This window comes from Streptomyces sp. NPDC101227 (assembly GCF_044767545.1).
Lineage (GTDB): Bacteria > Actinomycetota > Actinomycetes > Streptomycetales > Streptomycetaceae > Streptomyces.
Genome location: NZ_JBIWOD010000006.1, coordinates 53,864 through 108,913, shown reverse-complemented (window position 1 = coordinate 108,913; position 55,050 = coordinate 53,864). Strand labels below are relative to the sequence as shown.

The 55,050-nt window shown below is 71.8% G+C and carries 52 protein-coding genes, 1 tRNA gene and 1 pseudogene (1 of these 54 running past the window's edge); 24 read left to right on the top strand and 30 right to left on the bottom strand.

The window, feature by feature from the left end:
* Together nagA and ACIRPT_RS15580 are read left to right on the top strand one after the other, a co-directional pair.
* A protein-coding gene (nagA, locus tag ACIRPT_RS15585) for an N-acetylglucosamine-6-phosphate deacetylase (protein WP_403827268.1) crosses the window boundary here: on the top strand, nucleotides 1-1,060 show its 3' portion. The gene continues 164 nt to the left of window position 1, outside the view; only the last 1,060 of its 1,224 coding nucleotides appear in the window; the start codon falls outside the window, past its left edge; its stop codon occupies nucleotides 1,058-1,060.
* A gap of 256 nt (nucleotides 1,061-1,316) precedes the next feature.
* Complete coding sequence (locus tag ACIRPT_RS15580) at nucleotides 1,317-2,246, top strand: 1-phosphofructokinase family hexose kinase (protein ID WP_403827266.1); 930 nt, start codon at nucleotides 1,317-1,319, stop codon at nucleotides 2,244-2,246.
* An 81-nt stretch (nucleotides 2,247-2,327) separates the two neighbouring features.
* Here the strand turns inward: ACIRPT_RS15580 and ACIRPT_RS15575 are convergent, their stop codons facing one another.
* Entirely contained in the window at nucleotides 2,328-3,242 is a 915-nt protein-coding gene (locus ACIRPT_RS15575; RefSeq protein WP_403827264.1) for a CBM35 domain-containing protein, read from the bottom strand.
* 343 nt (nucleotides 3,243-3,585) lie between these two features.
* The gene (gene cdgB / locus ACIRPT_RS15570) at nucleotides 3,586-5,238 is read right to left on the bottom strand and encodes a diguanylate cyclase CdgB (RefSeq protein ID WP_403827262.1); all 1,653 of its coding nucleotides are present in this window, start codon (nucleotides 5,236-5,238) and stop codon (nucleotides 3,586-3,588) included.
* A 487-nt stretch (nucleotides 5,239-5,725) separates the two neighbouring features.
* Between cdgB and ACIRPT_RS15565 the strand changes: the two genes are divergently transcribed.
* A complete protein-coding gene (locus tag ACIRPT_RS15565) occupies nucleotides 5,726-6,226 on the top strand; it encodes a flavin reductase family protein (RefSeq protein ID WP_403511211.1) in 501 nt (166 codons plus the stop codon).
* 270 nt (nucleotides 6,227-6,496) lie between these two features.
* Here the strand turns inward: ACIRPT_RS15565 and arfB are convergent, their stop codons facing one another.
* A complete protein-coding gene (arfB, locus tag ACIRPT_RS15560) occupies nucleotides 6,497-6,925 on the bottom strand; it encodes an alternative ribosome rescue aminoacyl-tRNA hydrolase ArfB (RefSeq protein ID WP_403511209.1) in 429 nt (142 codons plus the stop codon).
* Nucleotides 6,926-7,128: 203 nt separating this feature from the next.
* On the opposite strand from arfB, the gene ACIRPT_RS15555 reads away from it, so the two are divergent.
* A complete protein-coding gene (locus ACIRPT_RS15555) occupies nucleotides 7,129-7,704 on the top strand; it encodes a TerD family protein (RefSeq protein ID WP_400064187.1) in 576 nt (191 codons plus the stop codon).
* Nucleotides 7,705-7,915: 211 nt separating this feature from the next.
* Here ACIRPT_RS15555 and ACIRPT_RS15550 read toward each other — a convergent pair whose 3' ends face one another.
* Nucleotides 7,916-8,527 carry a heme-binding protein gene (locus tag ACIRPT_RS15550; protein WP_403827259.1) on the bottom strand — a complete coding sequence of 204 codons (612 nt, stop codon included), beginning with the start codon at nucleotides 8,525-8,527 and terminating at the stop codon, nucleotides 7,916-7,918.
* Between the two features lie 297 nt (nucleotides 8,528-8,824).
* On the opposite strand from ACIRPT_RS15550, the gene ACIRPT_RS15545 reads away from it, so the two are divergent.
* Both ACIRPT_RS15545 and ACIRPT_RS15540 read left to right on the top strand, forming a co-directional pair.
* Entirely contained in the window at nucleotides 8,825-10,003 is a 1,179-nt protein-coding gene (locus tag ACIRPT_RS15545) for a sensor histidine kinase (protein WP_403827916.1), read from the top strand.
* Nucleotides 10,000-10,686 (top strand): response regulator, encoded by a 687-nt coding sequence (locus ACIRPT_RS15540; protein ID WP_403827257.1) that lies wholly within the window; start codon nucleotides 10,000-10,002, stop codon nucleotides 10,684-10,686. Before ACIRPT_RS15545 ends, ACIRPT_RS15540 begins: the two co-directional genes overlap by 4 nt.
* A gap of 142 nt (nucleotides 10,687-10,828) precedes the next feature.
* Here the strand turns inward: ACIRPT_RS15540 and ACIRPT_RS15535 are convergent, their stop codons facing one another.
* Complete coding sequence (locus ACIRPT_RS15535) at nucleotides 10,829-10,969, bottom strand: hypothetical protein (RefSeq protein WP_403827255.1); 141 nt, start codon at nucleotides 10,967-10,969, stop codon at nucleotides 10,829-10,831.
* Between the two features lie 222 nt (nucleotides 10,970-11,191).
* Between ACIRPT_RS15535 and ACIRPT_RS15530 the strand changes: the two genes are divergently transcribed.
* The gene (locus ACIRPT_RS15530; protein WP_403827253.1) at nucleotides 11,192-11,689 is read left to right on the top strand and encodes a hypothetical protein; all 498 of its coding nucleotides are present in this window, start codon (nucleotides 11,192-11,194) and stop codon (nucleotides 11,687-11,689) included.
* Nucleotides 11,690-11,783: 94 nt separating this feature from the next.
* On the opposite strand, the gene ACIRPT_RS15525 is transcribed toward ACIRPT_RS15530, so the two are convergent.
* Nucleotides 11,784-12,428: a pentapeptide repeat-containing protein gene (locus tag ACIRPT_RS15525; protein ID WP_403827914.1), complete on the bottom strand. Its 645-nt coding sequence runs from the start codon at nucleotides 12,426-12,428 to the stop codon at nucleotides 11,784-11,786.
* A gap of 386 nt (nucleotides 12,429-12,814) precedes the next feature.
* Here ACIRPT_RS15525 and ACIRPT_RS15520 point away from each other — a divergent pair, with 386 nt between their 5' ends.
* Complete coding sequence (locus ACIRPT_RS15520) at nucleotides 12,815-13,828, top strand: zinc-binding dehydrogenase (RefSeq protein WP_403827912.1); 1,014 nt, start codon at nucleotides 12,815-12,817, stop codon at nucleotides 13,826-13,828.
* A gap of 291 nt (nucleotides 13,829-14,119) precedes the next feature.
* Here the strand turns inward: ACIRPT_RS15520 and ACIRPT_RS15515 are convergent, their stop codons facing one another.
* From ACIRPT_RS15515 to ACIRPT_RS15500, 4 genes are all read right to left on the bottom strand, one after another.
* Nucleotides 14,120-14,293 carry a hypothetical protein gene (locus ACIRPT_RS15515; RefSeq protein ID WP_403827251.1) on the bottom strand — a complete coding sequence of 58 codons (174 nt, stop codon included), beginning with the start codon at nucleotides 14,291-14,293 and terminating at the stop codon, nucleotides 14,120-14,122.
* Between the two features lie 273 nt (nucleotides 14,294-14,566).
* Nucleotides 14,567-15,670, bottom strand: a complete 1,104-nt coding sequence (locus ACIRPT_RS15510) for an aminopeptidase P family protein (RefSeq protein WP_403511195.1) — start codon at nucleotides 15,668-15,670, stop codon at nucleotides 14,567-14,569.
* 86 nt (nucleotides 15,671-15,756) lie between these two features.
* On the bottom strand, nucleotides 15,757-16,428 hold the full coding sequence (locus tag ACIRPT_RS15505) for a DsbA family protein (RefSeq protein ID WP_403827249.1): 672 nt from the start codon (nucleotides 16,426-16,428) through the stop codon (nucleotides 15,757-15,759).
* On the bottom strand, nucleotides 16,425-17,231 hold the full coding sequence (locus tag ACIRPT_RS15500; RefSeq protein ID WP_403827247.1) for an SDR family NAD(P)-dependent oxidoreductase: 807 nt from the start codon (nucleotides 17,229-17,231) through the stop codon (nucleotides 16,425-16,427). Before ACIRPT_RS15500 ends, ACIRPT_RS15505 begins: the two co-directional genes overlap by 4 nt.
* A gap of 112 nt (nucleotides 17,232-17,343) precedes the next feature.
* On the opposite strand from ACIRPT_RS15500, the gene ACIRPT_RS15495 reads away from it, so the two are divergent.
* Nucleotides 17,344-18,384 carry a helix-turn-helix transcriptional regulator gene (locus ACIRPT_RS15495; RefSeq protein ID WP_403827245.1) on the top strand — a complete coding sequence of 347 codons (1,041 nt, stop codon included), beginning with the start codon at nucleotides 17,344-17,346 and terminating at the stop codon, nucleotides 18,382-18,384.
* Nucleotides 18,385-18,395: 11 nt separating this feature from the next.
* On the opposite strand, the gene ACIRPT_RS15490 is transcribed toward ACIRPT_RS15495, so the two are convergent.
* On the bottom strand, nucleotides 18,396-19,736 hold the full coding sequence (locus ACIRPT_RS15490; RefSeq protein WP_403827243.1) for a hypothetical protein: 1,341 nt from the start codon (nucleotides 19,734-19,736) through the stop codon (nucleotides 18,396-18,398).
* A gap of 1,139 nt (nucleotides 19,737-20,875) precedes the next feature.
* Between ACIRPT_RS15490 and ACIRPT_RS15485 the strand changes: the two are divergent.
* Nucleotides 20,876-21,305 (top strand): annotated as a pseudogene (locus tag ACIRPT_RS15485) (glutamate dehydrogenase); the annotation flags it as partial.
* 197 nt (nucleotides 21,306-21,502) lie between these two features.
* On the opposite strand, the gene ACIRPT_RS15480 reads toward ACIRPT_RS15485, so the two are convergent.
* Both ACIRPT_RS15480 and ACIRPT_RS15475 read right to left on the bottom strand, forming a co-directional pair.
* Nucleotides 21,503-21,775: a hypothetical protein gene (locus tag ACIRPT_RS15480; RefSeq protein ID WP_403827241.1), complete on the bottom strand. Its 273-nt coding sequence runs from the start codon at nucleotides 21,773-21,775 to the stop codon at nucleotides 21,503-21,505.
* A gap of 1,281 nt (nucleotides 21,776-23,056) precedes the next feature.
* Nucleotides 23,057-23,130: transfer RNA gene (locus ACIRPT_RS15475), tRNA-Thr, on the bottom strand.
* Nucleotides 23,131-23,340: 210 nt separating this feature from the next.
* On the opposite strand from ACIRPT_RS15475, the gene ACIRPT_RS15470 reads away from it, so the two are divergent.
* From ACIRPT_RS15470 to ACIRPT_RS15460, 3 genes are all read left to right on the top strand, one after another.
* Entirely contained in the window at nucleotides 23,341-24,477 is a 1,137-nt protein-coding gene (locus ACIRPT_RS15470) for an ABC transporter ATP-binding protein (RefSeq protein WP_403511161.1), read from the top strand.
* 308 nt (nucleotides 24,478-24,785) lie between these two features.
* Nucleotides 24,786-25,211 (top strand): hypothetical protein, encoded by a 426-nt coding sequence (locus tag ACIRPT_RS15465; protein WP_403827239.1) that lies wholly within the window; start codon nucleotides 24,786-24,788, stop codon nucleotides 25,209-25,211.
* Nucleotides 25,212-25,241: 30 nt separating this feature from the next.
* Entirely contained in the window at nucleotides 25,242-25,970 is a 729-nt protein-coding gene (locus ACIRPT_RS15460; protein WP_403511156.1) for an NDP-sugar synthase, read from the top strand.
* 148 nt (nucleotides 25,971-26,118) lie between these two features.
* Here ACIRPT_RS15460 and ACIRPT_RS15455 read toward each other — a convergent pair whose 3' ends face one another.
* From ACIRPT_RS15455 to ACIRPT_RS15425, 7 genes are all read right to left on the bottom strand, one after another.
* Nucleotides 26,119-27,753 carry a DoxX family protein gene (locus ACIRPT_RS15455; protein WP_403827237.1) on the bottom strand — a complete coding sequence of 545 codons (1,635 nt, stop codon included), beginning with the start codon at nucleotides 27,751-27,753 and terminating at the stop codon, nucleotides 26,119-26,121.
* 162 nt (nucleotides 27,754-27,915) lie between these two features.
* Nucleotides 27,916-28,869 carry a 23S rRNA (guanosine(2251)-2'-O)-methyltransferase RlmB gene (gene rlmB, locus ACIRPT_RS15450; protein ID WP_403827235.1) on the bottom strand — a complete coding sequence of 318 codons (954 nt, stop codon included), beginning with the start codon at nucleotides 28,867-28,869 and terminating at the stop codon, nucleotides 27,916-27,918.
* A 179-nt stretch (nucleotides 28,870-29,048) separates the two neighbouring features.
* The gene (gene cysS / locus ACIRPT_RS15445; protein WP_403827231.1) at nucleotides 29,049-30,440 is read right to left on the bottom strand and encodes a cysteine--tRNA ligase; all 1,392 of its coding nucleotides are present in this window, start codon (nucleotides 30,438-30,440) and stop codon (nucleotides 29,049-29,051) included.
* Nucleotides 30,441-30,574: 134 nt separating this feature from the next.
* Nucleotides 30,575-30,979 carry a PPOX class F420-dependent oxidoreductase gene (locus tag ACIRPT_RS15440; protein WP_403827229.1) on the bottom strand — a complete coding sequence of 135 codons (405 nt, stop codon included), beginning with the start codon at nucleotides 30,977-30,979 and terminating at the stop codon, nucleotides 30,575-30,577.
* A gap of 172 nt (nucleotides 30,980-31,151) precedes the next feature.
* Nucleotides 31,152-31,673: a 2-C-methyl-D-erythritol 2,4-cyclodiphosphate synthase gene (gene ispF, locus ACIRPT_RS15435; RefSeq protein WP_403827227.1), complete on the bottom strand. Its 522-nt coding sequence runs from the start codon at nucleotides 31,671-31,673 to the stop codon at nucleotides 31,152-31,154.
* Complete coding sequence (gene ispD, locus ACIRPT_RS15430; RefSeq protein ID WP_403827225.1) at nucleotides 31,660-32,406, bottom strand: 2-C-methyl-D-erythritol 4-phosphate cytidylyltransferase; 747 nt, start codon at nucleotides 32,404-32,406, stop codon at nucleotides 31,660-31,662. Before ispD ends, ispF begins: the two co-directional genes overlap by 14 nt.
* A gap of 423 nt (nucleotides 32,407-32,829) precedes the next feature.
* The gene (locus tag ACIRPT_RS15425; protein WP_003953493.1) at nucleotides 32,830-33,312 is read right to left on the bottom strand and encodes a CarD family transcriptional regulator; all 483 of its coding nucleotides are present in this window, start codon (nucleotides 33,310-33,312) and stop codon (nucleotides 32,830-32,832) included.
* Nucleotides 33,313-34,217: 905 nt separating this feature from the next.
* Between ACIRPT_RS15425 and ACIRPT_RS15420 the strand changes: the two genes are divergently transcribed.
* On the top strand, nucleotides 34,218-34,871 hold the full coding sequence (locus tag ACIRPT_RS15420) for a DUF461 domain-containing protein (protein WP_403827223.1): 654 nt from the start codon (nucleotides 34,218-34,220) through the stop codon (nucleotides 34,869-34,871).
* Between the two features lie 113 nt (nucleotides 34,872-34,984).
* Here ACIRPT_RS15420 and ACIRPT_RS15415 read toward each other — a convergent pair whose 3' ends face one another.
* Together ACIRPT_RS15415 and ACIRPT_RS15410 are read right to left on the bottom strand one after the other, a co-directional pair.
* Complete coding sequence (locus ACIRPT_RS15415; RefSeq protein WP_006603892.1) at nucleotides 34,985-35,665, bottom strand: response regulator transcription factor; 681 nt, start codon at nucleotides 35,663-35,665, stop codon at nucleotides 34,985-34,987.
* Entirely contained in the window at nucleotides 35,662-36,933 is a 1,272-nt protein-coding gene (locus ACIRPT_RS15410) for a sensor histidine kinase (RefSeq protein ID WP_403511134.1), read from the bottom strand. The genes ACIRPT_RS15415 and ACIRPT_RS15410 overlap by 4 nt, the downstream gene beginning before the upstream one ends.
* Nucleotides 36,934-37,409: 476 nt before the next feature.
* On the opposite strand from ACIRPT_RS15410, the gene phoU reads away from it, so the two are divergent.
* Together phoU and ACIRPT_RS15400 are read left to right on the top strand one after the other, a co-directional pair.
* Nucleotides 37,410-38,087: a phosphate signaling complex protein PhoU gene (phoU, locus tag ACIRPT_RS15405; RefSeq protein WP_403511131.1), complete on the top strand. Its 678-nt coding sequence runs from the start codon at nucleotides 37,410-37,412 to the stop codon at nucleotides 38,085-38,087.
* Between the two features lie 599 nt (nucleotides 38,088-38,686).
* Entirely contained in the window at nucleotides 38,687-38,896 is a 210-nt protein-coding gene (locus ACIRPT_RS15400; protein WP_403827220.1) for a hypothetical protein, read from the top strand.
* 31 nt (nucleotides 38,897-38,927) lie between these two features.
* On the opposite strand, the gene ACIRPT_RS15395 is transcribed toward ACIRPT_RS15400, so the two are convergent.
* Nucleotides 38,928-39,689: a phosphoglyceromutase gene (locus ACIRPT_RS15395; RefSeq protein ID WP_403827218.1), complete on the bottom strand. Its 762-nt coding sequence runs from the start codon at nucleotides 39,687-39,689 to the stop codon at nucleotides 38,928-38,930.
* A 273-nt stretch (nucleotides 39,690-39,962) separates the two neighbouring features.
* On the opposite strand from ACIRPT_RS15395, the gene ACIRPT_RS15390 reads away from it, so the two are divergent.
* Complete coding sequence (locus ACIRPT_RS15390) at nucleotides 39,963-41,393, top strand: MDR family MFS transporter (RefSeq protein ID WP_403827216.1); 1,431 nt, start codon at nucleotides 39,963-39,965, stop codon at nucleotides 41,391-41,393.
* Between the two features lie 143 nt (nucleotides 41,394-41,536).
* Here the strand turns inward: ACIRPT_RS15390 and ACIRPT_RS15385 are convergent, their stop codons facing one another.
* Nucleotides 41,537-42,061 carry a YbjN domain-containing protein gene (locus tag ACIRPT_RS15385; protein WP_403827214.1) on the bottom strand — a complete coding sequence of 175 codons (525 nt, stop codon included), beginning with the start codon at nucleotides 42,059-42,061 and terminating at the stop codon, nucleotides 41,537-41,539.
* Nucleotides 42,054-43,505, bottom strand: coding sequence for a glycosyltransferase (locus ACIRPT_RS15380; protein ID WP_403827212.1), 1,452 nt, complete (start codon nucleotides 43,503-43,505; stop codon nucleotides 42,054-42,056). The genes ACIRPT_RS15385 and ACIRPT_RS15380 overlap by 8 nt, the downstream gene beginning before the upstream one ends.
* A 156-nt stretch (nucleotides 43,506-43,661) precedes the next feature.
* Between ACIRPT_RS15380 and ACIRPT_RS15375 the strand changes: the two genes are divergently transcribed.
* On the top strand, nucleotides 43,662-44,510 hold the full coding sequence (locus tag ACIRPT_RS15375; protein WP_403827210.1) for a class I SAM-dependent methyltransferase: 849 nt from the start codon (nucleotides 43,662-43,664) through the stop codon (nucleotides 44,508-44,510).
* Here ACIRPT_RS15375 and ACIRPT_RS15370 read toward each other — a convergent pair.
* Entirely contained in the window at nucleotides 44,473-45,435 is a 963-nt protein-coding gene (locus ACIRPT_RS15370) for a helix-turn-helix domain-containing protein (protein WP_403827208.1), read from the bottom strand. The two genes, ACIRPT_RS15375 and ACIRPT_RS15370, sit on opposite strands and share 38 nt — an antisense overlap.
* Before the next feature lie 170 nt (nucleotides 45,436-45,605).
* Between ACIRPT_RS15370 and ACIRPT_RS15365 the strand changes: the two genes are divergently transcribed.
* The gene (locus ACIRPT_RS15365; RefSeq protein ID WP_403827206.1) at nucleotides 45,606-46,613 is read left to right on the top strand and encodes an aldo/keto reductase; all 1,008 of its coding nucleotides are present in this window, start codon (nucleotides 45,606-45,608) and stop codon (nucleotides 46,611-46,613) included.
* A gap of 440 nt (nucleotides 46,614-47,053) precedes the next feature.
* Nucleotides 47,054-47,368: a hypothetical protein gene (locus ACIRPT_RS15360; RefSeq protein WP_403827204.1), complete on the top strand. Its 315-nt coding sequence runs from the start codon at nucleotides 47,054-47,056 to the stop codon at nucleotides 47,366-47,368.
* Between the two features lie 104 nt (nucleotides 47,369-47,472).
* On the opposite strand, the gene ACIRPT_RS15355 is transcribed toward ACIRPT_RS15360, so the two are convergent.
* On the bottom strand, nucleotides 47,473-47,904 hold the full coding sequence (locus tag ACIRPT_RS15355) for a winged helix-turn-helix transcriptional regulator (protein ID WP_403827202.1): 432 nt from the start codon (nucleotides 47,902-47,904) through the stop codon (nucleotides 47,473-47,475).
* A gap of 70 nt (nucleotides 47,905-47,974) precedes the next feature.
* Between ACIRPT_RS15355 and ACIRPT_RS15350 the strand changes: the two genes are divergently transcribed.
* The 4 genes from ACIRPT_RS15350 (at nucleotide 47,975) to ACIRPT_RS15335 (ending at nucleotide 50,960) form a co-directional block, all read left to right on the top strand.
* The gene (locus tag ACIRPT_RS15350) at nucleotides 47,975-48,859 is read left to right on the top strand and encodes an NAD(P)H-binding protein (RefSeq protein ID WP_403827200.1); all 885 of its coding nucleotides are present in this window, start codon (nucleotides 47,975-47,977) and stop codon (nucleotides 48,857-48,859) included.
* Nucleotides 48,860-48,926: 67 nt separating this feature from the next.
* Nucleotides 48,927-49,988 (top strand): phospholipid scramblase-related protein, encoded by a 1,062-nt coding sequence (locus tag ACIRPT_RS15345; RefSeq protein WP_403827198.1) that lies wholly within the window; start codon nucleotides 48,927-48,929, stop codon nucleotides 49,986-49,988.
* A gap of 103 nt (nucleotides 49,989-50,091) precedes the next feature.
* Nucleotides 50,092-50,556: a MarR family winged helix-turn-helix transcriptional regulator gene (locus tag ACIRPT_RS15340; protein WP_403511089.1), complete on the top strand. Its 465-nt coding sequence runs from the start codon at nucleotides 50,092-50,094 to the stop codon at nucleotides 50,554-50,556.
* A complete protein-coding gene (locus tag ACIRPT_RS15335; RefSeq protein ID WP_403827196.1) occupies nucleotides 50,553-50,960 on the top strand; it encodes a hypothetical protein in 408 nt (135 codons plus the stop codon). The genes ACIRPT_RS15340 and ACIRPT_RS15335 overlap by 4 nt, the downstream gene beginning before the upstream one ends.
* A 42-nt stretch (nucleotides 50,961-51,002) precedes the next feature.
* On the opposite strand, the gene ACIRPT_RS15330 is transcribed toward ACIRPT_RS15335, so the two are convergent.
* Genes ACIRPT_RS15330 through ACIRPT_RS15320 form a run of 3 tightly spaced genes read right to left on the bottom strand, consistent with a single transcriptional unit; the run spans nucleotide 51,003 to nucleotide 54,883 of the window.
* On the bottom strand, nucleotides 51,003-51,431 hold the full coding sequence (locus tag ACIRPT_RS15330) for an NUDIX hydrolase (protein ID WP_403827194.1): 429 nt from the start codon (nucleotides 51,429-51,431) through the stop codon (nucleotides 51,003-51,005).
* Entirely contained in the window at nucleotides 51,421-52,623 is a 1,203-nt protein-coding gene (locus ACIRPT_RS15325; RefSeq protein ID WP_403827192.1) for a CHAD domain-containing protein, read from the bottom strand. The genes ACIRPT_RS15330 and ACIRPT_RS15325 overlap by 11 nt, the downstream gene beginning before the upstream one ends.
* Nucleotides 52,586-54,883: an RNA degradosome polyphosphate kinase gene (locus ACIRPT_RS15320; protein ID WP_403827190.1), complete on the bottom strand. Its 2,298-nt coding sequence runs from the start codon at nucleotides 54,881-54,883 to the stop codon at nucleotides 52,586-52,588. Before ACIRPT_RS15320 ends, ACIRPT_RS15325 begins: the two co-directional genes overlap by 38 nt.
* Nucleotides 54,884-55,050: the final 167 nt, after the last annotated feature.

Here is a 55,050-nt window from a genome sequence, read left to right as displayed (position 1 = left end):
CCTCCCCGACAGCCGGGACACCGAGGTCCTCGACCTCCCCGGCCACCTCGTCGTCCCCGGCTTCGTCGATATGCACCTGCACGGCGGAGGCGGCGGCTCCTTCTCCTCCGCCGACGCCGAGGAATGCCTGCGGGTCATCGACACCCACCGGCTGCACGGCACCACCTCGATGGTCGCCTCCACCGTCACCGGCACCCTGGAAGACCTCTCCCGGCAGGCCGCGGTGCTCGCCGAGCTCGTCCAGCAGGGCGAGCTGGCCGGCATCCACTTCGAGGGCCCGTTCATCTCCCCCGGCCGCTGCGGCGCCCACCAGCCCGACCTGCTGCGCGACCCCGACCCGGCCGCGGTCCGCAAGCTGATCGACGCCGCGCACGGCACCGCCCGGATGATGACCGTCGCCCCCGAACTGCCCGGCGGCCTGGAGTCCGTACGGATGCTCACCGACGCCGGGATCGTCGCGGCCATCGGCCACACCGACGCCTCCTACGACGCCACCCGCGAGGCCATCGCCGCGGGCGCGACGGTGGCCACCCACCTCTTCAACGCGATGCCCGGCCTCGCCCACCGCACGCCCGGCCCGATCGCGGCCCTCCTGGAGGACGAGCGGATCACCGTCGAGCTGATCAACGACGGCACTCATCTGCACCCCGCGATCCTCCAGATGGCCTTCCGGGACGCCGGCGCCGAGCGCGTCGCGTTCATCACGGACGCGATGGGCGCGGCCGGGATGAACGACGGGATGTATCCGCTCGGCCCGATGCAGGTCGAGGTCAAGGACGGCGTCGCCCGGATCAGCGAGGGGCCGACGGCCGGATCCATCGCCGGATCCACCCTCACCCTGGACCGCGCCTTCAAACGGGCCGTCACCGTGGACAACCTGACGGTGGATCAAGCCGTACAGGCGCTTTCGGCCAACCCTGCGCGCCTGCTCGGCATCGACGACCGGGTGGGCTCCCTGGCGGTCGGCAAGGACGCCGACCTGGTGGTGCTGGACGCCGGATACGACCTGGTGGGCGTGATGCGCCAGGGCGCATGGCTGGTACGTCCCGAAGGCGTCTGACCGGCCGCGGCGGACGCCGCACGAACGGGCGGTGACCGGCCGGCGGCCCCCTGGTGGCCGGTTACCCGCCGGGCACCGGTCTCCCTGGGTCTGGGCCAACCACCATTGGCGATGGCATGATCGCTCGCGCACTTGTCCGCATGCCACCGCCGAACGCGGTTGCCCGACCTCGGGCCGTACTACGGCCAACGACTGCCCGGCCAACGGCTGCCGCCCACCGGCACAGCCGTCCGAGCACGGCGCGGGAGGGGGAACCATGATCCTCACGGTCACGCTGAACGCCGCCCTGGACATCACCTATCGTCTGCCCCGGCTCCGCAACCACACCACGAACCGGGTCACCGAGGTCGCCGAACGCCCCGGCGGCAAGGGCCTGAACGTCGCCCGCGTCCTGGCCGCACTCGGCCACCGTACGGTCGCCACCGGCTTCGCGGGCGGCGGCACCGGAGCGGCGCTGCGCGCCCTGCTCAGCCAGGAGAGCGAGGTCACCGACGCCCTGGTGCCGGTCGGCGGCGCCACCCGCCGCACCATCGCCGTCGTCGACGGGACCACCGGCGACACCACCCAGCTCAACGAACCGGGCCCGACCGTCTCCCCCGCCGAATGGGACACCTTCCTCGGCACCTACCGCGAACTCCTCCGCGACGCACAGGCCGTGGCCCTCTGCGGCAGTCTGCCCCCCGGCGTGCCCGTCGACGTCTACGCCCGGCTCACCCGCACCGCCCGCACCGCAGGCGTCCCGGTCCTCCTCGACACCAGCGGCGAGCCGCTGCGCCGCGGCCTGGCCGCCCGCCCCGACCTCGCCAAGCCCAACGCCGACGAGCTCGCCGCCCTCACCGGCAGCACCGAACCGCTGCGCGCCGCCCGCGACGCCCGCCGCCGGGGCGCCCATGCGGTGGCCGCGTCACTGGGCGCAAAGGGGATACTCGCGGTCACCGCGGACGGCACCTGGCAGGCCGCCCCGCCGCGGCACATCCCCGGCAACCCGACCGGCGCCGGCGACTCGGCCGTGGCCGGTCTGCTCTCGGGCCTGGTGGAGGACCTGCCGTGGCCGGACCGGCTGACCCGCGCGGTGGCCCTGTCGGCCGCGACCGTACGGGCCGCGGCCGCGGGCGAGTTCGATCCGGCGACATACGAGGAACTGCTGCCGCGCGTCGTGGTGACGGATCATCCGGCGGCGGCGTGAAGCGGACGTTTCACGTGAAACACCGGCGCCGGTGGGCCTGTTGGGCCCTTGGGATCCTTTGGATCCTTGGGGTCAGCCGGATTACTTCTTCTTCGGCGGCGCCAGCCACACCTTGTCGATGTTGACGTCGCACTGATTGCCGGCCTCGCAGGACAGCTTGACGGTGTTGGTGCCCTGATTGAGGGTCACCATTGACCAGCTCCGGGTCCAGCCCTTGTCCCAGGCGCCCTCCGGAGCATGGGCGAAGTTGTCCATGCTGACCGGCCGGGGGTCGGGCTTGCCGTTGACGGTCAGCGTGAGGTTTTCGTTCTTGCCGGGCACGCCGTAGCCGACCCAGAGCCTGTACGGGCCCGCCTTGTCGACGTCGACCGTCCAACTGACCGATGCGCCGGGGGTGTTCATTCCCGCGACGTAGGTGCCGTTCGCCGAGCGCGCGCCGGGCACGTCCTTGGCCGTGGTGGCGCCGCCGTCGAGGCGCAGGCTGCCCGCGTCCTGCTTGGGAAGCTCACCGGGAGCGGGCTTGGCGGTGGGCTCCTTGCTGGGGGCCACCGAGTCGCCGGCCGTCGGGCCCGGCTTCTTCGACGTGTCGTTCTTGTCCTTGTTGCCATTGGTGAGCATCGCGACGCCGATGCCTATGCACACCACCGCGACCACGGCGACCGCACCGATCAGCAGTCCGTTACGGCGACGGGGCTGCTGGTCGTAGCCCTGGGGCGGGACGGAACGCGTCCGCTCGCTGCCGGGCAGCGTCTCCGGCGCCGCGTAGTGCGCGTTCTGGTTGCCGTACGCCGGCTGCTGGGTCTGCTGGGCGCCGTACTGCCGCTCGCCGACCGCGCGCACCTGGTTGTAGGAGGTTCTCGGGACCCCCGGCTGCCGCGCCGCCCCGCCGCCGGCCGCCGAGCCCGGTGCGCCACCGTCGCCGCCTTCCGAGCGGTAGAGGTAGCCGAACGGGTCGTCGTTCTCCGGCGTGTCCGCGCCGTTGTTGCCGGCCGTCATTCCGTGTCACTCCCAAGCGGTGTGTGCGCGTCTGTCTGCGTCGGTACGCGTTCGCGCCATGCGCGCGAATTCTCTGTTTCGGGCCCCCGGCGGCAGCGCGCCGCATCGGCGCAGCCTACCCCTTCAAGGCCTGGCCACGCCGAGCCCGGACAGCCACAAGATCGCTACAGATCGGTGAACGGCAGGTGGGCCCGGGCGGAAGGCGGCGTTGTGAGATGCGCGGCACCTTCCCTGCCTGAGACGGCTCGACTACGCGCTGTGTCGCGCGCGGGTCCGCTGTGCGCCGGGGGCTGCGATCGCGCATTGCGTTGCGCACCGCCCGCCGCCCGCCGCATGCGGTGGCTCAGCCCGCCCGGCGGTTCGCCTTCGACCGGGACCGCTTCTCCACGTACATCCGCTGGTCGGCGGAGGCCAGGACCTCCTCGGCGGTCATTCCGCAGCTCGCCCAGCCGATGCCGAAGCTGGCGCCGACCCGCACCGCCCGGCCGTCCACCCGGATCGGCGGGATGATCGCGTTCCGCAGCCGCACCGCGAGGTCCTGGGCGTCGGCCGTGCCCAGGCCGTCCGCGAGCACCACGAATTCATCGCCGCCGAGCCGGGCGACCGTATCGCCGTCCCGTACGCCGCTGGTCAGCCGGCGGGCGACCTCGATCAGCACCGCGTCGCCCGTGTGATGCCCGAAGCGGTCGTTGATCGACTTGAAGCCGTCGAGGTCGCAGAAGAGGACCGCCAGCCCCTTGGAGCCGTCGTCCTCCGCGCCCTCCGCGGGCGCGACGGTGTGGACATGGTGGTCGTAGCCGCCCGGCACACCGCCGAAGGGCTCCTTGCCGTCCGTCCGGAAGGCCTGCCGGTCGCCCGGGTCCGCCGCGACGGTGGCCGAGGAGGCGTACGCGTCGGCCACCCCACCCGGGGGGCGGGAGCACAGCCGGGCGGCGAGCCGGGACCGCAGCTCGGCGCTGTTGGGCAGCCCGGTCAGCGAGTCATGGCTGGCGCGGTGCGCGAGCTGGAGCTCGTGCCGCTTGCGCTCCTCGATGTCCTCGACATGGGTGAGCAGAAATCGGGGCCCGTCGGCGGTGTCGGCGACCACGGAGTTGCGCAGCGAGACCCACACATAGGTCCCGTCGCGGCGGGCCAGCCGCAGCTCGGCCCGGCCGCCCTCCGCCGAGGTGCGCAGCAGGGTCCCGATGTCCTCGGGGTGGACGAGGTCGGAGAAGGAGTAGCGGCGCATCGCGGAGGCCGGGCGCCCCAGCAACCGGCACAGCGCATCGTTGGTGCGCAGCAGTCGTCCGTGCTGGTCACCGCCCATCTCGGCGACGGCCATCCCGCTCGGCGCGTATTCGAAGGCCTGCCGGAAGCTTTCCTCGCTGGCGCGCAGGGCCTGCTGCTCGCGCTCGAGGCGGACCAGGGCGCGCTGCATATTGGCCCGCAGCCGGGCGTTGCTGATCGCGATGGCGGACTGGAACGCGTACATCTGCAGGGCTTCCTGCCCCCACGCGCCGGGGCGCCGGCCGTTGCGCGGCCGGTCGACGGAGATCACGCCGAGCAGCTCGCCGCCGCCGTTGGTCGCGGAGTACATCGGCGCGAAGAGACGGTCCATGGGGTGCCACTCGTCGGGGAACCGCGGCGCGGGCCCCGCCGTGTGCCACTGCGGGACGTCGTCGTCGTCCAGCACCCAGCCCTCGGTGTACGGGATGAAGCGCAGCTCGCCCCAGCGCTCCCCCATCGACAGCCGACGGTCCCAGGAGGAGCGGGAGCCGACCCGCCCGGCCATCAGCGCCTCGGCGCCCGCGCTGCCGGCCACCGCGGCGACGACGAGATCGCCGTCCGGACGGACGAGATTGACCGCCGCCAGCTCATAGCCGAGCCCGGCGATCGCACCGTCGGCAACCGATTGCAAGGTGTCCGCAAGGCTGCGTGCGGTGTTCAGTTCGGCGACCACTTGGTGCAGCTGCCGCAGGGTCGCAAGACGGACGTATGGCTCCGACTCGGTCTCCATCGCTCGCTCTCCCTGAGACCTCGACAGCAACTCCAGGATTCTTCGATCGCCCGATTCCACGCTCTTTCTTCGCTCACTGAATCACAGTGAGCTGTTCACTCGGTACACAGGGTCAACAATTACCGCGTGCTGTGACTCAAGTCACAAGCTCCGAGGGGATGTTGATAACGCCCAAAAGGGCCTGTTGAGAGGCCCTTCCCGCCCTCTCCCGCGCGACACTCGCCCTTCCTGAACGCAAATTCGGGCAGCCGCCTCCCCCATTGCGACCTCCTCTGCGACCTCCCCCCCCCGCGGCCTCCGTCGTCCGACCTAGGGCGCGGGTGGTTCCAGGGCCCGATGCGGCGCGGGGTCGGGCGACGTTAGCGTTCATGGCGTGTTCACGAAAACCCCCGGCGAAGCCGCAGCCTCCGGACCCGCCAACCGTCCCACGCCCGCCGTCGCCCTGGCGTCCGCGCCGGGCGGCCCACCGATCCCGCATGCTGAGGGGGTGAGTGACGACGAGTTCCGTGCCGCCCTGTCCCGCCTCGCCGCCGGCGTGGTGCTGATCACCGCCCACGACCCGGACGAGGGCCCGCGCGGCGAGGACATCGGCATGACCGCCACCGCATTCGTTTCGGTATCCCTCGAACCGCCGCTGGTGATGGTGAGCGTTCGCAACGACTCCCGCATGGACGACCTGCTGGCACACCAGCCGCTGTGGGCGGTCTCGGTACTGGCGGACAGCCAGCGGCACGTTGCCGGACGATTCGCGATGAAGGGCCGCATCAGCGACCGGCTGCTCTTCGCGGACATCCCGCATGTACGGGGTGAAGCGGCCGGCGCACCGCTCATCGGCGGCGCCCTCGCGACCCTGGAGTGCCGGACCGAGGAGCGGGTGGTGGCCGGCGATCACACCCTCGTCATCGGACGCGTACTGACCTCATCGATCCCGAACGAGGGCGCGGGGCCGCTCACGTACTTCCGGGGGAACTACCGGCACTTGAGCTGAGGGCTCGCCGGTCCACTCCAGCCACTCCACTGCTCCGGTCCAGCTACCCCACCGATCCGGCCGCACCATCGGCTACTCCACCCGAGGGAACTCACCACTCTCCGTAACCGTTGTAATCGTTGCCGGAGTAGAAGGAGGCACCGCGAGGCAACGGAGGCACCGCGAGGCACGCGCCGAAGACGTCGGGGAGGGGCGCCCTCGGCCTCAACGCGCCGGAGGGGCCTCAATGGCGCGGAGGCCGGCGGCCAGGCGTCGGAGGCGGGCAGCGCCTCAGCCCCAATCGCGGCCCGTGCGGCCGCGCTTGGTCTCGCCGCGCTGCTTCTTCTCGCGCAGCCGCCGCTCATTGATGCCGCGGGGAATCCGCGACTTGCGGCGCGGCTTGGGCGGCGGGGCGGTGGCCTGGGCGAGCAGCGCCGCCAGCCGGACGGCCGCGGTCTCGCGGTTGCGCCACTGGGAGCGGTGGTCGGAGGCCCGCACGGACAGCACCCCGTCGACGAGGCGGCCCGCCAGCCGCTCCAGGGCGCGCTCCTTCCAGACGTCGGGCAGCGCCTGCGTCTTGGTGAGGTCGAAGCGCAGCTCCACTTGGCTGTCGCTGGTGTTGACGTGCTGGCCGCCGGGACCGGAGGACCGCGAGAAACGCCATACGAGCTCGGCCTCTGGAAGGACGACCGAACCGCGGATGACATAGGGCCCGGACATGGGTCCTATGATCCCTCGCATTCCGGGACCCCGTCACCCGCTTTTCGGCTCCCCTCGCAGGACGTCCACATCAGGATTCGGCAAAGAAAGTAAAGGCAGCTGGAACCTCGTGGTCCCCTGACGACGTTGTGGTGGGTGACGGTAGCTTCGTCCGCAGTACGAAGCCCGACGCTTCGACGAGTCGACAAGGAAAGGGACTTCCCATGGCTGTAAGCCTGTCCAAGGGCGGCAACGTCTCCCTCACCAAGGAGGCACCGGGCCTGACCGCCGTCACGGTCGGCCTCGGCTGGGACGTCCGCACCACCACCGGCACGGACTTCGACCTCGACGCCAGCGCCATCGCGGTCAACCCGAGCGGCAAGGTCTTCTCGGACCAGCACTTCGTCTTCTTCAACAACAAGGCGACGCCGGACCAGACCATCGTGCACACCGGTGACAACGTCACCGGCCAGGGCGAGGGCGACGACGAGCAGATCAACGTCAACCTCGCGGGTCTGCCGGCCGACATCGAGAAGATCGTCTTCCCGGTCTCGATCTACGACGCCGAGAACCGCAGCCAGAACTTCGGCCAGGTGCGCAACGCCTTCATCCGCATCGTCAACCAGGCCGGCGGCGCCGAAATCGCCCGCTACGACCTGAGCGAGGACGCCGCGACCGAGACCGCCATGGTCTTCGGCGAGCTCTACCGCAACGGCGCGGAGTGGAAGTTCCGCGCGGTGGGCCAGGGCTACGCCTCGGGCCTGGTGGGCATTGCGCAGGACTTCGGCGTCAACGTCTGAGGATCCGGATGAGCTGCGGACGCGGTGCGGGTGCGGGTGCGGATGTCGCCGCGGCCGTAACCGTGACCGCGGCCGTGGCCTTGGCCGCTCGATAGCGGTGGTGGTTGCCAGTAATCGCCGGTAGTTGGCCGTGGTTGCTGGCGATTGCTGGTGATTGCTGGAGGGCCGGTCCCCGTTTGGGGGCCGGCCCTCCGCGTGCTGGTGGGTGCCGTTACTTGCCGAGCGCCTGCGCACCGGCCTGGGCGAACTGCTCGTCGGTGGCGCCGCTCGGAGCACCCGCCACGCCGATCCCGGCGATCGGCGCGCCCTGCGACTGCACCGGGGCGCCGCCCGCCAGGAACAGGGTGCCCGGGATGTCCTTGAGCGTGGGCGCCTGGTCGAGGCGCTTGACCAGCTCGGACGTGGGGGCGTTCCAGGAGACGGCGGTGTACGCCTTCTTCGCCGCCGACTCGTACGACTGCGGGCCGGCGCCGTCGCCACGCAGCTGGACCAGCGTGTTGCCGTTGCGGTCCACGACGGCGACCGAGATCTTCTGGCCCGCCTTCTCCGCGGCGTCCACGGCGGCCTGCGCGGCCTTGGTGGCGGCCGCGAGGGTGAGGTGGGTGGTGTGGGTGAGGTTGCCGGCGTCCGTGCCGGCGCCTTCGGCCGCGGCGGGGGAGACGGCGCTCGGCGCCGGGGCGGCGGACGCGGACACGGCGCCGAAGGCGCCCGCACCGGCCAGCGCGACGACGACGGCCGCGCCGGTGACGACCCGGTTGCGCAGGGACAGCTTCCGGGGCTGCTGCGTCTCGCTACGGTGCTGGTTCTCGGTGTGCTTCGCCATGGTCGGGGCTCCTTCGGGACGGGGCGGGAGTGCGTGGCCTGCCTTCATCCTCGGGGCGTGGCGTGCGCGCCAGGGTCGACGTACCGGCTGCCCTGGCCGGGCATGATGGGGGATACCGGTGTCAGCCGATCGGTTGATACGGGACGCTCCCCACCCGGGTTACGACTACGGGAGACCGTTACGGGAGAGCCCCGCTAGGAGACCCAGAGCCCCGTGCACCCCCCGCGCCCCCTTCATCCCGCTCAGCAGCCCGCGCCGCCGGACCCCAATCCCGACGCCCGCTGGCTCGGCCCCGTCATGCACACGGCGTTCTTTCTGCTCCTGGCGGCCTCGCTCGCCCGCTTCCTGATCCGTCACCCCGGCGAGCCCCGCACCCCCTGGATCATCGCCCTCAGCATCGCCCTCGCCCTCCTCTACGTCCTCGGCCCGGCGCTGGGATCCCGTACGGACGACGAGCGCCGCCCCACCGTGCGCCGCCTGCTGTGGCTGGGTGCGGTCGTCGCGGCCTGGGTCGTGCTGGTCCTGCTTGCGCCGAGCTTCGCTTGGTGCGCGGTGCCGCTCTTCTATACGGGGCTGCGCACCCTGCCCGCCGGCGCCGCGTCGCTGCTCGTCGGGGTGCTCACCGCCTTCGTCGTGGTGGCCCAACTGCGGCTGTCGACCGCGTTCGACCCGAATCTGCTGCTCGCGCCGCCGGCCGTCGCCGCGCTCGCCACCGCCGTCTTCGTCCATATGGAACGCCAGGCCGCCCGGCAGCGCGCGCTGATCGACGATCTGCTCCGTACCCGGCGCGAACTGGCCGCCACCGAACGGCGCGAGGGCACCCTCGCCGAGCGGCAGCGGCTGTCGATGGAGATCCACGACACGCTCGCCCAAGGACTGTCCAGCCAGCAGATGCTGCTGCAGGCGGCCGAGCGCACCTGGGACGCGGCCCCGGGCACCGCTCGCGGCCATGTCCGTACGGCCACCGAGATCACCGCCCGCAACCTGGCCGAGGCCCGCCGCTTCGTGCACGACCTCGCCCCCGCCGACCTCGCCGACGGCGCCTCGCTGCCCGAGGCCCTGCGCGAACTCGCCGCCCGTACCGGAGAGTCGGCCTCCGGGACCGGCGCCGCCGCACCCCTCGCCGTACGCCTCCACCTGGACGGCACCCCCGCCCCCCTCCCCGACCGGGTGCAGTCCGCCCTGTTGCGGATCGCCCAGGGCGCCCTCGCCAACGTCCGCGAGCACGCCGCCGCGACCGCCGCCACCCTGACCCTCACCTACCTCGGCGACCAGGTCGTCCTGGACATCGCCGACGACGGCCGGGGCTTCACCCCCACCGATCCGGTCGCGCCCGCGCCCGGCCGCGACCGGGGCCACGGCCTGCCCGCGATGCACGCCCGGGTGCGCCAGCTCGGCGGCACCCTCACCATCGAGTCCGCGCCGGGCGAGGGCACCGTCCTGTCCGCCGCCGTCCCCCTGGAGCACGCCCCATGACCAGCCCCGCCGCCCCCGAACCCGGTACCGGGCCCGAGAGCCCGTCCGAGACCGAGGCCGCATCCGTGCGCATCCTGCTCTGCGACGACCACGCCGTCGTACGCGCCGGGCTGCTCGCCCTGCTCAGCAGCGCGCCGGGCATCGAGGTCGTCGGCGAGGCCGGGAACGGCGAGGAGGCCGTGGCGACGGCCGCCAAACTCCGCCCGGATGTCGTTCTGATGGATCTTCAGCTGGGTTCCGGCATCGACGGCATCGAGGCCACCCGCCGTATCACCCGTCTCCGCCCCACCCCCCATGTCCTGGTCCTGACCACCTACGACACCGACGCCGACATCACCCGCGCCATCGAGGCCGGCGCCACCGGCTATCTCCTCAAGGCCGAACGGCCCGACGAACTCTTCGCCGCCATCCGCGCCGCCGCCCAGGGCCGCAGCACCCTCTCCGCGCCGGTCGCCCATCGCGTACTGGCCCAGATGCGCAGCCCCCGCCCCACGCTCACCGACCGGGAGCGCGACATCCTCGGCCAGCTCGCGCGGGGCCTGAGCAACCGCGAGATCGCCCGCGCGCTGTTCATCAGCGAGGCCACCGTCAAGACACACCTGGGCCGCATCTACGACAAGCTCGGCGTGGACACCCGCGCCGGCGCGGTCTCGGTCGCCAAGGAGCAGCGACTGCTGCCGTAGAGCTGGTCATGTAGAGGTGGTGACACAGGGGTGGTGACACAGGGGTGGTGGCCTGGGGCGCGGAGGTGTCGATCGCCTCGGTCATGGCCCGGCACCCCGGTCGTTCGGGTGCAGATGCCCCCCGTGTCGTAGGCGGCGGCCGCTATCCGGTCCGGGTGGGCGGGGTCGGCCGGCGGTCCAGGTCCGGCACCCCGCCGGACTCACCGGAGGTGCGTATCCAGACCGGCGGCGCCGCGAGCGCGACCGCCGCGGCTCCCGAACGTCTCAGCAGGGAGCCAGCCATGATCAACCCCACCCCTCTGGTCGTCGGCCATGCGTGCCTGGCCGTTCGTTCTGGCCGTTCGTTCTGGCCGTTCGGTCCTGGCCGTCTGTCATCGCTCATCGATCGACGGCTACCGGCTGCGGACCAGCGGTCACGGGTCACCGGTCACCGGTCACCGGCGCTCCGACCGGCCGGATGGTCCGCCCGCCCGGTCCTCCCCACCGGCGTGACACCATCAATGACGTGATCGACCTCGGCTACTCCCTCTCCCGCCGCTTTCCGGATCCTCCGCAGCTGGACTACCGGACCGCGGATGTGCGCACCCTGCGCCACGACCTCTTCTGCGGCGATGTCTATATCGCCGACACCAAGGCGGACCGCGAGCTGTCCACCGCCTGGGGCTGGGTGCCGGTGCTGGACTTCGCCTGGGCGCTGTGCGACATCGTCGAGCAGCTCGACACCGACCCCCGCGGCAGCCGCTCCTCCCGTCCCGTCCACGCCGAGCTGGACTTCACCGAATCCTCCGACCGGATGCTCTTCGAGCGCCGCTTCGGGTGGGTGGACGTCGACGCCGACTGGATGCCGGCCGACGAGGCCCCGCTCACCTTCAACCACGCCGCGCTGCGCCGCGAGGCCCGCGACTTTCTGCACGATCTGATCGCCGACCTCACCGATCTCCACGACGGACTCGGCGACAACCCGGTCATCTGGGACCTTCAGGCCCGCTTCCCCCGCGTCTGACCGGCCCACTCATCGACCCCGCCCACCGGCGGCACTCATCGGCCCCGCCCGTCAGCCCCCGGCGGCCCCGGGCCAGGTGGGCAGCGCCGCGCCGTCACTCCACCCGTACGCCTATCTGCGCCGCGAACGCCGGGGCCAGATCGAGGAGTTGGGCCGCGCTGATCACCGCGCCCGACAGTCGGTCGATGCCCCGGGCGATGTCCACCGCGGCCGCACCCCGCAGATCGACGTCCTTCATCCGGGCCTCGCTGAAATCCGCCCGCGCCAGGGTGCAGTCGTCGAACGTCACCCGCTCCAGCTCCGCGCCCGAGAAGTCCGCCTCGACCAGCACACACCCCTCGAAGGCGACGTCCCTCAGCTTGGCCTGACGCAGATTCGGAAAGTCGATCTTCCCGCCGCGCACCACGACCCGCTCCAGCACCGCGCCGTGCAGCTGCGTCCCGCCGAGCCGGGCGTCCGTCACCTCCACATCGCGCAGGGACGCCTGCGAGAGGTCCGTACCGACCCCGCGCACCCCGCTCAGCACGCTGTCGATGATCCGGGACCGACTGAGCACCGTCTCGTCCAACGTGCAGCGCCGCACCGCGCAGTCCAGGAACCGCGCGCCGTGCGCCGACTGCCCCGCCCAGTCGGCGTCCGTGAACTCCAGCCCGTCGTAGTCCCCTTCGGACTCGAGCCCCCCGCCGTCGAACGGCCGCAGCTCCGGCAGCCGCACCTCGGGCCGCCGCACCGCCCGCACCGTCCCCTTACCGCGCCCTGCCACGCGATCACCGCCTCTCGTCGCTCACCACGCCTGCACACCCCATCGTGAACCACACCACTGACAATGACCCTGACCTGCGGAAAGACGACGGTATGGCGCCGGTCTGACGGCGGTCTGACGGCGGTCTGGCGGCGGTCTGGCGGCGATCTGACGGCCGTCTGACGGTGATCCGGGGAGGGTCACGGCGGGGCCGAGGTGGCGCACGAGTCGGCGGCGGACGGAGAGATGTTGACCTCAACCAAACCTGAGGTAGGAGGGTGGCGGCAGCCGGGCGACCACACCGCCCGCGCCCGCGTCCCCAGGACGCGCCCGCCTCCCTCAAGGAGTGGCCCGCCATGCCTGCCATCCCCAGCATCCCCAGCATGCACGCGATACGACTGCACGCCTTCGGTCCGGCCGGCAACCTCCGTTACGAGACCGTCGACGCTCCCCGGCCGGGCCCCGGTGAGGTGCGTATCGCCGTGGCGGCGGCCGGCGTCCACCTCCTGGACACGGCCCTGCGCGAGGGGCTGGCGGGCGGGCCGGCGCCGCTTCCCGAGCTGCCGACCGTGCCCGGCCGCGAGGTCGCCGGCACGGTGGAGGCGCTCGGCGAGGGCACCGACCCCCTCTGGCTCGGCCGACGCGTCGTCGCCCACCTGGACATGGCCCCCGGCGGCTACGCCGAACTGGCCGTGGTCGCCGCCGACCGCCTGCATCCCGTCCCCGACGGGCTCGACGCGGCCCAGGCCGTCGCCATGATCGGCACCGGCCGCACCACCATGGGCATCCTGCGCTTCGCCGACCTCACCGCCGACGACATCGCGATCATCCCGGCGGCCGCCGGCGGCATCGGCTCGCTCCTCGTCCAGCAGGCCAAGAACACCGGCGCCACGGCCATCGGCCTGGCCGGCGGCCCCGCCAAGGCGGCGCGGGTCACCGAACTGGGCGCCGATCTCGCCGTCGACTACACCGACGACGACTGGCCCGCCCTGGTACGCGCCTTCCTCGACGACCGCCGCTCGCCTGGCGCCACCGTCGTCTTCGACTCGGCCGGCGGCGCCCCCGGCCGCGCCGCCGTCGGCCTCCTGGCGCCGGGGGGCCGCCACCTGGTCTTCGGCTGGTCCGCGGGCGGACTCCTCACCGGTGGCCCGCTGGAGTTCGCGGACGGCGAGCTCGCGGCCCGCGGCATCACGTCCCAGCAGGTCCTCGGGCCGCCCATGCTGGCAAAGACGGGCGGCGACGACCCGCTCCGCACCCTGGAGAGCGAAGCCCTCGCCGAGGCGGCGGCCGGCCGGCTGGTCCCGGCGGTGCAGCGCTTCCCGCTGGCCGAGGCGGCCGCCGCCCACCACGCCCTGGAGACCCGCGCCACGATGGGCAAGGTGATCCTGGTGCCGTGAGTGCGGACGGCCTTAACGGAGGTCCGTAACGGAGGTCCGTAACGGAGGTCCGTAACGGAGGTCCGTAACGGAGGTCCGTAACTGGGACGCCCACGCCCTACGAGCGCACGCCCCCGCCCTCCGCCTGCCGCCCCCGGCCCCGCCCCATCCGCAGCGCCCCGCCCATCAGTGCCACCTCGGCCCCCGCACCGCCGCCGAGCGCCAGCGACGCGGCGCCGGTCTCCGTCCGGTGACCGTTCCCCGGCCGGTGCCCCTTGCCTCCGTTTGCCTCCGTCGGCCTCGCCCCCGGCCTCACCCCCGCTCCCCTTCCCCGCCGCGTGCACGACCACCGGCCCCCGCCCGCCCGCGCCCGTGTGCGCGGCGGGCGGGCGCCGTCCCGGCGAGCGGGGCCACCGCGCCGACCGCAGCCGCGGCGGCAAAGGTCAGCGCGGTCAGGAATCCGGCGCGGGAGGTCTTGATCGGCATGGCGGTGCTCCGTCGGGTCGGCACGTGAGCCGTGCCCTGAGGCCCAACGCCCACCACGTTACGCAGCGCCCCCACCCGACCGCTTCGGCCCAACAGTCACTTCCGCACCACCGGAAGTACGAGCCCCGACCCGGCCGGAACGGACCAACGACCACCAGGGACGAGGACCAACGACCACCGGAGGCGGGGGCCGAAAGTCCCCCGCCCCCGACTCCACCGGCCCCGGTTTCCCCCACCCCGGTCTCCCCGGCCCCGGCCCAGGACCAGGCCCGGCTACTGCACCACCGCCATCCCCCGCTCCGTCTCGTTCAGCCGCCGCCCGCCCGTCTCCGTGCACGTCACGATGTCCTCGATCCGCACCCCGAAGCGCCCCGGCAGATAGATGCCCGGTTCGATCGAAAAGCACATCCCGGACACCAGCGGCAGATGCTCGCCCTCGACCAGATACGGCGGCTCATGCGTGGTCACCCCGATCCCGTGACCGGTCCGGTGGATGAAGTACTCGCCGTACCCCGCGGCCTTGATGACCCTCCTGGCCACCCGGTCGATGTCCTGGCACGCGACCCCGGGCCGGACCGCCTCGAACGCCGCCTGCTGCGCCTCCCGCACGATGTCGTGCACCTTGCGCTCCTCGGCGCCCGGCTCCCCGACGTGCACGGTCCGCGTGATGTCCGAGCCGTAGCCGTCCTTGAGCCCGCCGAAGTCGAGCACGACCATGTCGCCGTCCTCGATGACCCGCTCCCCCGCCTCATGGTGCGGATCGGCGCCATTGGGGCCGGACCCCACGACCGTGAAGTCCACCTGGCTGTGCCCGTGCTCGATCAGCAGCCGCGCGAGATCCGCCGCCACCTCGGACTCCCGGCGCCCGGCGAACCGTACGCCCAGGATCTTCTCGTACGTCGCATCCGCGGCCGCCCCGGCCGCCGCCAGCCGCGCCACCTCGTGCGCGTCCTTGACGGCCCGCAGCATCGGCAGCGCCTGCGACAGCGCCCGGTACGCGCTCCCCGGCAGCGTCCGCTGGAGCCCCAGCAGATGCATCGCCCAGGTCGCGTCCGACATCCCGTAACGGCCCTCCGGCTCCAGCCACTCGGCCAGTTCCTCGTACGGGTCCGCACCATCGGTCCAGCCCCGCACGACCATCGCCCCTGCGCCGGTCGCCCGCTCGGCATCGGGCTGCTCCAGTACGGGCACCAGCAGCCGGGGCCGTCTTCCCGGGGCGATCACCAAGGCGGTCAGCCGCTCGGTGTCCGCGGGGGGCCGGTAGCCGCACAGCCACACCAGATCCGGGCCGGGCGTGACGATCAGCCCCGTCAGCCCGACGCGGACCGCGGCCTGCGCCGCCCGCGCCATGCGCTCGTCGTGATCATCCCGTGTCATAGAAGTCACCATGCCGGCGAATTTACGCCGCCCCGCCCGCCGCGGCGCGTCCAAATCCCCGTCCGTCCCCGCCCCTTCCTCCGCCGTCACCCGAGCGCCGACGATGCGTCAGGCCGCCCGGCCAACGCCGCCCGGAACGCCCCTTCGGACAGGTCCCGCTCCCCCGCCAGGAACGGCCCGCCGTCGATCCGGACGGCCGGAACGGACGGCGGCCCGAGCCCCCGGACCCGCGCGAGCTCGGCGCGCAGCCGCTCCCCGGCCCGTTCCCGCTCCCCGGCGTCCTCGGTCACCGCCACCCCCACCTCCTCGGCCAGCCGACGCAGGGTGCCGGGGTCGGCGAGGTGCAGCCCGTCGGTGTAGTACGCCCGGAACAGCCGCTCGGCCGTCCGCTCGCCCTTCCCCTGGGCGGACGCGGCGGCCAGCAGCAGCTGGGCGTCGAAGGTGCTGGTGAACACGACACGCCTGAAGTTCAGTTCCAGGCCGTCCGCGACGCCCGTGGTCGTGTCCGCGGCGACCGCCCGCGCGAAGGCCTCGCCGCGGTCCCGCTTGTGCTCCTCGAACAGCGGCTCCCCGGCGACCGGCGCATCCGGCCGCAGCTGGTACGGCAGGAAGACGGTCGCCGCCTCGCCGCCGGCCTCCCTGTAGGCGCGCACGGCCCGCATGAGGCGGGTGAACGCGAGGTACCCATGGACGCACATCAGGTCCGTGACGATCTCGACGCGCCGGGCCGGGCGCGGCATCCCCTCGCCGCCCCTCACCACGGCAGCGTCCCGCCCGCGGCGACATACCCGCCGGTGGGGCCGTCGGGCCCGATCAGCGCCATGCGCACAATGATCTCGGCGCCCTCCTCGACCGTCTGGGGACCGGTGTGCCCATTGAGGTCGGTGGCCGTGTGTCCGGGGTCGACGGCGTTGATGCGCAGCTCCGGGCAGGCATGGGCGTACTGCGCGGTGAGCATGTTCAGCGCGGCCTTGGACGCGCTGTAGGCCGGTGCCGGGAGCCAGGTGGGCACGACCGTCGCATGGCCCGCGGGATCGGCGGTGACGGCCAGCGATCCCAGGCCGCTGCTGACATTGACCACGACGGGTGCCTCGCCGGCCGTCAGCAAGGGCAGAAAGGCGTGCAGCACGCGCACCGCGCCGAAGACATTGGTGTCGAAGACGGTCCGCAGTTCGGCCGCGGAGAGTTCCCGGGCCGGCCGTGCGGTCCCGGCGATACCGGCGTTGTTGACGAGCACATCGAGGCGGCCGCCCGTTTCCTCCCGTACGGCCTCGGCGGCGGCCGCCACGGACTCGTCATCGGTGACGTCCAGCAGGAGGGAGCGCGCGCCGATCCGCCGGGCGGCCGCCGCCCCGCGCCGGGCGTCCCGCGCCCCCAGATAGACGTCATGTCCGGCCGCGACGAGCCGGCGGCCGGTCTCCAGCCCGAGCCCCTTGTTGCCCCCGGTGATGAGGGTGACCCGCGGCCTGCCGCGGCCCGTCCCCGTACCCCTGTCCGTCCCCGTACCCCTATCCGTCCCCGTACTCGCGCTCGTACCCGTATCGGTGCGTGTTTTCTCCATGCCGCCAGCCAAGCGCCCGCCCCAACAGGCAGGAAGCACCCGCCTCTTCCTGGGAACGGCGGTACCAGGCTGTGCCCGGCCGCCCCGCCCACACCACCTGGATACTTGGTCCATGACCGGAAGCCGGCCCGCAGACACCCCTTTGGCCACCGCGCTGCGTCACTGGCGCACCCGTCTCACACCGGCCGCCGCCGGCCTTCCCACGGCCCTCCGGGGCGTCCGTCGCACGGCCGGCCTGCGGCGCGAGGAGCTGGCGCTGCTGGCGGGCGTCTCCGTCGACTACATCGTCCGCCTGGAACAGGGCCGCGCGGCCTCGCCCTCCGATCAGATCCTCGCCGCCCTGGCGCAGACGCTCCGGCTCTCCGACGCGGAGCGGCGGCATCTGTTCCTGCTGGCGGGCGCGACACCGCCCGGCGACGACCGGATCACGGCGACGCTCACTCCGGGGCTCCGACGGCTGCTCGACCAGATGACGGGAAGCCCGGTCGGCGTGTACGACGCGGCCTGGACCCTGGTTGCCTGGAATCCGCTGTACGCGGATCTGGTCGGTGATCCGGCCGCCGCCCCGGAGCGCGAACGCAACATCGCCTGGCAGCACTTCACCGGACTCCCCGGGCGGGTACGGCACGCCCCCGGACGCATCGCCCGCTTTGAATCCGCGCTGGTCGCCGACCTGAGAACGGCCACCGCCCGCTACCCCGCGGACGAGCGCCTGTGGGCCCTGATCGGCGATCTGCGGCGCTCGGTCCCCCGCTTCGCGGAGCTGTGGGAGGCGCACCTCGTCGACGACCATGAGAGCGACACCAAGACGGTCCACCACCCCGTCCTCGGACCGCTCACCCTGGATTGCGACGTGCTCTCCGCACCCGGCACGGATCTCCGCCTCGTCCTCCTCACCGCCGCGCCCGGCACCCCGGACGCCGAGAAGCTCGCGCGGCTGGCGACCGCGGACGGTCGCGGATCCACGAACGGTTCGCGGGCGTGCGGGGTGTGTGGGGCGTGTGGGGGCCAGACAGGTGGACATGGGATTGGGCAACCGCCCCGGGCATATACATCCGGTGATGACGGATCCTTTGGATGTCGCGATGATCACGTCGGGGCTGATGTACAGGGGCACGGCGGAGCGGCCGCCGGACGGGGTCGGGCGGGATGAGGGCGGGCGGATCAGCGGCCGGGAGGCGGCTCTCCCGGACCGCGCGCCGGTGACGAAGCGGCGCGAAGGCGGGCCCGGAATTCCCGGACACCCGGGTTGGTGCGATACGGGCTGAGTTCGCCGAGCATCCGGGCGAGCGCTCCTTGCGCGGAGCCGGCCGCCGGCTGTCCGTAGTGGTCGAGGAAGCGGTGGCACTGCACCAGCGCGGCGTCCCCCTGTTCCGCGGCCAGCAGCACATGCGCCATCCGGGCATGGATCAGGGCACGGGCCTTGCGCTGGCCGGCCGGGCGGTGGTGCAGGGAGGACTCCAGGACCGCGATGGCTTTCCGGCGGTCTCCCAAGAGGGCGTGGACTTCCGCGCGTTGGTATTGCAGCGCGGCGTAGGAGTAGCTCGTGAACGGGCCTTCGGGTTCCGTGGAACGGCAAAGGGCCTCCTCGGCGGCGGCGAGGTCGGCGTGCGCCGTCCCGCTCCGCCCGACGGCGGCATGGCCCACCGCGCGTCCGGCGTGGAGGAAGGCCGAGGTGGCGGGAAGCGCGCCGGATCCCGCGGTGGCCAGCGCGGCTTCCGCGAGGGTGAGGGCCCGCCGGCGGTCGCCGAGGCGGTGTGCCTGGGCGCTCATACCGCGGAGCGTCACCGCGTAGGTGGCACGGTCGCCGGCGGCGTGGGCCAACTCCAGCCCGATTCCGTAGTAATGCTGAGCGAGGCCCGCGTACCCCACGTCCGCGGTCGTGCCGGCCAGCAGATGCATCAGTCGTGCGGCGCCCGTCAGCAGGCCGCGCCGCACCGTGGGGGTGGCGGGCGCGGTGAGCAGTCGCGCCACGTCTTCCGCGAGGTAGTGGGCGAGCGCGGAGCGCGCGTGGGCGCCGCCGTGCCGCTCCGCGACCCGCGCGTAGCAGCGCGCCATGTCCTCCAGCCGCGCCACGTCCGCGTCGGTGGCGGGGCCGCCGCGCCCCGTCCGCGTCGGGGTCCACAAGGGTCGTTTCTCCCATGCCGGAGGCAGTCCGGCGGGCAGCACCGCGCGGGTGAGCGGCGCCCGGCGGGCGGGATCGCTGTCCGCCCGGCACAAGGAACCGAGGCGCTGGAGGGGATCGGCCGCCCGCAGAATGACCGCCACCGGATTCCCTCCCCGTTCCGGACCGTCCAGCCCTGCGTCGCGTTTCGTGAGGGGCCTGCCGATACGACGGCTCAGAGCCTGGGTCACCAGGTCGGCGGCGGCGCCTCGCGGGCGCGCCCCGTCGAGCCAGTGGGCGACGGAGGTGCGGTCGTAGCGCAGGCGTAAGCCGTTGCCCGCGCCGAGCGCGTTGACGGCCCGGGCGAGATCGGCGGCGGACCAGCCGGCTTCCGTCAGCAACGCCCTGAGCGCGGCGTTCGGCGTTTCTGCGCCATGATCCTTCTCTCGAAGCGGAGTTCACCGCTTCCGAGCCCGTTGCGTGTTCAACACATTCACGCATTCGGCGCCGAAGCGGGCTTCCGTCGGCACCCGACCCATGATTCTGTGAGGAGACGCCGTCGGCAACGCCTCACCATAGGGAGGGGGTGATGTCGGCCAGAAGGCGGTGAAGCTCATCTCGGCGGCCCCGCGGAAGAATCGACCGCAGATGCGTCGATGGGGCCGACGGGCGGCCTTTGTGCGCGCCGCTATTGCTTACCGGCGGTCTCTTTTCGGTAGCGTACGAACGGCAGTTCCCGGCTACGCGAATTTTCTCGTATAGGTGACCGGTTGAGGGCCTCGGGACGCCGCCCCTTACGTCCTTGCGCCCGCGCGCCGGAGTTCCGCTATACGGCGGACCGCGGGGTCCGCTGATGAGTTGTCTCAAAATCGCCGACGTCGCCCTGCGGAAAGCAAGGCGTATCGATCAACGCCCGCAGATCAACATCCGTCGAACAACACCCGTCGAACAACACACGCCCATCGAAGCCTATTCGTTCCCACGAAACCGCCAACTCACCACGGCCGCCAGGGAGATGGTCTTCGCGTACACGAGCGTCCTGTCCCGCATTCCGGAGTAACGGTATTGAATCCCGGGCAGATTGGCGCCCCGGGCGAATTTCACCCCCCAGGTGGCACCCCGCCACCCCCGGCAAGTCCCTTCCGCACCGCCCCAGGAGACGTAGTGCCGTCGCCCCGCCACCCCAACAAGCCGCTCAGGGCCCTGCTCGCCGAGGCGCGCTGGACGCAGGGTGCGCTCGCCAGGGCCGTGAACATCGTGGGCGCCGAGGTCGGCCTCGCGCTGGACTACGACCGGACCGCGGTGGCGCACTGGCCGAGCGGGACGCAGCCGCACCCCCCGGTCCCGGAGCTCGTCGCGGAGGCGCTGACCCGGCGGCTGGAACGCCTGGTGACCGCGGACGTGGCGGGTTTCGCGGGCGAGGCGGAGCCGTCGGCCGCCGAGCCGGTGGCCGGCGCGCCGCGGCCCGAGGCGTCGCTGGCGGCGTTGTGCCGGACGGAGGGCGACCCGGTGCGCCGGCTGCCCGCGCAGGCACAGCCGTACCGGGTCACGGAGCGTCCCCACCGATGTCGCTCTCCCCTGCGCCACCCAGAACGACGAACTGGACGCCGAAGCCGCGACGACGCTGCTGACCCACGGCGTGAAGGCGGTCGCGGAGGGGGCGAACATGCCCCACCACACCGGGCGCCGTGCACCTCCTGCACCGGGCGGGCGTCGCCTTCGGCCCCGGAAAGGCGGCCAACGTGGGCGGCGTGGCCACCAGCGTCCTGGAAATGCAGCAGAACGCCACCCGCCAAACCTGGCCCCCGGAAGAGACCGCGGCGAAGCTCACCGCCGTCATGCGCCGCATCCACCACACCTGCTACGAGACGGCGGACCGCTTCGGCACGCCGGGCAACTACGTCACCGGCGCCAACATCGCCGCCTTCGAACGCCTCGCCACCGGCATGCTCACCCAGGGCCTCGTCTGACACCAACGGCGCTGGTTCACGGCAGGCCTTCCTCTCAACAGCCCCTCTCACCAGCCTCTTTCACCAGCTCAAAATCATCCATGCCAGGTGGCTTCAACCGCGCCGCCCGGCCCCTGTTCATGCAGGCCAACGCCTCGCGTCAGCACGTTGCCTGACGACTCGTGCGATATGTCTGATATCGGCCCGTCCAAAAGCCGTCACGGAGGGCTGGCCGCCGACCGGCAGGCACCGTTCGCGGCGCCGCCCGGCACTCCGGCGGCGGTCAGGCCGGCCACACAGCCCTTCAGGTCGTTGTGGACGCCCTGGGTGCACGCCGATGTGACGGCGCCCGAGACCGCGACGCCCGTTAGCTCAACCATCCTCGTGCAGGCCGGGATATCCGCATGGGCGGCGGGGGCGAGGAAGCCCACGCCACCGAGCGCAAGGGTCACACCGGTGAGGAGACCGGCGATACGTGCCGACGTGTGCATGGAGACACCAGCTCTCCGGGGTTAGTCAAAAAATTTCGCGGAATCAACGCGCCGAGCGGCGGAAGCGGCTGGTGGACGGCCGTGTTCCCGGGCCCCGCACCCGTCGGCTCGGCAGGACCCGCCCTTTCTTCCGACGCTAGGTCAGCCGACGGCCACCCGCAAACTCAGGCCGAAGGCCGCCCACCAGGCCGCCTCTCGTTCCCGTCCCGCAGAGCGGACGAATAGAAAAGGCCCAGGTCAGCAACTAGCCGACCCGGGCTTCCACAAAGCCCCCTGTCAGATTGGAACTTCAGCGCAAAGACGTTGCCGTCAACATCTACCGTCATGGCGACGTCAGCATTAAGAAAATCAAAGGTCATCTGCACGCGGCGATTCTCCGAGACGCCAGGGCCGCTGTGCCCCGCCCGTCCGGTCCCGCGCTTCAGGAAATGGCTTCCGAGTGTCCGTCGGGGAAGGTGCACGTGGCGCCGCGGTAGGGTCCGGCCGGGTTGACCGTTCCGCCCTGGGCCGTGCACTGCGCGGCGGAAACTGCCGGATGCGTCGCTGCCGGTTGCGTCGCTGCCTGAGCTGCGGCGGCACCGACGGCACTCACGCCGGCGAGGGTTGCTGTGGCGAGGGCGAGGCCTAGCAGTCGTCGTATACGCATGCCTTTCTCCTCTCGAGTGCCCCTGGCTCGGTGCTTCGGGATGATCGAGCTCATGCCAGGGACCCCCTATTACAGAATGGGTGACGGCGAGCAGACCCGCGAGTTGTGACAGCCCACGTTCCGGATAGGCCACCCGTTCTTCCGAAAGCTGGGCAACGCTCCAGAGGGCCGTCCGGGCCGTCCGCCCACTTCCACCAAGTCCGTTGGTGTGGATAAGGGGTGTGGCCATGACCCGTCCAACTGCCCTTGCATCGGTCCAAGGGGACGCCACGGCGTGAGGCCGGTTGCTGTGGTCGCTGTTATGGACACCGACTGCGGCACACCCGCCGCCGGGGCATCGAGACCAAGAACCTGCACTACGCCGCCCTGCTCACCGCGACCGGTGCGCCCCCGCGCGTTCCGATGGAGATCCTCGGCCACAGCCGGATCAGCATGATCATGGACATCTACACCCATGTCACCCAGGACACCCAGCGGGAAGCGCTCAGCCACCTGGCCCGGCTCCTGAAACGGCGGCTCGACCGAGACGGATCACGACGGCTGACCTCGACCGACTGCCCCCGCGGACGTCACCCGCAGACGCCAGAAGCCCCGGGTCATCACCGACCCGGGGCTTCATCCCTGCTCACACACAGAGCCCCCTGTCGGATTCGAACCGACGACCTTCGCTTTACAAGAGCGGTGCTCTGGCCAGCTGAGCTAAGGAGGCGTGCCGGAAGAAGTGTACCCAGGCCTGCCGGATGCCCGTCGCCGGATTTACGTGATCGCGGGGCCTGGGGATTTTCGTGACCTCTGAGGTACTGACACCGGGAGCCGCCGCGGGTAGCGTCACGGCCAGTCCACTGCGGTGCGGTGGACTACACCACTCCTTTTACTCGGATCGTCCGGCACGTTCCTGCCGGTGAAGGGATTCATCATCATGGCTACGGTCACCTATGACCAGGCAACCCGCATTTACCCGGGTTCCGACAAGCCCGCCGTCGACAAGCTCGACATCGCCATCGAGGACGGCGAGTTCCTCGTCCTCGTCGGCCCCTCCGGATGCGGCAAGTCCACCTCCCTGCGGATGCTCGCGGGGCTGGAGGACGTCGACGGAGGCGCCATCCGCATCGGGGACCGCGACGTCACCCACCTGCCGCCCAAGGACCGGGACATCGCGATGGTGTTCCAGAACTACGCGCTCTACCCGCATATGACGGTCGCCGACAACATGGGATTCGCGCTCAAGATCGCGGGCGTGCCGAAGGCGGAGATCCGGCAGAAGGTCGAGGACGCGGCGAAGATCCTGGATCTTACGGAGTACCTGGGGCGCAAGCCCAAGGCGCTCTCCGGCGGCCAGCGGCAGCGGGTCGCGATGGGCCGGGCGATCGTCCGGGAGCCCCAGGTGTTCCTGATGGACGAGCCGCTGTCCAACCTGGACGCCAAGCTCCGCGTCCAGACCCGTACGCAGATCGCGGGGCTCCAGCGGCGCCTGGGGATCACCACGGTGTACGTGACCCACGACCAGGTCGAGGCCATGACGATGGGCGACCGCGTGGCCGTCCTCAAGGACGGGCTGCTGCAGCAGATCGATTCGCCGCGCAACATGTACGACCGCCCGGCCAACCTGTTCGTGGCGGGGTTCATCGGGTCGCCCGCGATGAACCTGGTCGAGGTGCCGATCACCGACGGCGGCGTGAAGTTCGGCAACAGTGTGGTGCCGGTGAACCGCGAGGCGCTGGCCGCGGCGAGCGACAAGGGTGACCGTACGGTGACCGTGGGCGTGCGGCCCGAGCACTTCGAGATCGTCGAGCAGAACAGCGCCGCGGCGAAGTCGCTGACGAAGGACGCCGCGGACGCGCCGGCGGGCCTGGCCGTCACGGTCAACGTCGTCGAGGAGCTGGGCGCCGACGGCTACGTCTACGGCACCGCGGAGGTCGGCGGCGAGGTCAAGGACCTGGTCGTACGGGTCAACGGCCGCCAGGTGCCGCAGAAGGGCACCCAGCTGCATGTGGTGCCGATGCCGGGTGAGACGCATGTCTTCTCGACGTCCTCGGGTGAGCGGCTCAGCGACTAGCGGCACGGCGAACGGCGGCTCGGCGCACAGCGGCCGAGGCGACCGGCGCGGAGCGCATCGGCGGCGGTACCGGGGCCCGTACCCGGTACCGCCGCCGTCGTCCATAGCGGAGAGTGACGGCCGGCGGGCCCCTGCCCCGCCATCGGACCCCGTACACCCGCCACGCCCATACCGGTCGACAAATACCCCGACAGAACCGGCTTTTCGCACCGATGCGTCAACCTCATAACCGCACCGACGAGCCATTTCGTCCCTCGATAAGGTGACCAAATGTCGCCAAATCATCACTCCTCGCTACCATCACCACCGTGAACTCCGCAGCCCGCCGCATCGGCCGAACCCTTGCCCTTGTCCTGCCCGTCGTCCTCGTACTCTCCGGGACTCTCGCGGTCACCCGCGTCCCGTGGGCGTCACAGGCCGCCGACTCGCAGGTGCTGACCGCGTCCTCCGGAACGGCCGCCATCAAGGCCCAACCGCAGGCCCGTCGCGCACCCCAGGACATCCTCCGCGACCGCCTTCTGCTGGATCTCCAGGAGAAGGACCCCGGCGTCGCCCTCACCCACCTCCAGAAGGAGATGAACGCCAGGCCCTCGCTGGCCAAGCACTGTGCCTCCATCGCCCGCTCCCTCGGCCGCGCCGCGGTCGCCAAGTACGGTGCCGCACACCGCGCCCAGGCCTTCTCCCGCCCGGTCTGCGACACCTCCTTCGCCACCGGCGTCGCCGCCGCCCAGTGACCCCGGCCCGCACCCCATAGGGTGCGAACCATGGCAGAAGCCCCCCATCCCTATCCCACGCAGGCCGTGGTCCTGGCCGGCGGCCAGGGCTCACGACTTCGCCCGTACACCGACGACCGGCCCAAGCCGATGGTCGAGATCCCCGGGACCGGGACCCCGATCATCGGCCACCAGTTGAACTGGCTGGCCGAAGAAGGCGTCACCGACGCGGTGATCTCCTGCGGCCACCTCGCCGAGGTACTCCAGGACTGGCTGGACCGGGCCCAACTGCCCTTGCGGGTCACGACCGTCGTCGAGACCGAACCGCTGGGCCGCGGCGGCGGACTCAAGTACGCCGCCGCCTACCTCCCCCGCCCGGAGGAGCCCTGGTACGCCACCAACGGCGACATCTGGACCCGCTTCCCGCTCCGTGAGATGGCCGCCTTCCACCACGAGCGCGACGCCGAGGCCACCCTCGCGCTGGCCCGCCCGCGGATCCCCTGGGGCGTCGTCGAGACCGACGCCTTCGGCCACGTCCTCGACTTCATCGAGGCGCCGCCCTCCCCGTACCTCATCAACGCGGGCGTCTACGCCTTCTCCGCGACCTTCAAGGACCTGCTGCCGGCCCGCGGCGACCACGAGCGCACCACCTTCCCCCGCCTGGCCCGCGAACGCCGCCTGGCCGGCTATCCGCTCCCGCACGGGGCCTACTGGCGTGCCATCGACACCGCCAAGGACCTCACCGAGGCCGCCAAGGAACTGGGGACGCAGGGCCGTTGAGCCCCCGGGACCGCCCCACGGCCCGAGGCCCGACCTTGCCCCGGCCGGCGAACCGCCCCGCCTCACCGCCCCCGCACACGACTGTCCCCGACCACCCTTGCGGTGATCGGGGACGGTCGCACGTCCGGGTGCGGTCGGTCCGGGTGGGTCAGCCCAGGAGGCCGCCCAGCGTGCTGCCGCGGCCGGAGTCGCTTCCCCCGGAGCCCGAGGGGCTGCTGCTCGTACCGCCGCCGGTCGTGCCGCCGCCGGTGCCGCCGGAGCTCGGCGTCGCGCGGCTGGGGGTCGAGGTGCGGGACGGGACGGTCCGCTGCGGCGGGCCGCTGGTGGTCGCGCCGCCGGGCTGGACGATGCCGCTGGTGGTGCCGGCGGTGGGCGCGGTCGAGGCGGACGGCAGGCCCCGCTTGCCGGCCTTGTGCGAGGCGTCGGCGGAGGGCTTGCCGCGGTGCCGCGGGATGCCGTTGCCGGTGCGGTGCTGACCGGGCCGGGTGGCCTTCTTGCCGGGACGCGGCAGCGGCGTACCGGGCAGGTTGTTGATCGCGGGCTCGCCGGGACGCGGTACGGGCGCGACGGACGCGGACCGTACGGCGCCACCGAGCAGCGACCCGATGAGCAGGGTCAGCCCGGCCACCACGGCGGTCATCGCCGCGCCGCGGCGCAGCACCCGGCGGCGCAGCTCGCCGACCTCGACCCGCGGACCGAGCCGCCGCCAGGCCTCGCCGGCCAGCCGCCCGTCCATGGAGTAGACCGGGGCGCCCGCGATGATCAGCGGGCTCCAGGCGGCGAGGTAGATGATGTCCGGGGCGTCGTACGCCGGGACCGTGCGCCAGCTGACGGTCATCAGCAGCGCCGCGGAGAGCAGCGCGCCGATGGAAGCGGCGACCCGCTGCCATAGTCCGCAGATGGTCAGGACGCCGACGACGACCTGGAGGAAGGCGACGGTCAGACCGGCGCCGACGGGATGCGAGACGGCGAAGTCGCGCAGCGGCACGGCCAGCGCCCAGGGGTCCAGCGACTGCAGCCACTTGACCATCGAGCCCCGCTCGCCGCCGTCGAAGTAGACGGGGTCGCAGAGCTTGCCCATACCGGCGTAGACGGAGATCAGGCCGAGGAAGATCCGCAGCGGCAGCAGGACGACGCCGAGGTTCATCCGGCGGCCGGGGTAGTAGGCGTGGCGTACGGAGTCGCCGCCGCGCCGCTTGCCGTCGTAGCGGTCCCGGGCCTCGAACTGGTCGTCGTCGTAGCCGTCGTCGTCGTAACCGTCGTCGGCGCGGCCGCCGTCGTGGTAGGCGGTGTCGTTGTAGGCGCTGCCTACGGGGCGTACGCCGCGCAGCAGGGTTTCGTTGGATTCGAGGGGGCTGCGCTGGCCGACCACGGTCGAGGCGCGGGCGTCGTCGACGCGGATCCGGGGCAGGACCTGGGTCGTTCCGATGTCCTCGCCCTGGCCGCTGTCCAGGCCGATGCCCGCGTTGCGCACCGCGTGCAGGAGTTGGGTGGTGGCGCCGGCCGTGCCGCCCGGGGTCGTACGGCCGCTCCACACCACGGGCGCCCGCCGTCTGGCAGGAGCGGACGACCCCCGGATCACGGGGATGCGCGCGGTGTCGGCCATGGTGTTACCCACCGCGCCCGCTACGGGCCCGGCGAGCTGCACTCGGAAACTGGCGTGGTTGACAATGACCTGCGCGGGATCGCACGGCACCTTGACCGAGCTCAGGATGGGCTCGTCATCGAAGCCCGGCGAGCGTCCCCCCGTAGGCGTGCGGGGTGTTCTGGTGTCCACGCTCATCTAACCGAGTGACTCGCGGTTAAGACACTGCCTTGACCGGTTATCTCTGTCCGAGACCCGTCAAAGATTCGGGGGATTCGCGAAAGTCGGTCGGAATTCGCACGGAGGGTCAGGCTTTGCCCCGGGCTGCGGTGTGACTCCGCCCGCCCGGGGCGCCCTCGCTCAGGCGCGGCGGCGCGCCGCCTCCCACAGGACGACACCGGCCGCGACACCGGCGTTCAGCGACTCCGCGCCGCCCGGCATCGGGATCCGCACCCGCACGTCACAGGTCTCCCCGACCAGCCGCGACAGGCCCTTGCCCTCGCTGCCGACGACGATGACGACCGGGCCGTCCAGCGCCTCGACGTCCTGGAGCTCCAGCTCGCCGTCCGCGGCCAGGCCGACGACCGTCAGGCCCGCCTTCTGGTACGACTCCAGCGTCCGGGTCAGGTTGGTGGCGCGGGCGACCGGCGTACGGGCCGCCGCGCCCGCCGAGGTCTTCCAGGCGCCGGCCGTCATCCCGGCCGCCCGGCGCTCCGGCACGACCACGCCGTGGCCGCCGAAGGCGGAGACGGAGCGGACGACGGCGCCCAGGTTGCGCGGGTCGGTGACGCCGTCCAGCGCGACGATCAGCGGGTCCTCGCCGTCGTCGAAGGCGGCCGCGGCGAGGTCCTCCGGGTGCGCGTACTCGTACGGCGGGATCTGCGCGACCAGGCCTTGGTGGTTGAGGCCGTTGGTCATGCGGTCCAGCTCGGGCCGCGGCGCCTCCATGAGGTTCATCCCGCGGTCGGCGGCGAGCTGCAGCGCCTCGCGCACCCGCTCGTCGCTGTCGATGAACTGCTGGACGTACAGCGTCGTGGCGGGCACGCCCTCGCGCAGCGCCTCGACGACCGGGTTACGGCCGACCACCAGCTCGGCGGTGCCCTTGGGACCGCCGCGGCGCGGGGCCGGGCGGCGCGCCGCGGCCTGCTTCGCCTGCGCGTTGGCGACCCGGTTCTTCTTGTGTCCCTTGCGCGCGGAGGCGGGCGGGGTCGGGCCCTTGCCCTCCAGGCCCCGGCGCCGCTTGCCGCCGCTGCCGACCTGCGCGCCCTTCTTGTTGGACGTGCGGCGGTTCCTGCGCTGGCTGTTGCCGGCCATGGGTCACCCGTTTCTTCACTGCTCTCGACGTCTCGCGACGTGGAGTGGGTACGTACGTATGGATTGAGTGTCGCCCGCGGCCGCCGGATAGGGCGAATCCGGCTGGTGGCCGGGGGTCGCGACAGGCTTCGGGACGGGTCCCGGGACGCGATTCAGGACGCGTACCGGGACCACGCTTTTCAGGAAAGCGACCAGCGCGGACCCGACGGGGTGTCCTCGATGGCGAGGCCGGAGTGCTGGAGCTGGTCGCGGATGGCGTCGGCGGTGGCGTAGTCCTTGCGGGCGCGGGCCGACTGCCGCTGATCGAGGACGAGGCGTACGAGGGAGTCCACCACGCCGTGCAGGTCCTCGCCGCGCTCCGTGCCGCCGGACCAGCGCTCGTCGAGCGGGTCCAGGCCCAGCACGCCGAGCATCGCCCGCACCTCGGCGAGACGGGCCACCGCCGCTTCCTTGTCGTCGGCGGTGAGCGCGGAATTGCCCTGCCGGACGGTGGTGTGCACGATCGCCATCGCCTGCGGGACGCTCAGGTCGTCGTCCATCACCTCGGCGAAGGCCGGCGGCACCTCGGCCGCGGGCTCGACCATGCCGGCCTTCTCGACGACCCGCTGGACGAAGCCCTCGATCCGGGCGAACGCCGACTCGGCCTCGCGCAGCGCTTCCTCGCTGTACTCGATCATGGAGCGGTAGTGCGGCGTACCGAGGTAGTAGCGCAGCACGATGGGGCGCCACCGCTTGACCATCTCGCTCACGAGCAGGGAGTTGCCCAGCGACTTGGACATCTTCTCGCCGCTCATGGTCACCCAGGCGTTGTGGGTCCAGTACGCGGCGAAGTCGTCGCCGAAGGCCTTGGCCTGCGCGATCTCGTTCTCGTGGTGCGGGAAGATCAGGTCGATGCCGCCACCGTGGATGTCGAAGCGCGAGCCCAGGTACTTGTGGGCCATCGCCGAGCACTCCAGGTGCCAGCCGGGCCGGCCGCGGCCCCAGGGGGTCTCCCAGCTGGGCTCGCCCTCCTTGGCCACCTTCCACATGGCGAAGTCGCGCGGGTCCCGCTTGCCGGTCTCGCCCGCGCCGGACGGCTGCTTGAGGTGGTCCAGCTCCTGGTTGGACAGCTCCAGATAGCCGGGGAAGGACTTCACGCCGAAGTAGACGTTGCCGTCGGCCGCGTACGCATGACCGCGCTCGATCAGGCCGCGCATCATCTCGATCATCTCGGGGACGTGGCCGGTGGCGCGCGGCTCGTACGTCGGACGAAGGCAGCCGAGGGCGTCGTACGCCGTGTTGAAGGCGACTTCGTTCTCGTAGCCGATCGACCACCAGGGGCGGCCCTGCTCGGCCGACTTCTGGATGATCTTGTCGTCGATGTCGGTCACATTGCGCACGAAGGTGACGTCATAGCCGCGGTAGGAGAACCAGCGGCGCATGATGTCGAAGTTCAGTCCCGACCTGATGTGCCCGATGTGCGGGGCGGCCTGCACGGTGGCACCACACAGGTAGATCGAGACACAGCCCGGCGTGAGCGGGTTGAAATCGCGAATCTGCCGGGCGCTGGTGTCGTACAGGCGAATCGTCACGGAACCAGGGTAGTCGGAAGGAAGGAGTGCCCCGTGACCCGTCGGCCACGGGGTCACACAACCGTGACACTGGCCCGATTCGCCGGAAGTGTCGGCCGCTCGCCGGCCAACTCCGACTCGGCTCCGGCCGCCGCTCAGACCCGGCCGACCACCTTGCGCGGGGCGATCCGCACGACGACCCTCTCGCTGTCCTCGCCGGCCGCCGGATTGAACTCGGCATACGGCTTGCCGGTGTACTTCCGCGACAGCTCGTCTATCAGCTCCTGCCCGCCCTCGGTCGTGAGCGAGGCCGTGCCGCGCACCTCGGCATACGTATACGGAGCGTCGAAGGGCTGGATGACGACCGAGACGCGCGGGTCGCGCCGGAGGTTGGCCTCCTTGCGGCGCCCGACGGTCGTCGAGATCAGCAGATCGTCGCCGTCCCGCTTCACCCAGACCGGGGAGACCTGGGGGCTGCCGTCCGGCTGGATGGTCGCCACGGTCACGAAGACCGGCGTGTCGAGGAGCTTCCTGAGGTCGTCGGAGAGGGTGGCAGTCACGAGCGCGTCCTTCCTGCGGTCCGATCCGATACGTCCCGCGGACCGGTGGGGCCGATCCGCCGGCATGAGTACCCGTCGCTTCCTCAACACCCCGTGCAGGGCGCGGCATTCCCGCTGCGGCCGAGGGATCTCGGCACCGGCCGCGCCGGGGACCCGGCACGGGGCGCGCGGGTCAGCCCGTACGGACCACCAGCGCCGTGGCGATGGCCGCCAGCCCCTCGGCGCGGCCGGTCAGGCCCAGCCCGTCGGTCGTCGTCCCGGACACCGAGACCGGCGCCCCGACCGCCGCCGACAGCGCCTTCTGCGCCTCGTCGCGCCGCTTGCCGACCTTCGGCCGTACGCCGATGACCTGGACCGCGACATTGCCGATCGCGAACCCCTCGGCCCGTACGATGCGCGCGGCCTCGGCCAGCAGCGTCACCCCGGAGGCACCGGACCACTCGGGGCGGCCGGTACCGAAGTGCGCGCCGAGGTCGCCGACGCCGGCCGCCGAGAACAGCGCGTCGCAGGCGGCGTGCGCGGCCACATCGCCGTCGCTGTGCCCCGCCAGGCCGTACCCGTCGCTGTCGGCGGCGTCCCAGAGCAGCCCGGCGCACCACAGCTCGCGGCCGCGCTCGAAGGCGTGCACATCCGTGCCGATGCCGACGAGGGGGATGCCGGCGACGGGTGCGGGGGTCGGCTCAGACGTAGCCATCGGTGGCCCTCCTACGGGCGAGTACGGCCTCGGCCAGGACCAGGTCCAGCGGCCGGGTCACCTTGAACGCTTCCTCATGGCCGGGCACGACCACGACCGGCTGCCCGAGCCGTTCGACGAGCCCGGCGTCGTCGGTGGCGCCCTCGCCCTCGACGACGGTGGCATGCGCCTTGAGCAGGGTCTCGCGGTCGAAGCCCTGCGGGGTCTGTACGGCGCGCAGCAGGGCCCGCTCCGGGGTGCCGACGACCCGCTCCGGGGTGCCCTGCGGCTGCGGCTCGACCTGCTTGACGGTGTCGGCGAGCGGCAGCGCGGGGACGACGGCGGGCGCGCCGGCGCGTACGGCCGCGATCACCGCGTCGACCGTCTCGACGGGGACCAGCGGGCGCGCGGCGTCGTGCACCAGCACCACGTCGATGGCGTCCGGAAGGGCCGCGAGCCCGAGCCGTACGGACTCCTGGCGGGTCTCGCCGCCGGGGACCACCACCAGGTCGGTGCGGTCGCTGAGCGGATGCTCGTCGAGGAGGTGCCGGACCGCGGGGGCGCCGTCGGGCGGGGCGACCACGACGACCACGGAGACGGCGCGGGAGGCGGCCATGGCGCGGACGGCGTGCACCAGCATGGGGGTGCCGCCCAGTGCACGCAGCGCCTTGGGGGCGCCGGGGCCGAGCCGGACTCCACGGCCGGCGGCGGGGATCACGGCGGCGGTGCGGATCGGGCGGGAGGGATCTGACATCGAGGGCTCCGGAGTCCGGGGCGAGCCCGGAATTGGCGCAGACAGGTTTGTTTCCTCGGCCGGGGTGGGTATGGCCTGGAGGGACCCCGTGCTCGTAGGGCGTGGGGGAGTGCCGGGCGCGACGCCTTGACCGGACCCTTCCGTGACAGCGGTCGAGGCAGCTGCCCGAGCCCGGCACGCTACAGGTGCATATGACGGAGATCCGTCACTTTTCAGCCGTCTCGTGTGTCGCAGAGTTTTCGTGCGTCGCAGAATTCCGTGGATGCGCCGTCGCAGATATGCCGCAGCGCCCGGCAACAGACCTCTCCATCGGGGAGGCGGTCGTCACTCGGGCACCGCGGCATTGCTACGTCGCATCACGTCAATTCAAGATCGATAGGGCGCTGCTCTTGATTGACGTTACGTGCTTGACCTTGTGCGTCGTCAGGACGCGAGGACCTCGTCGAGCAGAGCCTCGGCCTTGTCTTCGTTGGTGTTCTCCGCGAGGGCGAGCTCGCTCACCAGGATCTGGCGCGCCTTGGCGAGCATCCTCTTCTCGCCGGCGGAGAGTCCGCGCTCACGCTCACGACGCCACAGGTCACGAACTACCTCGGCGACCTTGATGACATCGCCGGAGGCGAGCTTCTCGAGATTTGCCTTGTAGCGACGGGACCAGTTCGTCGGCTCTTCGGCATACGGTGCACGCAGCACCTCGAAGACCCGGTCCAGCCCGTCTTGACCAACCACGTCGCGTACGCCGACGAACTCCGCATTGTCCGCTGGCACACGAACAGTCAAGTCGCCCTGGGCGACCTTCAGCACCAAGTAGGTCTTGTCCACGCCTTTGATCTGGCGAGTTTCGATGGCCTCGATCAGCGCGGCCCCGTGATGGGGATAGACCACGGTGTCGCCAACCTTGAACGTCATGTGACAGGTACCCCTTCCGTGGCTATCCATGCTAACACGGGAACGGGCCGTTCTGAATGGCGTTTTCGCAGGTCAGGGCATATCTCGGGGCTTGACAACAGCGGCCGGAACGTGCTTCGAAGGGTCCCGTTGCGAGGGTATTCGCAGGTGGGAGGGGCTTCACAGGTGAGCGGAAACGCACCCGCCAGGCACCCGGAACACGGTGATCAACAGGTCGAACGTCCCGTTTTGCGGCGATCCGTATGAGCGACTTCAGCTACTCCGTTCGGTTGCTCGCGGAGGGCCCCGACGCGATTCTTTGAATTGATCATCCGGGGGTGGCGGAGCGCGGTGATCAAATTCCGGGGTGTCCGCATTCCCTGCGAATACTGCTTTTCACCGGGGGAAACGGGGGAAACAGAGCCGCCGCCGACCGACCGGACTCTTGGCGGTCTCTTGGTCGTCTCTTGGCGCCGGTGTCCTCTTGAGGATTATTCAAAGCGAGTTCACCGGACACGCCGGGAAGTGATCCGGATCCGTCCCGTGATCCTTTGCGCGATCCTTACCAAGAGCTCCCCCGGGGAACGTCCTCCGGTACTTCCCCAGCACTTGCCCGGCTCTTCTCCGGGGGCCTCCGGGAAGCCGCGGGACCTGGTGCGGGGCGGATGCCGCGACAGAGGTGCGGAACGCCTCCCCGGCGGCGGCCGGACCGGACCGCCGGACCCCTCGCGAGGTGCGTGATCGCGCTGGGGGCGGGTCGGGTGCGGCGGCGCGAGGACGGCTCGGTAACCTAGCGGCGCTGACACACCCTTAGGGCGGCTTTACGTGCCCGTCGCCATGACGCGTACGCAATGCCGCCCCAGCCGCCCATCCGCGACCGGGCACGAAGTTCGGCCGCCGTAGCTCGTCAAGGAGATGCCGCCGCCGTGAGCCGCAGCCTTCGACGCGGCGTCCTCGCCGCTACCGTCCTGTCGCTGTCCGTCGTCTCGCTGTCCGCCTGCGGGGCCGGGAGCGACGCGCAGACGCTGCAGGTCAAGCCGGACAACGCCGAGACCTCCGTCGGCGACATCAAGATCCAGAACGCGAATGTGATCACGCAGCCCGACGTGAACTCCAAGGGCCCGGCCGTGATCAGCGCGACCGTGTTCAACAGCGGCACCAAGGACCAGAAGCTGACCGCGATCTCCGTCAACGGGACCGGGACGTCGGCCAAGCTGTCGCCCGCCACCGGCGCCGGCCCGATCACCGTGCCGGCCGGTGGCTCCGTCGTGATCGGCGGCGCGAAGAACCCCTCGGCCGTCCTCGCGAGCGGCCGGGAGTCCGTCCAGGACGGGAACATCCAGCAGCTGACCTTCGCCTTCAGCTCCACCGGCAAGGTGCAGATCGGCGCCTTCGTCGTGCCGGCGAAGAACTACTTCGAGGGCTACGGCCCCACCCAGATGCCCCAGCCCTCCGGCTCGGCGTCCCCCTCGGAGTCGGGCAAGCCGACCACCTCCGCGAGCCCGTCCGAGTCGGGCAAGCCCACCGAGGCCGGCAAGCCGTCCGGCGAGGCCTCGGAGACGGCCCACGCCGGTCACTGAGCCGCACGTCCGCAGCGGAGTCGCTGCGCAGCGCAGAACGCGTCAGGGCGCCCTTCCGGTCTGGAGGGGCGCCCTGACGCGTTACCTGCTAATCGGCCTTTGCCGGGCACGGCCTACGGCTCGAACTTGTAGCCGAGGCCGCGGACCGTGACCAGATACCGCGGCGCGCCCGGGTCGGGCTCGATCTTGGCGCGCAGCCGCTTGACGTGCACGTCCAGGGTCTTGGTGTCGCCCACGTAGTCGGCGCCCCACACCCGGTCGATGAGTTGCATACGGGTCAGCACCCGGCCGGCGTTGCGCAGCAGCATCTCCAGGAGGTCGAACTCCTTGAGCGGCAGGTCGACCTTGCCGCCGGAGACCGTGACGACGTGGCGGTCCACGTCCATCCGGACCGGGCCGGCCTCCAGGGCCTGCGGGGTGACCTCCTCCGGCTCGCCGCGGCGGCGCAGCACCGCGCGGATGCGGGCGACCAGTTCGCGCGAGGAGAAGGGCTTGGTGACGTAGTCGTCGGCTCCTATTTCCAGGCCGACGACCTTGTCGATCTCGCTGTCCTTGGCGGTCACCATGATGACCGGGACATTGGAACGGCCACGCAGCTGGCGACAGACCTCGGTGCCGGGCAGACCCGGCAGCATCAGGTCCAGCAGGACCAGGTCGGCGCCGTTGCGCTCGAACTCGTCCAGTCCGTCGGGGCCCGTAGCCGCGATGGCGACCTCGAATCCCTCCTTGCGGAGCATGTACGACAGTGCATCGCTGAACGATTCCTCGTCCTCGACGACAAGCACTCGGGTCACGGAAGGACCTCCGGGGCGGGGTGAGCAGGGAGCGGTTCGTTGAAGGTTTCGTACGGGCGGTCCTCGTCGTCGAGGCCCTCCGCGGTATCGAGGTCGGCGGGGCGTTCGCGGTCGCGTACGGCGCCGGCTTCCGGGAGACGCAGGGTGAAGGTGGAGCCCTGTCCCTCAGCGCTCCACACCGTGACCTCTCCGCCGTGCGAGGCGGCCACGTGCTTGACGATGGCGAGGCCGAGGCCGGTCCCGCCGGTGGCGCGCGAGCGCGCCGGGTCCACTCGGTAGAACCGCTCGAAGACGCGGTCCCGGTCCTTCTCGGAGATCCCGATGCCCTGGTCGGTCACCGCGATCTCGATCAGGTCGCCCCCTGGCGCCGTCACCCGGCGGCCGGCGATACCGACCCGGGTGCGTGCCGGGGAGTAGTTGACGGCGTTCTCGACGAGATTGCCGAGGGCGGCGGCGAGCTGGCCGCGGTTGCCCCATACGTGCAGGTCGGCGGTGCCTCCGGCGGCCATGGTGATCTGCTTCGTACCGGCCTGCTGGCGGCAGCGGTCTATCGCCTCGGCCACCAGCTCGTCGACCCGGACCGGCTCGGCGTCCTCCAGCGGGTCGTCGTTCTGGACCCGGGAGAGGTCGATGAGCTCCTGGACGAGGTTGGTCAGGCGGGTGGCTTCGTTCTGCATCCGGCCGGCGAAGCGCTCGACGGCCTCGGGGTCGTCGCTGGCGTCCATCACGGCCTCGGAGAGGAGCGAGAGGGCGCCGACAGGGGTCTTGAGCTCATGGCTGACGTTGGCCACGAAGTCGCGCCGGACCGCCTCTATGCGGCGGGCCTCCGTGAGGTCCTCGACCAGGAGGAGGACCAGGCGGGAGCCGAGCGGGGCGACTCTGGCGGAGACCGCGAGGGCGTCCCCGCGGCCCGTGCCGCGGCGCGGGAGGTCCAGCTCGACCTGGCGTATCTCGCCGTCCCGCCGGGTGTCGCGGGCCATCTGCATCATCGGTTCCACGGCGAGCTTGCCGCCGCGGACCAGCCCGAGGGCGTACGCGGCGGAGCTGGCCTTGACGACGGCGTCGGCCTCGTCGAGAACGACGGCGGAGGAGCGCAGTACCGAGAGGACGGTGTCGACGCCGGGCGGGAGCACGGCGTCGGTGTGCAAGGACGTACGCGTGGGCTTGGCCTGGTCCCGCTCGCTCCAGCGGAACGCCAGCATGGCGAAGACACCGGTGCACAACCCGGCGATCGCTGCCACTGCGGCAACGGCCGCGTCCACGTTCATGACTCCAGCGTATGCGGCAGGTCGGACACTTCCCCAGCGGTGGGAGCCTCTGCTCGAACACCCGTCGCCCAGAGTTCACCGTGGCGTCGGTGGTGGTTCACTCCGGAGGTCCGAAAAGGGGCGCGTACGGATATGCCGGAAGTCGCTGGTGAGCGCGGTGCGACCGCGCGGCGGACCCCTGGCGCGGCTCACCCGAGCGTAAGGCCGGGCTGGTGGCAGCGGTCGCGTCGCCCAGAATTCACCTTCATGTCGGCGGCGATTCACTCCGGGTGGCAGCACAGGTCGCGATCTGGCCGCACGGTGAGAGTGCGGGTGAGGAATCGATCCCGCACCGGCGCGCGGCGGTCGGACTCGGCGGAGTGCGGGTCGTGCGGACACGGAGCGTGGGAGCGTGGGAACCGGACGTCACAGCCCGTTCGTTCCCCTCACAGCCCACCCCACCACCCGATACCACTCGATGTGAGAGAAGGTCACTGATGCGGGACGCGTACCACGAGGAGCTTGATTCGATCGGCGAGGGCCTGGTCGAGATGGCCCGGCTCGTCGGCTCCGCGATCGGGCGCGCCACCACGGCGATACTCGACGCGGACCTGAAGCTGGCCGAGAGCGTGATCGCCGCCGACGAGAAGGTCGACGACCTCCAGCGCGACCTGGAGGCGCGGGCGATCGCCCTCCTGGCGCGGCAGCAGCCGGTCGCCACCGACCTGCGGATCGTCGTCACCTCGCTGCGGATGAGCGCCGACCTGGAGCGCTCCGGCGACCTGGCCCAGCATGTGGCCAAGCTGGCCCGGCTGCGCTTCCCGGAGACGGCCGTACCGCGCGATCTGCACGCCACCATCCTGGAGATGGGGCAGCTGGCGCAGCGCCTGATGGCCAAGGCCGGCGAGGTCATCATCACCAAGGACGTCGACCTGGCGCTCCAGCTGGAGCAGGACGACGACGCGATGGACCTGCTGCACCGCGCCCTCTTCCAGCACCTGATGGACGACCGCTGGAAGCACGGCATCGAGACGGCCGTGGACGTGACCCTGCTGGGCCGCTACTACGAGCGTTTCGCGGACCACGCGGTCTCCGTGGCCAAGCGCGTCGTCTATCTGGTCACCGGTGAGCACGCCGACGAGATCGCGCCGCCGACGGCGGTCGAGGGCGCATAACGGCTCCACCGAGCCACCGTTCGCCACCCCGCGCCATTGACGTGCGCCTCCACGCGCCGTTGACGCGCCTCGGCAGCCTGGCTTGCAATGGGCACCAAGGTGACCCCGAGGAGGCAATACATGGCACTCATGGCGGACTCCCCCAGCCCGACCCCGCCGCACGGCGCCCCACCGGCCGCCACACGGCCGCAGCTTCCGCTGCTCAGCGGCTGCAGCTGCGGCCCCGGCTGCAGCTGCGGCTGCCAGTCCGGCGGGTCGTGCCAGTGCGGCGGCAGCTGCGGTTAGCCACCGATAAGCGCACCACGGCCCCGGTCGGCATCCCTGCCGGCCGGGGCCGCTGCGTTGTCGGCGCCGCGTCCCGGTCGCCGGCGTTCGCCCGGTTCGTCGACGTTCGCCCGAGTCATCTCGGCGTCGCGTTGCCGCGTTGTCGCGTTGCCTGCGGTCGCGCCACGGAAGCCGCCTCCCCCGGCCGCGACCGCGGCGCTTTTCGCGCGCCCGTTCCCCGCTCGAAACGCCGCCATCGGTCCGTTTTGTCACAAATGCATCGCGAAGCTGCCACCCCCCATACCGGGTGGCACCCCCGAAGCGTTGGCCCGAGCATGAAGCCCTCGCACCACTCACCCACCGAACCGACCGCACGCGACGAGTACCGTGCCGGCGTCAATCCCGAGCTCCTCGGCGCCTACTGGCTCGACACCCCCGGCCGGGACCATGTGGCGGCCGACTGCCCCTGGTGCCGCGAACTGGCGGCCTCCGAAGCCGGCCGGAACACGCCACAAGCCCCCCACCCGGGGAGAACCCGCAGGTAGGGGGCTTGCGAAGGCGCTGCGCTCGCCGCCGTTACTTCTTCTTGCCCTGGTTCTTCACTGCCTCGATGGCGGCCTTGGCGGCCTCCGGGTCGAGGTAGGTGCCACCGGGGTTGAGCGGGCGGAAGTCGGCGTCCAGCTCGTAGGCGAGCGGGATGCCCGTGGGGATGTTCAGGCCGGCGATGTCCGCGTCGGAGATCCCGTCGAGGTGCTTGACCAGGGCGCGCAGGCTGTTGCCGTGGGCGGCGACCAGGACCGTACGGCCGGCGACGAGGTCCGGGACGATGCCGTCGTACCAGTACGGCAGCATGCGGACGACGACGTCCTTGAGGCACTCGGTCTTCGGGCGCAGCTCCGGCGGGATGGCGGCGTAGCGCGGGTCCTCGCTCTGGGAGAACTCGGAACCGTTCTCAAGGGCGGGCGGCGGGGTGTCGTACGAGCGGCGCCACAGCATGAACTGCTCCTCGCCGAACTCGGCGAGCGTCTGCGCCTTGTCCTTGCCCTGCAGCGCGCCGTAGTGCCGCTCGTTCAGGCGCCAGCTGCGGTGGACCGGGATCCAGTGGCGGTCGGCGGCCTCGAGGGCCAGCTGCGCCGTGCGGATGGCGCGCTTCTGGAGGGAGGTGTGCAGCACGTCGGGGAGCAGACCGGCGTCCTTGAGCAGCTCTCCGCCGCGGACCGCCTCCTTCTCGCCCTTCTCATTGAGGTTGACGTCCACCCACCCGGTGAACAGGTTCTTCGCATTCCACTCGCTCTCGCCGTGGCGGAGGAGGATCAGCTTGTATGTCGCGTCGGCCATGGCGTCGAGCGTAATCCAATTCCGGATACGGCCCGGCGCGGGTCCAGGGCCTGGGCTTCCTCGTGACGATTGACGCTTCCCGTCAATTGGGTGGCGGCCGGACCATTCCGCTATGTAGGTTGCGAACATCGCCTGCGCCACTTACATGGCGACACTGGCGCACCACTCGCCCCGCACCACTGCCTCCACCACCGCATCGCAGCTCTTGCATCCGCCCGCGCCACCGCCATCCACCGCTCGCCTACGGGCGGCACGCCATCCGGGGGAACTGTCATGTCCGCGTCTCCTTCCGTCCCTCCCCTCACCCGTCTGAGGCAAGCCGCCACGGAGAGCGTCGCCGGGCTCCCCCGCCAGTTCTGGTGGCTGTGGACGAGCACCCTGATCAACCGGCTGGGTGCGTTCGTCGCCACCTTCCTGGCGCTCTACCTGACCCTCGAACGCGGCTACTCCGCCTCGTACGCGGGCCTGGTCGGCGCGCTCTACGGCCTCGGCGGCGTGGTCTCGTCGATCGGCGCCGGAGTGCTGACGGACCGGCTGGGCCGCCGGCCCACGATGCTGATCGCGCAGCTGTCGACGGCGGCGTCCGTGGCGCTGCTCGGCTTCATGGAGGACCCGGTCGCCATCGCCGCGGTGGCGGGCGTGGTCGGCATGGCGACCAACGCTTCCCGCCCCGCCGTACAGGCGATGATGGCCGACATCGTCGCCCCCGAGGACCGCGTGCGGGCCTTCTCCCTCAACTACTGGGCCATCAACCTCGGCTTCGCCGTCTCCTCCACCGCCGCCGGACTCATCGCCGCACACGGCTATCTGGCCCTCTTCCTGGGCGAGTCCACCCTCGTGCTGACCTGCGCCCTGGTGGTCTTCTTCAAGCTCCCGGAGTCCCGGCCGGAGACGGCCCCGCGCTCCTCCGACGCGCCCTCGGGCGCCGGGCCCGACCAGGTCTCCATGCTGACCGTGCTGCGCGACGGCCGCTTCATGACCGTCGTCGGCCTCAACCTCCTCCTCGCCCTCCTCTTCCAGCAGGCGTACGTCTCGATGCCGGTGTCGATGGGTCAGGACGGCTTCTCCAGCGCGGACTTCGGCATGGTGATCGCGGTCAACGGCGTACTCGTCGTCCTGCTCCAGATCCCGGTCACCCGCTTCATCGAACACCGCAGCCCCGCGATGCTACTGATCGGCTCGTCCCTGCTCGCCGGTTACGGATTCGGGCTGACCGCGCTGGCCGGCTCGGTGGCCATGTACGCGGTCGCGGTCACCGTCTGGACCCTCGGCGAGATCATCAACTCCCCCACCCAGATGGGCCTGGTGGTCCGTCTCTCCCCCCTCCACGGCCGCGGCCGCTACCAGGGCATGTACGCCCTCTCCTGGTCCATCGCCTCCCTGACGGCCCCGCTGCTCGGCGGCGTCGTGATCGACCGCTTCGGGGCCGATGCGCTGTGGGGCGCCTGCGCCGTCGTCGGCACCGTTGCGGCCGTGGGCTACGGGGTGCTGCTGCGCGGACTGCCGGACCGGGCCCCTACGGGGGCGGTTGCCGGAGGGCGGCCCACGACGGAGGACGCGGAGCAGGGGCCGCACGGGGAGAACGTCGCAAACGTGGAGAACGGCGAGGACGGCGAGAACGGGGCGGGTCCGGAGAACGCCAAGGGCGCGGGGGCCCCTTCGGCGACTTCAGCGACGTCGGTGACTTCGGAGACGGTGGGGTGATCGCACCGGGCGCCCGCGAGGCCGGCGGCCCCGGCACGCCGTAGGCGCCCGGGCCGTCGCTCAGTCGGCCGTCCGGCCGGTCCCAGCCGAGCTGGAGGAACCGTCGCGCGGGAGTCCACCCCGTCGCTCGGACAGCCACTCCGTTACGCGGACGACCGCCCCGTCAGATGCGCAAACGCGTCCAGATTGCGGGTCGACTCGCCGCGCGCCACCCGCCAGGCGTATTCCTTGCGGATCGCCGTCGCGAAGCCCATCTCCAGCAGGGTGTTGAAGCTGCCGTCGGCGTTTTCCAGGACCGTGCCGAGGATGCGGTCGAGTTCGTCGGGGGTGACGGCGGCGAGCGGGAGTTTGCCGACGAGGTAGATGTCGCCGAGCTTGTCGATGGCGTAACTCACGCCGTAGAGGCGGGTGTTGCGTTCGAGGAGCCAGCGGTGGACCGCCTCGTGGTTCTCGTCCGGGTGGCGGACGACGAAGGCGTTGATGGAGAGGGAGTGCTTGCCGACGATCAGCGAGCAGGTCGTCGAGAGCTTGCGGGTGCCGGGGAGCTTGATGACGTAGGTGCCGTCGGACGGGGACTCCCACTCCAGCTCGGCATCGCGAAGCGTGCTCTCGACGACCTCGACCGGGGTCATCGCCCCGCCGCCCACACCACCCGTGATCTCACCCATGCAGGGATCGTAGGTGACGGCGGTGTTCCTGCATGGCGGCGGTGTAGACGTCTCCGGTCGCCGCGGCGGCGGTGTCCCAGCCGAAGGACTGGGCGTGCCGGGCGGCGTCGACGCCCATCCGGGTCGACAGCGCCGGGTCCGCCACGAAGCGGGCGAGCGCGCGGGCGTAGTCGGCCGGGTCGTGGCCGGCGACGAGGAAGCCGCTGACGCCGTCCCGTACGGCCACCGGGAGACCGCCGACCGCGGCCGCGACGACGGGCGTGCCGCACGCCTGGGCCTCTATCGCGACCAGCCCGAATGACTCGTTGTACGAGGGCATGACCAGCACCGATGCCGCGCGGTACCAGTCGGCGAGCTGCTCCTGACCGACCGGCGGACGGAACTGCACGATGTCCGCGATGCCGAGCCGCGCGGCCAGCTTCTGCAGCCCCTCCGGCTTGGCCAGACCGCTGCCGCTGGGCCCGCCGACCACCGGAACGACGAGGCGGGAGCGCAGCGCGGGGTCCGCGTCCAGTAGGGCGGCGGTCGCGCGCAGCAGGATGTCGGGGGCCTTCAGCGGCTGTATGCGGCCGGCGAAGAGCGGGATGACCGCGTCCTGCGGCAGGCCGAGGCGGGCGCGGGCGGCGGCCCGGCTCTCGGCGACGCCGGAGCCGTCGAAGCCGCCCGTGCCGTCGGCGGACCCGGCGGCCGCTACCTCGCCGGTCAGCGGCCGGAACCGCTCCAGATTGACCCCCGGATGCACCACCGCGACCTGGCCGGGCTCCGCCTCGTAATGCCGTATGAGCTCATCCGCCTCCTCGGCGGTGTTCGCAATCAGGCGGTCCGCGGCGCGCACGACCTGCGTCTCGCCGATCACCCGGGCGGCCGGCTCGGGGGTGTCGCCGACGGCGAGGGCGGCGTTCTTGACCTTGGCCATGGTGTGCATGGCGTGCACCAGCGGTACGCCCCAGCGCTCCGCGGCCAGCCAGCCGACGTGGCCGGAGAGCCAGTAGTGGGAGTGGACCAGGTCGTAGTAGCCGGGCCGGTGGCCGGCCCAGGTCTGCATCACGCCGTGGGTGAAGGCGCAGAGCTGGGCGGGCAGCTCTTCCTTGGCGAGGCCTTCGTACGGGCCCGCGTCCACATGCCGCACGAGCACGCCCGGCGCCAGCTCGACGGCGGGCGGGAGGGTGCCCGTCGTGGCGCGGGTGAAGATCTCGACCTCGATGTTGATCGCGGCGAGCTTCTTGGCCAGCTCGACGATGTAGACGTTCATTCCGCCGGCGTCGCCCGTGCCGGGCTGATGCAGCGGGGAGGTGTGCACGCTGAGCATCGCCACGCGGCGCGGGCGGCGCGGGACGCCCGGCAGCCGGAGCCGCGTCTGCCCGGAGAGCTGGCCGCCGCCACGCCTGGACGGCGCGGGGGGACCCCCGTGCCGGCTGCGGAGCCGGGAAACGTATGGGCTCACTGCGAGCTACCTCCTAGGCCGGGCGGTCTGTACGCCTCCGCCCCCGTCCAACAACGGAGCTTGCCCATCCATTTCCGTCCGGCGCACTCTCCGGGCACTTTGCCAAAGCGTGACCTCTCGCCGGGCGGCGCGCCCACGGCCCGTACTCTCGATGCCATGGCCCGCCGCACCTCCGTTGCCCCCACCACCCCGCGCGCCTCGGTTCCCGCCGCCCCGGCCCGGCCCGTCGGCACGGTCACCCGCGGCACCACCAACCCCAATCGGCTGCGCCGCATGGACCGCTGGATAGCCGCCGAACACGGCGCCGAGCTGCGCCGCGCCGCCGACCCCGTCGCCGTCGACCTCGGTTACGGCGCCGCGCCCTGGACCGCGGTGGAGCTGCTGGGCAGGCTCCGTACGGTCCGGCCGGACGCCCGGGTGGTCGGCATCGAGATCGAACCGGCGCGGGTGGCGGCCGCCCAGCCGTACGAGCGGCCGGGGCTGGACTTCGTCCACGGCGGCTTCGAGGTGCCGCTGCCCGGCGGGCCGGGGCGCGCGCCGGTGCTGATCCGGGCCGCGAACGTGCTGCGGCAGTACGACGAGGACGCGGTGGCCGCCGTGTGGCAGCGGCTGTGCGCGCGGCTGGCGCCCGGCGGGCTGCTGGTCGAGGGCACCTGCGACGAGATCGGGCGCCGGCACGTGTGGGTCGCGCTGGGCCCCGAGGGGCCCCGTACGGTCACCTTCGCCACCCGGCTCGGCTCCCTCCACACCCCCTCCGACCTGGCCGAACGCCTCCCGAAGGCGCTGATCCACCGCAATGTCCCGGGCGAGCCGGTGCATGCGTTCCTGCGGGACTTCGACCGCGCCTGGGCGGCTGCCGCCCCGCTGACCGCGCTGGGCGCCCGGCAGCGCTGGCTCGCCGCCGTACGGTCCCTGGCGGCCGACTGGCCGCTGACCGGGGACCCCCGGCGCCGCCGTCAGGGGGAGGTCACCGTGCGGTGGGAGGCGCTGGCGCCGCGGCGCTGAGACCCACCGGCTCCCCCGGCGCGCGCCGCCCCCGCCCGTACGTCCCGCGCTCCTCGGCCCCCGGCTCCCGCGCCACCACCTCCGCCAGATCCCGCAGCCGCGCTTCGGTGTCCGAACCCCGCGGCGCGCTGTACGTCACCAGCACCTGATCCGCGTCCGTGGTCAGCCGGAAGCTCTCGAACGTCACGACCAGCTCGCCGACCACCGGGTTCACGATGCGCTTCGTCCCCCGCAGGCACTCGCTCACCGCCTGCGCCTCCCACACCCGCCGGAAGTCCGCACTGCGCTCGAGGAGTTCGGTGACGACCTCGCAGACCCGGGGGTCGTCGGGGTTGCGGCCGCTCTCGGCCCGTAGATTGCCCACGACCTCGTCGGCGATCCGCTGCCAGTCCGGGTGCAGGCCGCGCGCCTCGGGGTCGAGGAAGACCAGCAGCGCCGAATTGCGCCGGCCGGGCTCCAGCATTTCGAGGTCGAAGGCGACCCGGCCGCCGAGACCGTTCCAGGCGAGGATGTCCATACCCCGCCCGATGATCATGGCCGGGACCGTGTCCGCCATCGCGTCCAGCAGCTGCCGGATCTCGGGCCGTACGGTCTGACCGGGCACAACGGCCCCCGGCGCACATGCATCGCCGTCGCCCCGCCGCCGCGGCGCGGCCACGTTCCGCAGATACGTGATCTCCCCGTCCGTCAGCCGCAGCGCCCGCGCGATCGCATCCAGCACGGAATCCGAGATCGCGTTCGCCCGCCCCTGCTCGATGCGGGTGTAGTAATCGACGCTGATGCCGGCGAGCTGGGCGACCTCCTCGCGCCGCAGCCCACGCACCCGGCGGCGGTTGATCCCCCCGGGCAGGCCGAGCCCGGCCGGATCGAGCGCCGCGCGGCGCGCCTTGAGGAACGAGCCGATCTCGACTTCCGCGTACAGCATCCCCCCAGTATGCGGCGCACCGCCGGAAGGGTGGTTCCGCCGGACCCAGGCTGCGACGGGCCTGGCCCCCTCCGCGCCCGGCCAGCAAGGTGGTGCACACGCCTCAGGGACACCGCGTACGCCCCACCGGCCCCGGCAACGGCCCTGAGAACTCGCATAAGGAGCGACTCATGAAGCGCAGGATCCTCGGCGGCACCGGCATCTCGGTCAGCGAGTACGCGCTGGGCGCGATGATGCTCGGCGCCTGGGGCAACACCGACCACGACGACTGCGTACGGATCGTGCACCGCGCGCTGGACGCCGGCATCAACTTCGTCGACACCGCGGACGTCTACGCCGCCGGCGAGTCCGAGGAGATCGTCGGCAAGGCGCTCAAGGGGCGCCGCGAGGACGTCGTCCTGGCCACGAAGGCCGTCAGCCCGATGGGCGACGACCCCAACCACAGGGGCAGCTCCCGGCGTTGGATCATGCGCGCGGTGGAGGACAGCCTGCGCCGGCTGGGCACCGACTACATCGACCTCTACCAGATGCACCGCCCCGACCCCACCACCGACATCGACGAGACCCTCGGCGCGCTCTCCGACCTCGTACGGTCCGGCAAGGTACGGGCGGTCGGCTGCTCGACCTTCCCCGCCGAGCAGATCGTCGAGGCCCACTGGACCGCCGAGCGCCGCGGTCACGTCCGCTTCCGCAGCGAGCAGCCGCCGTACTCGATGCTGGCGCGCGGCGTGGAGAACGCGGTGCTGCCGACCGCGCAGCGCTACGGCATGGGGGTGCTGACCTGGGGCCCGCTCAGCGCGGGCTGGCTCTCCGGCCGCGACCTCTCGGTCAGCTCCCGGGCCGGGATGGAGTCGCAGAAGTTCGACCTCGCCATCCCGGAGAACGCCCGCAAGGCCGAGGCGGTCGCCGCCCTGTCGAAGGTCGCGGCCGAGGCCGGCCTCACCCTCCCCCACCTCGCGACCGCCTTCGTCCGGTCGCACCCCGCGGTCACCTCCGTCATCATCGGCCCGCGCACCCTCGACCAGCTCACCAGCCTGCTGGACGGCGCCGAGATCACCCTGACCGCGGACGTGCTCGACCGCATCGACGAAATCGTCCCGCCGGGTACGGACCTCAACCGGGCCGACAACTACTACGTCCCGCCGGCCGTGGCGGACGCGTCGCTGCGCCGACGCTGAGCGGCCGCCCCCTGACCGGCCCGCCCCGGCCGGTCAGGGGCCCGCCCGGTGCGCCGGCGCCCGTGGCACGAAGTCCCCGGAAATCGGCCGCAGTTCGGCAGGGACGGGCGACGTCGGCACCGTGGGGAGGGTCCGGGCGCGGCCTCCGACGAAGGGCACCGACCGGCTCCGGACCGTGACCGGACATATCCGAATTGCATATGTTTGACCTTGTCGGGGCCCGTGCCTACGCTCGGAAGAGGCATCTGTTTGAGACTGCAATATCGCGATTGCGGAGGTGCCAGCGCAGCAGGTCCGAGTCCTGCGAAGTCGCCCCGCCCGGTGCGCCGGGTCTCGCGCGTTCCTGGCGCGCAACGGTGAGGCCCAGGAGAACTCCCAAGGAGAACTCCACATTGATACGCCGATGAATCGGCAACCTGTCAGCCCCGAGAGGGGACATCATGCGCGCGAAGACCAGGACTCACCGCATTGCCGCAGCACTGTGTGCCGTGCCCTTCCTTGTGCTGGCCGGGGCCGGCGCCGCGAGCGCGGCGACCACCGACGCACCGGCAACCGCACCGGCACACGCCTCCTCGCACCCGTGGTGCGACGACGACTGGGACTGGGGGGACTGCTACGGCGGCGGATACGGCCCTTACATCGTCATCTACGGCCTCGGATTCGGTGGCGGCTATGGATACGGCGGCCACGGTTACGGCGGCGGATACGGCTACGGCGGCGGATACGGCTACGGCGGCGGATACGGCGGCTACTGATCATTCGGTCACCGGGGATCCCGGAAACTTCCTACTGCAGGGGACCTGCCCGCACGGGCCGGTCCCCTGCCCTTATGGCGCCCGCCCCGCGCCGGGCCCGAGGGTCAGCGGATGCCCGCGTCCGGATGCGCCGCGTCCCATGCCTCGCGCGCGGCAGCGACGGCCGGGCGGTGGGTGATCGACCAGTCGGCGAGCGTCTTGACGAGGTGGGTGAGGCTGTGGCCCATCTCGGTCAGCTCGTACTCCACTTGCGGCGGGATGGTGGGGTACACGGTGCGCTTCACCAGCCCGTCGCGCTCCAGGCGGCGGACGGTGAGCGTGAGCATGCGCTGGGAGATGGCGCCGGGGATGACGCGCTGGAGTTCCTTGAAACGGCGTACCCCCGCGGCGAGTTCGACCACGACATAGACGGACCACTTGTCGCCGAGCCGGTCCAGTACGTCCCGGACCCCGCACTCGTCCTGCGGGGTGTCGCAGGAGATCACGGGCTGCCCGGCGGCCACCGGGGCGGTTACCGCGGTGTGCCCTGCTGACATCAAAGTGCCTCCTTATGCGATCCAGTGCCTCCGCCGAGGATGGAACCACACCGCCCAGGAGGACGTTCCCATGATTCTGATCACCGGCGCCGCGGGCGCTCTCGGACAGCTCGTCGCCGCGAAACTGGCGCACCGCGACGATGTGCTGCTCGGCACCCGCACCCCCCGCTCCCCGGCCGAACGCCGCGTCGACTTCGACGACCCGGCCTCGCTCGACTTCACCGGCGTGCACACCATGCTGCTGATCTCCGCCGGGTACGGGGAGGACGACGCCGTCCGCGCCCGCCACGAGGCGGCCATATCCGCCGCCGAGAAGGCGGGCGTACGGCACCTCGTCTACACCAGCCTCAGCGGCGACGGCGACCACCTGGCGTACGCACTCGCCCACCGCTGGACCGAACGCCGGATCCGGCGCAGCTCCCTGGAATGGACGATCCTGCGCAACGGCCTGTACGCCGAGTTCCTCGCCGCCATCGCCCCTCCGGGCCCGGACGGCACGATCGCCGCGCCGCTGGGCGACGGGCGCCTGGCCGCCGTGGCCCGGGAAGATCTCGCGGAGGTGGCGGCCCGCGTGGTGACCGCGCCGCAGCGGCACGCCGGGCGCGTCCACGAACTCGTCGGCGAGGAGCCCTTGGGCGGCGCCGAACTGGCGGCCGCGGTCGGCGGCTCGTACCGGCCCGGCCCGCTCGGCCGCACCCGGGAGGCGATCATCGCGGCCGGCCAAGCCCTGCCCTTCCAGGTGCCGATGCTGGTGGGGACGTACTCCGCCATCGCCGCCGGCTTCCTGGACGGCACGGGCGTCGGACCCAACGCGCTGCGCGAGCTGCTCGGGCGCACGCCACGATCCGCCCTGGAGGCGTACTCCACCGCGGTCGCCGCGGCGAACCCGGCAGACCCTGCAGGGGCGGCCTCAACGGCCCCGCCGAGCGGGGGTGCTTCGGCCCGGCCGGCATGAACGTCGTCCGCGTCGGCATCCCCCCTCGCCTCGACGTTCGATAATGCCGGTGGCTAGGGTTGCCGCCGTGACGCAGAACGCGGTTCCCCAAGGCTGGTACCAGGACCCTTACGGCACACCGGTTTTGCGCTGGTGGGACGGATATCGCTGGACCGAGCACACCCAGGCGACGCCCGTCCCCGCACCCGCTCCGGCTCAGGCCGCGGTACCGCCGCAACAGGCCTATCCTCAGGCGCCGGTTCAGCAGGCTCCCGCTCAGCAGCAGGGCTACCCGCCGGCCCAGGCCCAGCAGCCGTACGCACCGGCTCCGGCCCAGGCCCAGCAGCCCTACCCGCAGGCTCCCGCTCAGCAGCAGGGCTACCCGCCGGCCCAGATCCAGCAGCCGTACGCACCGCAGGCCCAGCAGCCGTACCCGCCGGCCCAGGTCCCCCAGCAGCAGGCACCGCAGCAGTTCCCGCAGCAGCAACCACAGCAGTTCCCGCAGCAGTTCCAGCAGCCCCACCCGCAGATGGGCGGCGGGCCCGGCCCCGAGGCGCTGCTCTCGGCCGATCTGCTGCTGGTCGAGCAGGACTTCAAGTGGGTGGACATCACCACCAGTTACGGAATCCGGGACCGCAACGGCAACGAGGTCGGCTCGGTCGCCGAGACCGGCCAGAACGCCGCGCGCAAGGCGCTGCGGTTCGTCAGCTCCATGGACCGCTATCTCTCGCGGAAGTTCGAGATCCGGGATGCCGCGGGAGTGCCGTTCCTGGTGCTGAGCCGAGGCGTCAAGGTGGTCAAGTCCCGGGTGGCCGTCGAGCGCCCGGACGGGACGCCGGTCGGCGAGATCGTCCAGGACACGGTGATCGGCCACGTCAGCTTCGACCTGATCGCGGGCGGCCAGACCCTCGGCCAGATCAAGGCGGAGGGCTGGTACGCCTTCACCTTCACGATCACCGATCACACCGGCGCCGAGGTGGCCCGGATCGGCCGGGGGGTGCTGGACATCGTCCTGGACATCATCGGCGGCTCGGACTTCTACCACCTCCAGGTCCTGCGCCCGCTGCCGGAACCCCTGCGCACCCTGGTCATAGCGGCCGCCCTCACGGTGAACACCATGCTCCGGCCGGACAAGGACGGGAACGCCTGACGCACGGGCGGGGCCCGCGGGACGCCACCCGCGGGCCCCGTCCGGCACACCTCGGGCAAACAGTTGTCTTGACAAGAGTTGCCGTGACATTCACGATGGAGGGGTGAGCAGCACAAGCGGACTCCATGACCACCTCGGCTACTGGCTTCGCCGGCTGTCCGACGAGGTCCACGGCCGGTTCGAGACGGAACTGGGCCGGCACGGCGTCACCGTCTCCCAATGGGGAGTGATGGTGAGCGTCTTCCACGGCCAGGACACCACCAAGGCGGTGGCCTCCCATATGGACATCGATCCCGGAGCCGTCTCCCGGCTGGTCGACCGTCTCATGGCCAAGCAGCTGATCCGGCGCGAGCCCGACCCCGCCTCCCGGCGCACGGTACGGCTCGTACTGACCGACGAGGGCCGCGCCCTCGTGCCGGTCCTGGCCGAGATCGCCGACCGCAACGACGCCCACTACTTCGGCTCGCTCGGCAGCGACCAGCGCGGGCAGCTGGAGGCGTGGATCCGGCGCCTGGTCGGCGAGGCCCACCCCCCGCCGCACCACCACACACCCGAGGAAACGACATGAGCATCATCTCCTCCGTCACCAAGACCGTCAGCATCGACCGCCCCTTCGCCGAGGTCTTCGGCTTCCTCGCCGACCTCGCGAACTGGCCCCGGTGGGCCGTGGTCAACATCCAGTCGATCGAGCCCACCAACGACCCGGACTGGTGGGGGATGTCGACCCCGATGGGCCCCGGCAAGCTCCGCCTGCGGGCCGACGCCGAACTCGGCATCCTCGACCACGACTACCTCGACGACACCGCCTCCTGGAGCGTGCCGGCCCGCGTGGTCCCCAACCGCGACGGCGCCGAATTCATGATCACGTTCTTCCGGCCGCCGTCCTTCACCGAGGAGTTCTTCCAGAAGCAGGTCGCCCTGGTCGACACCGAACTCGCGACCCTCAAGAAGATCCTCGAAGAACGGTCGTGACCCCCGCCTCCGGCCGCCCGGCCCCGCTCACCCACTCCGGCGTCAGCGCGTCTCCCCCGTCATATGGAGGGCGCTGAGGAGCGCGTCCACCAGCTCCTTGTCCCTGGGCTGGGTGAGACAGTGGCGGGCTGCGGCGGGGGTGACCCACAGCATCCGGTCCACCTCCCTGTTCGGTACGAAGGTGCCGCCGGTGGCCTCGGCCGCCCAGTAGCGGACCTCTTTGGGGCGGGAGCCGACCAGGTAGCGGAGGGTGGGGAGTTCGGGGCCGGTGGCGCAGGTCATGCCGGTCTCCTCGGACACCTCGCGTACCGCACCGGTCAGGGCGTCCTCGCTGCGCTTCAGTTTGCCCTTGGGGTGCGACCAGTCGTCGTACTTGGGGCGGTGGACGAGGGCGATCTCCAGCCCGCCGCCGGCCGCCGCTCGCCGCCACAGCACGCACCCCGCCGCCCGGATCACCGGTTCACCGGTCATAGCGCCCGCCTCCCCTGGCGTGCGACAGCCACACCCGGCCGAAGGTGAAGCGGGCCGCCTCCACCTCGTGACGCTGGTCGGCGTGCAGAACGCCCAGTGCGTACGCGGTGGCCGGGGCGATGCGGGGGGTACGGGCGGCGGCGGACGCGGCGGCGGCGGCCTCCGCGGCGTCGCGGTGACGTTCCAGCGCGCGGCCGGCATCGGCCAGGCGGGGGTCGTCGTACCCCGGCGCGATCACTTCCTGCGCGTAGCGGCTCAGCCGTACCAGCATCCGCGCCTGGTGCCAGGGCGCGTCCTGGCGGTGGTCGGCGGCCAGCGCATCGGCGTTGTACGGGTGGCCGGCGCGGGAGAGGGGGAGGGCGGTGACGGCCTCGGTGAGGCGGCGGTGGGCCTGTTCGGCGAGCTGGGGCAGCGCCTCGGCGGCCGGTACGTCGGCGGTCGCGTGGGCCAGTGGCGCCTCGGAGGCGAGTACCGCGACGGAGTCGGCGACGGCGTGGAAGCGGGAGGAACCCAGCGCCTGGAGCGCGGCGGAGTGCGCGCGGGTGCGGGCGAGGGTGAGCTGCCGGTCGAGCAGCGCTCCGGCCCGCGCGGCCCCTGCCGACAGGGCGCTCTCGGCGTCCGGGTCGGCGGCGGGGGTGTTCGCCGGCGTCGTCAGGCGTTGCAGGGCGGTCATCAGGCGCTCGCGGCGGGCGGCACAGGCGTGTTCGCGGGCCAGGGCGCCGGCCAACCAGCCCAGTTCGGCACGGAGTTGATCGGCCCAGGCCTCGTCGGTCAGCGGCTGGAAGGTGTAGAGCGTGGCACTGATGCGGCGGGCGGCGCTGCGCAGCAGCGCGGCGGCCTCGCCCGCACCCTGGGCGTCCGAGCCGCTCTCGCGGTGCAGGCGCAGGCTGCGCAGGAAGTCCGCGGACCGGCGGTGGAGGTAGCCGGCCAGAACCTCGCCGGCCGTCCGGGCGTCGGCCCCCGGCCCCCCGGACTCCCCCGGCTCCCCCGAACCGGCCGCGCCCCCCATGTCCCCCAACTCCCCCAATTCCCCGTCCCCGTACGGGCCGTACGGCTCCCCCGCCGGCCCGTCCACCACCGCGGCACGGGCTCCGGGCGCCCCGCCGGGCTCGTATCCGATACCGATGAGACCCGCCGGCCCTCCGGTCGGCTGGTCATGTCGCTGGGCCACGCCGGCGCCTCCGGGCGTCAATGAGCATTTCCTGTACGTTGCGCAGCGGCGCGCCGTCCGCGTCCACCGCATGCCGGGTCCAGTCGCCGTCCGGGCCCAGGTGCCAGGAGGACGTGGTGTCCGAAACCCCGGTCTCCAGCAGGCGGCTGAGGGAGGCGCGGTGTGCCGGGTCGGTGACCCGCACCAGCGCCTCGATCCGCCGGTCCAGATTCCGGTGCATCATGTCCGCGCTGCCCAGCCAGACCTCGGGCTCGCCGCCGTTGCCGAAGGCGAACACCCGCGAGTGCTCCAGGAAGCGGCCGAGGATGCTGCGGACGCGGATGTTCTCGCTCAGTCCGGCGACTCCCGGGCGCAGCGCGCAGATGCCGCGCACCCAGATGTCGACCGGTACGCCTGCCTGGGAGGCGCGGTAGAGGGCGTCGATGACGGCCTCGTCGACCATGGAGTTGACCTTGATGCGGACGTAGGCGGGCCGTCCTGCCCGCTGGTGCGCGACTTCCTTGGTGATGCGCTGGACCAGGCCGTCCCGCAGGGACTTGGGGGCGACCAGGAGCCGGCGGTAGGTCTCGCGGCGCGAGTAGCCCGACAGCCGGTTGAAGAGGTCGGAGAGGTCGGCTCCGACCTGCGGGTCGGCGGTCAGCAGTCCCAGGTCCTCGTACAGCCGGGCCGTCTTGGGGTGGTAATTGCCGGTCCCCACATGGGAGTAGCGGCGCAGCATCTCGCCCTCCTGGCGGACGACGAGCGACAGCTTGGAGTGCGTCTTGAGGCCGACCAGGCCGTAGACGACATGGCAGCCGGACTCCTCCAGCTTGCGCGCCCACTTGATGTTGGCCTGTTCGTCGAAGCGGGCCTTGATCTCGACGAGGACGAGGACCTGCTTGCCCGATTCCGCGGCGTCTATCAGGGCGTCGACGATCGGGGAGTCCTCGCCGGAGGTGCGGTAGAGGGTCTGCTTGATGGCGAGGACGTCGGGGTCGGCGGCGGCCTGCTCCAGGAAGGCCTGTACGGAGGTGGAGAAGGAGTCGTAGGGGTGGTGGAGCAGGACGTCACGGGCCCGGAGGGCGGCGAAGATGTCGGGGGCGGTCGCCGACTCCACCTCCGCGAGGTCGCGGTGGGTGCCGGCCACGAACTTCGGGTACTTGAGCTCGGGGCGGTCCAGGGCCCCGATGCCGAAGAGGCCGGTCAGGTCGAGCGGGCCGGGCAGCGGATAGACCTCGGCCTCGGAAACCTTCAGCTCCTGTACGAGGAGATCCAGCACGCCGGGATCGATGGATTCCTCGACCTCGAGGCGGACCGGGGGGCCGAAGCGGCGCCGCATCAGCTCCTTCTCCAGCGCCTGGAGGAGGTTTTCCGCGTCGTCCTCCTCGACCTCGAGGTCTTCGTTGCGGGTGACGCGGAACATGTGGTGCGCCCGCACCTCCATGCCCGGGAACAGCTCCTCCAGGTGGGCGGCGATGACGTCCTCGATGGGGACGTAGCGCTGCGGGGCGGCTTCCAGGAAGCGGGAGAGCAGCGGCGGCACCTTGACCCGCGCGAAGTGGTCGTGGCCGCTGACCGGGTTGCGTACGACGACGGCAAGGTTCAGCGACAGGCCCGAGATGTACGGGAAGGGGTGCGCCGGGTCCACCGCCAGCGGGGTGAGCACCGGGAAGATCTGCTGGCGGAAGAGGGTGAACAGGCGGGCCTGCTCCTTCTCGGTCAGCTCGGGCCAGCGGATCAGGTGAACGCCCTGTTCGGCCAGCTCGGGGGCGATGTCCTGCTGGAAGCAGGCGGCGTGCCGGGCCATGAGCTCGCGCGAGCGCGTCCAGATCAGGTCCAGCACCTCGCGGGGCTGGAGGCCGGACGCGGAACGGGTGGCCACTCCGGTGGCTATCCGCCGCTTGAGACCGGCCACCCGGACCATGAAGAACTCGTCCAGGTTGCTGGCGAAGATCGCGAGGAAGTTCGCCCGTTCGAGGAGCGGGGTCGCCGGGTCCTCGGCCAGCTCCAGGACCCGCTCGTTGAACGCCAGCCAGCTGCGCTCGCGGTCCAGGAAGCGGCCGCTGGGCAGCTCCTCGCCGTCGGCGCCGGGCACACCCGTCTCCTCGTACGAGTCGAGGTCGGCGTCCATCTCGGGCTCCAGCTCGGGGAGCGTGCCACGGACGGCATTCGGGCGGTGCGCAGCGATGGAGCCCACCGACGGCTGGACCGAGGGCCCCGCGGCCTCGGCCGGGGCCGGTGACGGCTTCGGCGACTGCGTCTCGGGCTGGACCTGGGCCTGAGCGCGCGACTGCTGGTTCATGGTCCCATTCTTCCGCGCTCCGGCGATTCCAGGCGCGTCGGAACCAGGCTCGTCGGAACCTGGAGGCGACGCGATGCGGAGCCTCGGGTTCGGTGCGTTCGGCACAGCGGGCTGCATTCAGCGATGCTCGCAAGCGATATTGAATCGCCGGTAACGCGGATATGGCG

Bases quoted from the DNA above. Each gene is read 5' to 3' on its own strand.
- ACIRPT_RS15580 (WP_403827266.1), top strand. From the start codon at position 1,317: ATGATCCTCACGGTCACGCTGAACGCCGCCCTGGACATCACCTATCGT.
- ACIRPT_RS15575 (WP_403827264.1), bottom strand. From the start codon at position 3,242: ATGACGGCCGGCAACAACGGCGCGGACACGCCGGAGAACGACGACCCG.
- cdgB (WP_403827262.1), bottom strand. From the start codon at position 5,238: ATGGAGACCGAGTCGGAGCCATACGTCCGTCTTGCGACCCTGCGGCAG.
- arfB (WP_403511209.1), bottom strand. From the start codon at position 6,925: ATGTCCGGGCCCTATGTCATCCGCGGTTCGGTCGTCCTTCCAGAGGCC.
- ACIRPT_RS15555 (WP_400064187.1), top strand. From the start codon at position 7,129: ATGGCTGTAAGCCTGTCCAAGGGCGGCAACGTCTCCCTCACCAAGGAG.
- ACIRPT_RS15550 (WP_403827259.1), bottom strand. From the start codon at position 8,527: ATGGCGAAGCACACCGAGAACCAGCACCGTAGCGAGACGCAGCAGCCC.
- ACIRPT_RS15545 (WP_403827916.1), top strand. From the start codon at position 8,825: ATGCACACGGCGTTCTTTCTGCTCCTGGCGGCCTCGCTCGCCCGCTTC.
- ACIRPT_RS15540 (WP_403827257.1), top strand. From the start codon at position 10,000: ATGACCAGCCCCGCCGCCCCCGAACCCGGTACCGGGCCCGAGAGCCCG.
- ACIRPT_RS15535 (WP_403827255.1), bottom strand. From the start codon at position 10,969: ATGGCTGGCTCCCTGCTGAGACGTTCGGGAGCCGCGGCGGTCGCGCTC.
- ACIRPT_RS15520 (WP_403827912.1), top strand. From the start codon at position 12,815: ATGCACGCGATACGACTGCACGCCTTCGGTCCGGCCGGCAACCTCCGT.
- ACIRPT_RS15515 (WP_403827251.1), bottom strand. From the start codon at position 14,293: ATGCCGATCAAGACCTCCCGCGCCGGATTCCTGACCGCGCTGACCTTT.
- ACIRPT_RS15510 (WP_403511195.1), bottom strand. From the start codon at position 15,670: ATGACACGGGATGATCACGACGAGCGCATGGCGCGGGCGGCGCAGGCC.
- ACIRPT_RS15500 (WP_403827247.1), bottom strand. From the start codon at position 17,231: ATGGAGAAAACACGCACCGATACGGGTACGAGCGCGAGTACGGGGACG.
- ACIRPT_RS15495 (WP_403827245.1), top strand. From the start codon at position 17,344: ATGACCGGAAGCCGGCCCGCAGACACCCCTTTGGCCACCGCGCTGCGT.
- ACIRPT_RS15480 (WP_403827241.1), bottom strand. From the start codon at position 21,775: ATGCACACGTCGGCACGTATCGCCGGTCTCCTCACCGGTGTGACCCTT.
- ACIRPT_RS15470 (WP_403511161.1), top strand. From the start codon at position 23,341: ATGGCTACGGTCACCTATGACCAGGCAACCCGCATTTACCCGGGTTCC.
- ACIRPT_RS15460 (WP_403511156.1), top strand. From the start codon at position 25,242: ATGGCAGAAGCCCCCCATCCCTATCCCACGCAGGCCGTGGTCCTGGCC.
- ACIRPT_RS15455 (WP_403827237.1), bottom strand. From the start codon at position 27,753: ATGAGCGTGGACACCAGAACACCCCGCACGCCTACGGGGGGACGCTCG.
- rlmB (WP_403827235.1), bottom strand. From the start codon at position 28,869: ATGGCCGGCAACAGCCAGCGCAGGAACCGCCGCACGTCCAACAAGAAG.
- ispF (WP_403827227.1), bottom strand. From the start codon at position 31,673: ATGGCTACGTCTGAGCCGACCCCCGCACCCGTCGCCGGCATCCCCCTC.
- ispD (WP_403827225.1), bottom strand. From the start codon at position 32,406: ATGTCAGATCCCTCCCGCCCGATCCGCACCGCCGCCGTGATCCCCGCC.
- ACIRPT_RS15425 (WP_003953493.1), bottom strand. From the start codon at position 33,312: ATGACGTTCAAGGTTGGCGACACCGTGGTCTATCCCCATCACGGGGCC.
- ACIRPT_RS15410 (WP_403511134.1), bottom strand. From the start codon at position 36,933: ATGAACGTGGACGCGGCCGTTGCCGCAGTGGCAGCGATCGCCGGGTTG.
- phoU (WP_403511131.1), top strand. From the start codon at position 37,410: ATGCGGGACGCGTACCACGAGGAGCTTGATTCGATCGGCGAGGGCCTG.
- ACIRPT_RS15400 (WP_403827220.1), top strand. From the start codon at position 38,687: ATGAAGCCCTCGCACCACTCACCCACCGAACCGACCGCACGCGACGAG.
- ACIRPT_RS15395 (WP_403827218.1), bottom strand. From the start codon at position 39,689: ATGGCCGACGCGACATACAAGCTGATCCTCCTCCGCCACGGCGAGAGC.
- ACIRPT_RS15390 (WP_403827216.1), top strand. From the start codon at position 39,963: ATGTCCGCGTCTCCTTCCGTCCCTCCCCTCACCCGTCTGAGGCAAGCC.
- ACIRPT_RS15385 (WP_403827214.1), bottom strand. From the start codon at position 42,061: ATGGGTGAGATCACGGGTGGTGTGGGCGGCGGGGCGATGACCCCGGTC.
- ACIRPT_RS15375 (WP_403827210.1), top strand. From the start codon at position 43,662: ATGGCCCGCCGCACCTCCGTTGCCCCCACCACCCCGCGCGCCTCGGTT.
- ACIRPT_RS15370 (WP_403827208.1), bottom strand. From the start codon at position 45,435: ATGCTGTACGCGGAAGTCGAGATCGGCTCGTTCCTCAAGGCGCGCCGC.
- ACIRPT_RS15365 (WP_403827206.1), top strand. From the start codon at position 45,606: ATGAAGCGCAGGATCCTCGGCGGCACCGGCATCTCGGTCAGCGAGTAC.
- ACIRPT_RS15360 (WP_403827204.1), top strand. From the start codon at position 47,054: ATGCGCGCGAAGACCAGGACTCACCGCATTGCCGCAGCACTGTGTGCC.
- ACIRPT_RS15355 (WP_403827202.1), bottom strand. From the start codon at position 47,904: ATGTCAGCAGGGCACACCGCGGTAACCGCCCCGGTGGCCGCCGGGCAG.
- ACIRPT_RS15350 (WP_403827200.1), top strand. From the start codon at position 47,975: ATGATTCTGATCACCGGCGCCGCGGGCGCTCTCGGACAGCTCGTCGCC.
- ACIRPT_RS15335 (WP_403827196.1), top strand. From the start codon at position 50,553: ATGAGCATCATCTCCTCCGTCACCAAGACCGTCAGCATCGACCGCCCC.
- ACIRPT_RS15330 (WP_403827194.1), bottom strand. From the start codon at position 51,431: ATGACCGGTGAACCGGTGATCCGGGCGGCGGGGTGCGTGCTGTGGCGG.
- ACIRPT_RS15320 (WP_403827190.1), bottom strand. From the start codon at position 54,883: ATGAACCAGCAGTCGCGCGCTCAGGCCCAGGTCCAGCCCGAGACGCAG.